The sequence below is a fragment of the Rhizobium sp. BK212 genome (assembly GCF_014197475.1).
GTDB lineage: Bacteria > Pseudomonadota > Alphaproteobacteria > Rhizobiales > Rhizobiaceae > Rhizobium > Rhizobium anhuiense.
In genome coordinates, this window is sequence record NZ_JACIFS010000001.1 from 115,344 (window position 1) to 169,957 (window position 54,614).

The 54,614-nt window shown below is 60.9% G+C and carries 60 protein-coding genes and 3 pseudogenes (2 of these 63 cut by a window edge); 28 read left to right on the plus strand and 35 right to left on the minus strand.

Going from position 1 to position 54,614, the window contains the following annotated elements:
• Positions 1 to 800, minus strand: partial view of an FAD/NAD(P)-binding protein gene (locus FHT79_RS00525; RefSeq protein ID WP_028756779.1) — the 5' portion only. Its footprint begins 556 nt before the window's first position; the window shows 800 of its 1,356 coding nt (coding positions 1-800); the start codon lies at positions 798 to 800; its stop codon lies off the left edge, out of view.
• Between the two features lie 224 nt (positions 801 to 1,024).
• On the opposite strand from FHT79_RS00525, the gene tauA reads away from it, so the two are divergent.
• From tauA to FHT79_RS00540, 3 genes are read left to right on the plus strand one after another with little or no spacing between them, the layout of a single operon-like run.
• Positions 1,025 to 2,038, plus strand: a complete 1,014-nt coding sequence (gene tauA / locus FHT79_RS00530; protein ID WP_028756778.1) for a taurine ABC transporter substrate-binding protein — start codon at positions 1,025 to 1,027, stop codon at positions 2,036 to 2,038.
• Positions 2,039 to 2,094: 56 nt separating this feature from the next.
• A complete protein-coding gene (locus FHT79_RS00535; protein WP_028756777.1) occupies positions 2,095 to 2,883 on the plus strand; it encodes an ABC transporter ATP-binding protein in 789 nt (262 codons plus the stop codon).
• Positions 2,880 to 3,734, plus strand: a complete 855-nt coding sequence (locus FHT79_RS00540) for an ABC transporter permease subunit (RefSeq protein ID WP_028756776.1) — start codon at positions 2,880 to 2,882, stop codon at positions 3,732 to 3,734. Before FHT79_RS00535 ends, FHT79_RS00540 begins: the two co-directional genes overlap by 4 nt.
• A 160-nt stretch (positions 3,735 to 3,894) precedes the next feature.
• Here the strand turns inward: FHT79_RS00540 and FHT79_RS00545 are convergent, their stop codons facing one another.
• From FHT79_RS00545 to msuE, 6 genes are all read right to left on the minus strand, one after another.
• A complete protein-coding gene (locus FHT79_RS00545) occupies positions 3,895 to 4,197 on the minus strand; it encodes a hypothetical protein (RefSeq protein ID WP_028756775.1) in 303 nt (100 codons plus the stop codon).
• 10 nt (positions 4,198 to 4,207) lie between these two features.
• Entirely contained in the window at positions 4,208 to 4,789 is a 582-nt protein-coding gene (locus tag FHT79_RS00550; RefSeq protein ID WP_028756774.1) for an alpha/beta fold hydrolase, read from the minus strand.
• 67 nt (positions 4,790 to 4,856) lie between these two features.
• Entirely contained in the window at positions 4,857 to 5,009 is a 153-nt protein-coding gene (locus tag FHT79_RS00555; RefSeq protein WP_165932218.1) for a hypothetical protein, read from the minus strand.
• A 13-nt stretch (positions 5,010 to 5,022) separates the two neighbouring features.
• Positions 5,023 to 5,199, minus strand: coding sequence for a hypothetical protein (locus FHT79_RS00560; protein WP_164735886.1), 177 nt, complete (start codon positions 5,197 to 5,199; stop codon positions 5,023 to 5,025).
• Positions 5,200 to 5,295: 96 nt separating this feature from the next.
• Complete coding sequence (locus FHT79_RS00565) at positions 5,296 to 5,493, minus strand: hypothetical protein (protein WP_028756773.1); 198 nt, start codon at positions 5,491 to 5,493, stop codon at positions 5,296 to 5,298.
• 11 nt (positions 5,494 to 5,504) lie between these two features.
• Positions 5,505 to 6,065: an FMN reductase gene (gene msuE / locus FHT79_RS00570; protein WP_028756772.1), complete on the minus strand. Its 561-nt coding sequence runs from the start codon at positions 6,063 to 6,065 to the stop codon at positions 5,505 to 5,507.
• 400 nt (positions 6,066 to 6,465) lie between these two features.
• Between msuE and FHT79_RS00575 the strand changes: the two genes are divergently transcribed.
• Entirely contained in the window at positions 6,466 to 6,651 is a 186-nt protein-coding gene (locus FHT79_RS00575) for a hypothetical protein (protein ID WP_028756771.1), read from the plus strand.
• Positions 6,641 to 7,261, plus strand: coding sequence for an XRE family transcriptional regulator (locus FHT79_RS00580; RefSeq protein WP_028756770.1), 621 nt, complete (start codon positions 6,641 to 6,643; stop codon positions 7,259 to 7,261). Before FHT79_RS00575 ends, FHT79_RS00580 begins: the two co-directional genes overlap by 11 nt.
• 59 nt (positions 7,262 to 7,320) lie before the next feature.
• Here FHT79_RS00580 and FHT79_RS00585 read toward each other — a convergent pair whose 3' ends face one another.
• Together FHT79_RS00585 and FHT79_RS00590 are read right to left on the minus strand one after the other, a co-directional pair.
• On the minus strand, positions 7,321 to 7,659 hold the full coding sequence (locus tag FHT79_RS00585; RefSeq protein WP_165932217.1) for a hypothetical protein: 339 nt from the start codon (positions 7,657 to 7,659) through the stop codon (positions 7,321 to 7,323).
• 282 nt (positions 7,660 to 7,941) lie between these two features.
• Positions 7,942 to 8,985 carry a saccharopine dehydrogenase NADP-binding domain-containing protein gene (locus FHT79_RS00590; protein WP_028756768.1) on the minus strand — a complete coding sequence of 348 codons (1,044 nt, stop codon included), beginning with the start codon at positions 8,983 to 8,985 and terminating at the stop codon, positions 7,942 to 7,944.
• A gap of 103 nt (positions 8,986 to 9,088) precedes the next feature.
• Here FHT79_RS00590 and FHT79_RS00595 point away from each other — a divergent pair, with 103 nt between their 5' ends.
• Positions 9,089 to 9,685, plus strand: coding sequence for a TetR/AcrR family transcriptional regulator (locus FHT79_RS00595; RefSeq protein ID WP_028756767.1), 597 nt, complete (start codon positions 9,089 to 9,091; stop codon positions 9,683 to 9,685).
• Positions 9,686 to 9,825: 140 nt separating this feature from the next.
• Here the strand turns inward: FHT79_RS00595 and FHT79_RS00600 are convergent, their stop codons facing one another.
• The 10 genes from FHT79_RS00600 to FHT79_RS00645 all read right to left on the minus strand — a co-directional run bounded on the left by FHT79_RS00600 (position 9,826) and on the right by FHT79_RS00645 (position 20,544).
• The gene (locus FHT79_RS00600; RefSeq protein ID WP_028756766.1) at positions 9,826 to 10,749 is read right to left on the minus strand and encodes a fatty acid desaturase; all 924 of its coding nucleotides are present in this window, start codon (positions 10,747 to 10,749) and stop codon (positions 9,826 to 9,828) included.
• 100 nt (positions 10,750 to 10,849) lie between these two features.
• Positions 10,850 to 11,446, minus strand: a complete 597-nt coding sequence (locus FHT79_RS00605) for a DsbA family protein (RefSeq protein WP_028756186.1) — start codon at positions 11,444 to 11,446, stop codon at positions 10,850 to 10,852.
• A 52-nt stretch (positions 11,447 to 11,498) separates the two neighbouring features.
• Positions 11,499 to 12,536 carry an LLM class flavin-dependent oxidoreductase gene (locus tag FHT79_RS00610; RefSeq protein WP_049813424.1) on the minus strand — a complete coding sequence of 346 codons (1,038 nt, stop codon included), beginning with the start codon at positions 12,534 to 12,536 and terminating at the stop codon, positions 11,499 to 11,501.
• Positions 12,537 to 12,540: 4 nt separating this feature from the next.
• Positions 12,541 to 13,479, minus strand: a complete 939-nt coding sequence (locus FHT79_RS00615; protein WP_028756188.1) for an ABC transporter substrate-binding protein — start codon at positions 13,477 to 13,479, stop codon at positions 12,541 to 12,543.
• Between the two features lie 80 nt (positions 13,480 to 13,559).
• The gene (locus FHT79_RS00620; protein ID WP_028756189.1) at positions 13,560 to 14,504 is read right to left on the minus strand and encodes an ABC transporter substrate-binding protein; all 945 of its coding nucleotides are present in this window, start codon (positions 14,502 to 14,504) and stop codon (positions 13,560 to 13,562) included.
• A 92-nt stretch (positions 14,505 to 14,596) separates the two neighbouring features.
• Positions 14,597 to 16,369 carry an amino acid ABC transporter permease/ATP-binding protein gene (locus FHT79_RS32355; protein ID WP_097542522.1) on the minus strand — a complete coding sequence of 591 codons (1,773 nt, stop codon included), beginning with the start codon at positions 16,367 to 16,369 and terminating at the stop codon, positions 14,597 to 14,599.
• A 37-nt stretch (positions 16,370 to 16,406) separates the two neighbouring features.
• Positions 16,407 to 16,964 carry a GNAT family N-acetyltransferase gene (locus FHT79_RS00630; RefSeq protein ID WP_028756190.1) on the minus strand — a complete coding sequence of 186 codons (558 nt, stop codon included), beginning with the start codon at positions 16,962 to 16,964 and terminating at the stop codon, positions 16,407 to 16,409.
• Complete coding sequence (locus FHT79_RS00635) at positions 16,961 to 18,160, minus strand: M20 aminoacylase family protein (RefSeq protein WP_028756191.1); 1,200 nt, start codon at positions 18,158 to 18,160, stop codon at positions 16,961 to 16,963. The genes FHT79_RS00630 and FHT79_RS00635 overlap by 4 nt, the downstream gene beginning before the upstream one ends.
• Before the next feature lie 17 nt (positions 18,161 to 18,177).
• Positions 18,178 to 19,527, minus strand: a complete 1,350-nt coding sequence (locus FHT79_RS00640) for an LLM class flavin-dependent oxidoreductase (protein ID WP_028756192.1) — start codon at positions 19,525 to 19,527, stop codon at positions 18,178 to 18,180.
• Positions 19,528 to 19,551: 24 nt separating this feature from the next.
• The gene (locus tag FHT79_RS00645; protein WP_028755936.1) at positions 19,552 to 20,544 is read right to left on the minus strand and encodes an LLM class flavin-dependent oxidoreductase; all 993 of its coding nucleotides are present in this window, start codon (positions 20,542 to 20,544) and stop codon (positions 19,552 to 19,554) included.
• Between the two features lie 222 nt (positions 20,545 to 20,766).
• Between FHT79_RS00645 and FHT79_RS00650 the strand changes: the two are divergent.
• Both FHT79_RS00650 and FHT79_RS00655 read left to right on the plus strand, forming a co-directional pair.
• A pseudogene (locus tag FHT79_RS00650) lies at positions 20,767 to 21,029 on the plus strand (type II toxin-antitoxin system Phd/YefM family antitoxin).
• A gap of 77 nt (positions 21,030 to 21,106) precedes the next feature.
• Positions 21,107 to 21,311: pseudogene (locus FHT79_RS00655) on the plus strand (hypothetical protein); the annotation flags it as partial.
• A 522-nt stretch (positions 21,312 to 21,833) separates the two neighbouring features.
• Here FHT79_RS00655 and repC read toward each other — a convergent pair.
• From repC to FHT79_RS00680, 5 genes are all read right to left on the minus strand, one after another.
• A complete protein-coding gene (gene repC / locus FHT79_RS00660; RefSeq protein ID WP_028755937.1) occupies positions 21,834 to 23,138 on the minus strand; it encodes a plasmid replication protein RepC in 1,305 nt (434 codons plus the stop codon).
• A 200-nt stretch (positions 23,139 to 23,338) separates the two neighbouring features.
• Positions 23,339 to 24,328: a plasmid partitioning protein RepB gene (gene repB, locus FHT79_RS00665; RefSeq protein WP_028755938.1), complete on the minus strand. Its 990-nt coding sequence runs from the start codon at positions 24,326 to 24,328 to the stop codon at positions 23,339 to 23,341.
• Complete coding sequence (gene repA / locus FHT79_RS00670) at positions 24,325 to 25,542, minus strand: plasmid partitioning protein RepA (protein WP_028755939.1); 1,218 nt, start codon at positions 25,540 to 25,542, stop codon at positions 24,325 to 24,327. Before repA ends, repB begins: the two co-directional genes overlap by 4 nt.
• Positions 25,543 to 25,835: 293 nt before the next feature.
• The gene (locus tag FHT79_RS00675) at positions 25,836 to 26,012 is read right to left on the minus strand and encodes a hypothetical protein (protein ID WP_164735883.1); all 177 of its coding nucleotides are present in this window, start codon (positions 26,010 to 26,012) and stop codon (positions 25,836 to 25,838) included.
• Between the two features lie 812 nt (positions 26,013 to 26,824).
• Positions 26,825 to 27,910 carry an ROK family protein gene (locus FHT79_RS00680; protein WP_028755940.1) on the minus strand — a complete coding sequence of 362 codons (1,086 nt, stop codon included), beginning with the start codon at positions 27,908 to 27,910 and terminating at the stop codon, positions 26,825 to 26,827.
• A 124-nt stretch (positions 27,911 to 28,034) separates the two neighbouring features.
• Here FHT79_RS00680 and otsB point away from each other — a divergent pair, with 124 nt between their 5' ends.
• From otsB to FHT79_RS00715, 7 genes are all read left to right on the plus strand, one after another.
• Positions 28,035 to 28,814 (plus strand): trehalose-phosphatase, encoded by a 780-nt coding sequence (gene otsB / locus FHT79_RS00685; protein ID WP_028755941.1) that lies wholly within the window; start codon positions 28,035 to 28,037, stop codon positions 28,812 to 28,814.
• A gap of 199 nt (positions 28,815 to 29,013) precedes the next feature.
• Positions 29,014 to 29,898, plus strand: a complete 885-nt coding sequence (locus FHT79_RS00690) for an AraC family transcriptional regulator (RefSeq protein ID WP_028755942.1) — start codon at positions 29,014 to 29,016, stop codon at positions 29,896 to 29,898.
• Positions 29,899 to 30,115: 217 nt separating this feature from the next.
• Positions 30,116 to 31,189, plus strand: a complete 1,074-nt coding sequence (locus FHT79_RS00695) for a sugar ABC transporter substrate-binding protein (protein WP_028757411.1) — start codon at positions 30,116 to 30,118, stop codon at positions 31,187 to 31,189.
• A 68-nt stretch (positions 31,190 to 31,257) separates the two neighbouring features.
• Positions 31,258 to 32,079, plus strand: coding sequence for an ATP-binding cassette domain-containing protein (locus tag FHT79_RS00700; protein ID WP_028755944.1), 822 nt, complete (start codon positions 31,258 to 31,260; stop codon positions 32,077 to 32,079).
• On the plus strand, positions 32,079 to 33,335 hold the full coding sequence (locus tag FHT79_RS00705; protein WP_049810866.1) for an ABC transporter permease: 1,257 nt from the start codon (positions 32,079 to 32,081) through the stop codon (positions 33,333 to 33,335). Before FHT79_RS00700 ends, FHT79_RS00705 begins: the two co-directional genes overlap by 1 nt.
• A gap of 128 nt (positions 33,336 to 33,463) precedes the next feature.
• Entirely contained in the window at positions 33,464 to 34,192 is a 729-nt protein-coding gene (locus FHT79_RS00710) for an SDR family oxidoreductase (protein WP_028755946.1), read from the plus strand.
• 35 nt (positions 34,193 to 34,227) lie between these two features.
• Positions 34,228 to 34,992, plus strand: coding sequence for an SDR family NAD(P)-dependent oxidoreductase (locus FHT79_RS00715; RefSeq protein WP_028755947.1), 765 nt, complete (start codon positions 34,228 to 34,230; stop codon positions 34,990 to 34,992).
• 72 nt (positions 34,993 to 35,064) lie between these two features.
• On the opposite strand, the pseudogene FHT79_RS00720 reads toward FHT79_RS00715, so the two are convergent.
• From FHT79_RS00720 to FHT79_RS00730, 3 genes and pseudogenes are all read right to left on the minus strand, one after another.
• A pseudogene (locus FHT79_RS00720) lies at positions 35,065 to 35,228 on the minus strand (ATP-binding protein); the annotation flags it as partial.
• A 145-nt stretch (positions 35,229 to 35,373) separates the two neighbouring features.
• On the minus strand, positions 35,374 to 35,562 hold the full coding sequence (locus FHT79_RS00725) for a hypothetical protein (RefSeq protein WP_028757536.1): 189 nt from the start codon (positions 35,560 to 35,562) through the stop codon (positions 35,374 to 35,376).
• Positions 35,563 to 35,720: 158 nt separating this feature from the next.
• Positions 35,721 to 36,437 (minus strand): Ig-like domain-containing protein, encoded by a 717-nt coding sequence (locus FHT79_RS00730; RefSeq protein ID WP_028755949.1) that lies wholly within the window; start codon positions 36,435 to 36,437, stop codon positions 35,721 to 35,723.
• Between the two features lie 247 nt (positions 36,438 to 36,684).
• On the opposite strand from FHT79_RS00730, the gene FHT79_RS00735 reads away from it, so the two are divergent.
• From FHT79_RS00735 to FHT79_RS00750, 4 genes are all read left to right on the plus strand, one after another.
• Positions 36,685 to 37,038 carry a hypothetical protein gene (locus tag FHT79_RS00735; protein ID WP_049812707.1) on the plus strand — a complete coding sequence of 118 codons (354 nt, stop codon included), beginning with the start codon at positions 36,685 to 36,687 and terminating at the stop codon, positions 37,036 to 37,038.
• A gap of 38 nt (positions 37,039 to 37,076) precedes the next feature.
• A complete protein-coding gene (gene rpsU / locus FHT79_RS00740) occupies positions 37,077 to 37,313 on the plus strand; it encodes a 30S ribosomal protein S21 (RefSeq protein WP_028755950.1) in 237 nt (78 codons plus the stop codon).
• 52 nt (positions 37,314 to 37,365) lie between these two features.
• Entirely contained in the window at positions 37,366 to 37,560 is a 195-nt protein-coding gene (locus tag FHT79_RS00745; RefSeq protein ID WP_028755951.1) for a hypothetical protein, read from the plus strand.
• A gap of 95 nt (positions 37,561 to 37,655) precedes the next feature.
• Entirely contained in the window at positions 37,656 to 38,135 is a 480-nt protein-coding gene (locus tag FHT79_RS00750; protein ID WP_028755952.1) for a pyridoxamine 5'-phosphate oxidase family protein, read from the plus strand.
• Between the two features lie 30 nt (positions 38,136 to 38,165).
• On the opposite strand, the gene FHT79_RS00755 is transcribed toward FHT79_RS00750, so the two are convergent.
• Complete coding sequence (locus FHT79_RS00755; protein WP_028757537.1) at positions 38,166 to 39,077, minus strand: LysR family transcriptional regulator; 912 nt, start codon at positions 39,075 to 39,077, stop codon at positions 38,166 to 38,168.
• 96 nt (positions 39,078 to 39,173) lie between these two features.
• On the opposite strand from FHT79_RS00755, the gene FHT79_RS00760 reads away from it, so the two are divergent.
• The gene (locus tag FHT79_RS00760) at positions 39,174 to 40,049 is read left to right on the plus strand and encodes an aldo/keto reductase family oxidoreductase (protein WP_028755954.1); all 876 of its coding nucleotides are present in this window, start codon (positions 39,174 to 39,176) and stop codon (positions 40,047 to 40,049) included.
• Between the two features lie 95 nt (positions 40,050 to 40,144).
• Here FHT79_RS00760 and ppk2 read toward each other — a convergent pair whose 3' ends face one another.
• From ppk2 to FHT79_RS00795, 7 genes are all read right to left on the minus strand, one after another.
• A complete protein-coding gene (gene ppk2, locus FHT79_RS00765; protein ID WP_028756039.1) occupies positions 40,145 to 41,059 on the minus strand; it encodes a polyphosphate kinase 2 in 915 nt (304 codons plus the stop codon).
• Between the two features lie 142 nt (positions 41,060 to 41,201).
• Positions 41,202 to 42,854: a GMC family oxidoreductase gene (locus FHT79_RS00770; protein ID WP_028756032.1), complete on the minus strand. Its 1,653-nt coding sequence runs from the start codon at positions 42,852 to 42,854 to the stop codon at positions 41,202 to 41,204.
• A gap of 84 nt (positions 42,855 to 42,938) precedes the next feature.
• The gene (locus FHT79_RS00775; protein ID WP_028756033.1) at positions 42,939 to 44,021 is read right to left on the minus strand and encodes an ATP-binding cassette domain-containing protein; all 1,083 of its coding nucleotides are present in this window, start codon (positions 44,019 to 44,021) and stop codon (positions 42,939 to 42,941) included.
• Positions 44,022 to 44,028: 7 nt separating this feature from the next.
• Positions 44,029 to 44,913, minus strand: a complete 885-nt coding sequence (locus tag FHT79_RS00780) for a carbohydrate ABC transporter permease (protein ID WP_028756034.1) — start codon at positions 44,911 to 44,913, stop codon at positions 44,029 to 44,031.
• On the minus strand, positions 44,913 to 45,800 hold the full coding sequence (locus FHT79_RS00785) for a sugar ABC transporter permease (protein WP_028756035.1): 888 nt from the start codon (positions 45,798 to 45,800) through the stop codon (positions 44,913 to 44,915). The genes FHT79_RS00780 and FHT79_RS00785 overlap by 1 nt, the downstream gene beginning before the upstream one ends.
• 102 nt (positions 45,801 to 45,902) lie before the next feature.
• Positions 45,903 to 47,135 (minus strand): ABC transporter substrate-binding protein, encoded by a 1,233-nt coding sequence (locus FHT79_RS00790; protein WP_028756036.1) that lies wholly within the window; start codon positions 47,133 to 47,135, stop codon positions 45,903 to 45,905.
• 58 nt (positions 47,136 to 47,193) lie between these two features.
• Entirely contained in the window at positions 47,194 to 48,147 is a 954-nt protein-coding gene (locus FHT79_RS00795) for a sugar phosphate isomerase/epimerase (RefSeq protein WP_028756038.1), read from the minus strand.
• A 222-nt stretch (positions 48,148 to 48,369) separates the two neighbouring features.
• On the opposite strand from FHT79_RS00795, the gene FHT79_RS00800 reads away from it, so the two are divergent.
• The 8 genes from FHT79_RS00800 to FHT79_RS00835 form a co-directional block, all read left to right on the plus strand.
• A complete protein-coding gene (locus FHT79_RS00800) occupies positions 48,370 to 49,440 on the plus strand; it encodes a LacI family DNA-binding transcriptional regulator (RefSeq protein WP_028756037.1) in 1,071 nt (356 codons plus the stop codon).
• 171 nt (positions 49,441 to 49,611) lie between these two features.
• Complete coding sequence (locus FHT79_RS00805; RefSeq protein WP_097542524.1) at positions 49,612 to 50,043, plus strand: acetyl-CoA carboxylase biotin carboxyl carrier protein subunit; 432 nt, start codon at positions 49,612 to 49,614, stop codon at positions 50,041 to 50,043.
• Positions 50,043 to 51,428, plus strand: coding sequence for an acetyl-CoA carboxylase biotin carboxylase subunit (locus tag FHT79_RS00810; RefSeq protein WP_028758235.1), 1,386 nt, complete (start codon positions 50,043 to 50,045; stop codon positions 51,426 to 51,428). The genes FHT79_RS00805 and FHT79_RS00810 overlap by 1 nt, the downstream gene beginning before the upstream one ends.
• Positions 51,425 to 51,850, plus strand: coding sequence for an acetyl-CoA carboxylase (locus FHT79_RS00815; protein ID WP_028758234.1), 426 nt, complete (start codon positions 51,425 to 51,427; stop codon positions 51,848 to 51,850). Before FHT79_RS00810 ends, FHT79_RS00815 begins: the two co-directional genes overlap by 4 nt.
• Positions 51,847 to 52,554, plus strand: coding sequence for a 5-oxoprolinase subunit PxpB (gene pxpB, locus FHT79_RS00820; RefSeq protein WP_097542525.1), 708 nt, complete (start codon positions 51,847 to 51,849; stop codon positions 52,552 to 52,554). Before FHT79_RS00815 ends, pxpB begins: the two co-directional genes overlap by 4 nt.
• Positions 52,551 to 53,546 (plus strand): biotin-dependent carboxyltransferase family protein, encoded by a 996-nt coding sequence (locus FHT79_RS00825; RefSeq protein ID WP_183902854.1) that lies wholly within the window; start codon positions 52,551 to 52,553, stop codon positions 53,544 to 53,546. The genes pxpB and FHT79_RS00825 overlap by 4 nt, the downstream gene beginning before the upstream one ends.
• A 37-nt stretch (positions 53,547 to 53,583) precedes the next feature.
• Positions 53,584 to 54,351, plus strand: coding sequence for a 5-oxoprolinase subunit PxpA (locus FHT79_RS00830; RefSeq protein ID WP_097542527.1), 768 nt, complete (start codon positions 53,584 to 53,586; stop codon positions 54,349 to 54,351).
• A gap of 61 nt (positions 54,352 to 54,412) precedes the next feature.
• Positions 54,413 to 54,614: the 5' portion of a pyridoxal phosphate-dependent aminotransferase gene (locus tag FHT79_RS00835; protein WP_097542663.1), read on the plus strand. The gene runs 1,001 nt beyond the window's last position; only the first 202 of its 1,203 coding nucleotides appear in the window; it begins with the start codon at positions 54,413 to 54,415; its stop codon lies beyond the right edge, outside the window.

Genomic DNA, 54,614 nt, shown 5'->3' on the forward strand with positions numbered 1-54,614 from the left:
CAGTCGGCAACCGTCCTGCTCTTGCCCCGCAAGCTCTTCAATATCTCGCTGATCGTATCCGGAAGCGCCTCGACGTCGATCGGCAATGGCGCCGGCAATTCCCTCGCATGTCCGAGCGGTGCGAGCCCGCGCCGCGAAAGTACATCGATCCTGCCGCTATGGCCGTGGGCGCGTAGCGCCAGAACCTGATCGATCATCGTCAGACCGGATCCGAGGATGCACACCGCATCGGACGATGCGACGCGCCTTAGCCACGAAAGCCGCCACGGGTTCTCGATGATCCGTGATCGCAGCGATGGCGGGACGCCATCCGGATCGACCGGAAGGCTGGCATTGCCGACACCGAGACAAAGCACCACGTTCCTGCCGGCAATCTCGTCGCCATTACCGAGATGGAAGGCCAGCGTGCTGCTGTAACGTTCCACGCATCCGGCCGCCTTGGCCTTGATGAAATCGACCCGGCAACGACCGTCCCGCTTTCGAAGCAGCCGCGCAAGTGTGTCGCGGACATAAAGACCGTAATCGCTGCGCGAGGCGAAATCGCCTGCCTGCATCAGGCGTCCATGACGTTTCAGCCAGTCGACAAAGTCGTCGGGTTGATGCGGCAGCAGGCTCATGCGGCCGGCGGGAACATTGAGGCGATGGAGATAGAGCTCCGTTCGGTACGCCGTCCCGCGCCCGAAACCGGGATCGTCGCCGACGACGGCAACCTTCGCCGAGGCGGGAAGCTGCTCGATGAGATTGCAGGTCACGGCAATCGCTGAAAAACCGGAACCGACCACGATAACATCGTATATCAACGCATTCTCCCTGAAGCTCCGCAACGCCCGGCGAGACATTTCGTCATTCACGCCTCGAGATCGCTCGCCGTGCCTTACGGATCGCACAAGCGGCAGAATCACGAAACAATTATCTCTATCGTCTATAAATATAGTTTGTTATTTCTCCCGCTAGCCCGTTCCCAACCATTACCCTTTTGCGGGTGAGATCGAGGGCCGTGCGGCCCTGAACAAAGGGGCTCAAAATGAATTTCAGGACTTTGGTTGCCGCGATCGCTATCGGCGTCGGCACGCTTGCAACGACTGTTATCGCCGAAGCGGCGGACCAGAAGGTGGTGGTCGGCTATCAAACCGATGCCTTGCCGTCTTCCGTGGCGATCGCCAATGGCGAATTTGCCAAGGAAACCGGGTATGACATCGACTTCCGCAGATTTAATTCGGGCGCCGAGATCTTTGCGGCGATTGCCTCCGGTGACGTTCAGGTCGGTTATGTCGGCTCCAGCCCGTTTGCGGCTGCAGTATCACGCGGGCTCGAGGTCAAGGCCTTTTACCTCGCCTCCATCTCGGGCATCGACGAGGCTCTCGTCGTCCGCAACGGTTCCGGCATCGAAAGCCTGAACGATCTGAAGGGCAAGAAGCTTGCTGCCGCGCCTGTTTCCACCGACCACTATCAGCTGCTGGCGCTGATCAAATCGTTGGGCCTGACCGAAAAGGACGTTCAGGTCTTCGCCATCCCTCAGCCCGAAATCGTCGCCAGCTATAACCGCGGCGATATCGACGGCGGCTTCGTCTGGGATCCGGCGCTCACCGAACTGAAGAAGAACGGGAAGGTTCTTGTCACCTCCAAGGACGTGGCGGACAAGGGTGCGCCGACATTCTCGGCCTGGGTCGCGACCTCGAAATTTGCCGCCGACAACCCGGCATTCCTGAAGGGCTTCGCGTCGGTCATCAACAAATACTACGCATCCTTCGCCTCGGACAAAGCCGCCTGGGGTCCCGACAGCGACAACGCCAAGTCGCTCGCCAAGCTTCTCGGCGGCACAGCCGACCAGCAAGCATCGGCCCTGAAGAACCTCACGCTTCTGACGCCTGAGATTCAGGCATCGGATGCCTGGCTCGGCGGCGGCGAAAAGGCGGGTGCCGGCAAGATCCTCAAGGACACGGCATCATTCCTGAAGGAACAGGGCAAGGTCTCCGACGTGCTGGCCAATTACGGCGCCTTCGTCACCGCCGACGCGCTGACCGGCGTCAGCAACTGATCCTCCCCGACGCCGGCGCGGCTTGCCGCGCCGGCGTCTAACATGCGAGCAGGAATATGCTTAAAGTCGATCACGCCAGTGTTTTCTTCGCAGCCCGCGACGGGCGGACCGTTCACGCGCTTGATCGCGTGTCTTTCGACATTCCCGAACGGGGTTTCGTCGTCGCGCTTGGAGCGTCGGGATGCGGCAAATCAACTCTTCTCAATGCGATTGCCGGTTTCCTTCCGCTTTCGGAAGGCCGGATCACGCTCGACGGCCGCGCGGTCGAACGGCCGGGTGCCGATCGCGGCGTCGTCTTTCAGAAGGACTCGCTGCTGCCGTGGAAATCCGTCGTCGACAATGTCGCGCTCGGTTTGAAATTCGCCGGGGTCAAGCGCAAGGAGCGCGAAGCGCGCGCCCGGGAGTTGCTCAGGCTCGTCGGCCTCGATGAATTCGCCGGCGCGTTTCCCTACGAGCTGTCTGGCGGCATGCGCCAGCGTGTCGGCATCGCGCGTGCTCTGGCGACAAATCCCGACATCCTGCTGATGGATGAGCCGTTCGGCGCGCTCGACAGCCTGACGCGTGAGCAGATGCAGGAACTGCTGGTTTCCATCTGGGATAAAACGGCAAAGAAGGTTTTCTTCATCACCCACTCGATCGAAGAGGCCCTGTTCCTGGGTACGCAGGTCCTGGTCATGTCGCCTCGACCGGGACGCGTCGTGGCGCGTTTCGATCTGGATTTCGTTCGCCGCTTCGCCGAAACCGGCGACGCCCGATCGATCAAGGCGTCGCCGCAATTTGCCGAGCTGCGCGAGGAGATCCGCGCCATTCTGCACAGCACCGAAGATTTAAGGAGCGCCGCATGAGCGATATAGTCCAGGCATCGCCGATTGCGACTGGTAGTGAGGACCGCCGGGTCAAGCTGGTGAAAATGGCAAGCTTCGGAGCCGGTGAGAAGTCGACGGTGGCCATCAGCATTGCCACGGCGCTTGCCATACTGCTGCTGTGGTGGGTCGTATCCGCGCTCGGCGTCGTTCCACACCTATTCCTGCCGCGTCCGGACGAGGTGCTGACACAGATCGGCGCCGTCTATCGCGACGGTTACGCCGGCGCGTCACTGTCCGAGCATATTTTTGCAAGCCTGTTCCGCATCGTGGTCGCAGCCCTCATCGCCATTTCCGCCGGCATTCCGCTCGGCTTGCTCATGGGACTGAACCGCTGGGCAAAAGGCGTGCTCGACGCACCGATCGAGTTCTACTGGCCGCTTCCGCCGCTCTCCTACCTGCCGCTGATGATCATCTGGCTCGGCATCGGCGAGACGTCGAAGATCACGCTGCTGGTGCTGGCGATGTTTGCGCCGATCTGCCTCTCGGCCCAGGCCGGCGTTCGTTCGCTGCCGATCGAGCGGGTCAATGCCGCGCGTTCGCTGGGCGCGAGCCGGCTGCAGCTCTTCCTGGACATCGTCCTGCCCTCCGCCCTGCCCGAAATTCTCACCGGCATCCGCATTGCGCTCGGTGTCGGCTGGGGCACACTGGTGGCGGCCGAATTGATCGCCTCCACGCGCGGAATCGGTTTCATGATCATGTCGGCTTCACAGTTCCTGGCGACCGACGTCGTCTTCGTCGGCATCGGCATCATCGCGATCTGCGCCTTCACCTTCTCGGCCGCCATCCGCTTTCTGGAGGCGTTCCTCGTGCCCTGGAAAGGCAAGCTCTGACCGAATGGCGGGATGGCGCGCCATCCAAACATCGGCTTGCGTACGCGATATTCGGTGCAGCTCGGGGGTTGACGTCAACCTCCGAGCTCGCCCGTTAGGGCCATCCTAGATTCACCGAGTATCGAAAATTCGCGGCATCGCTCGTGGATGTCGCGATCGGTCAGTGCACAGTAACCGCATCGGCCTGGCGCTGCTGCAGGCTGCGGACCAGCATCACGGCCTCCCTGACGATTGCCGAAAATGTTGCATCATCGGCCTCTGCGATCCTTCCGGTCATATTGCGAATGATTGTCGTCAAATGGATAATGGAATGGCGATGCTGCGGATCTTCCGATCCGATTTCGGCATCGGCCATGGCAAGCAGCGTCTGAACCAACCGCTCCATGGTTTGCCGGCGCCTGGTCCTCGGGTCGGCATTCGGATCTTCGCTCAGGCGCAGGAGGTCGGCGGCAATGTCGGACATCCGATTCCACTCACATCGCAAAAGCCGGCGGCATGGCAGCGACATGCCTTCGACCGCGCGTCTGCGCCTTCAAGGTCTGCAACAGGCGGTAGCCGTTGCGCCAGCGGCCGAAGCCGCTGGAAACATTGATATGGCCGGCAAGGCCGATATTCCTGGTCTCGGCATTCCACAGGCGGCCAAACAGGGTCAACCGATCGACCGTCATGTAGGCATCGTTCATGCTGCCGACGACGATACTCGGAAAGGGCAGAGGCGCCGTCGGCATGGCGCCAAACGAGATATGCCCCGGATGCAGAATTTCCGTGGCCGGCAGATCGCACGGAGCGACGAGTAGGGCTCCTTTGACGCGGCGCGCCGCACTTCGCCCGGCCAGCCGGGCGGCAAGCAGGCATCCGAGACTATGGGCAACCAGATAGGCCTCACCGGCCTCCTCAAGCGCGCCTTCCAGTCGCAACAGCCAGCTGTCCAGATTCGGATGATCCCAATCGTCCTGAGCGACGCAACGGCTGTCCGGCTGATCCTCCAGCCAATGCTGCTGCCAATGCCCTTCTCCCGAGCCGAAAAGCCCGGGAAGAATAAGTACATCGATCATCTGGCGCCATCCTCTCCCGGGCGGCGCGCCGGTCCTTTTTCCCATCGGGGCAAACATCTGGCACCATTCATCGGATCAACCCGATCACCAGAGCGAACAGGAATGTGAAAGAGCTGACGATCGTGCAGATCCCGGCCGCATGCCTGAGCTGCGACATGACGCTGCTTCCCGCCCTTCTCGCATTGTGCCGACGCAGCTCGGTCTCAACGACAATCGCCATCACACCGCTCTCCTCAATACCAAAGGCCTGGCATGGCGCCCCAATAATGGAGCTCGTATTCGCGTGCGGACCAATCGCGCTCTTCGTCGCGCGTGAACAATCCATTGGCAGGCGCGTGCGCAGCCGGCGCCTTCGGCTCGAGCAATCGGCCAATCGTCAGTTTCAGCCAGAGGTGAAAATCAAGCTTCATGCGAACCTCCTGTCAGGGACTGGTACTTTTCAGCGAGAACTTTTGTTTTCACGCAATTCCGGACGCAAACCGCTGTGCACTTTTGCTGGAATTGCCCTAGGACATCAGCGAATGACGGCTCGCATTGGCGAGAAGATCGCGGAGCGATGCTGTCGGTCCGTAGAGCATCAGCAGGCGGTTCTCCTCGCGTTTGGCGAGGCGATATCGTCGGGCGAATTCGAAGACGCTCCACAATTGATCGCTTGGCCCCGGCCTTTCCGCATCATCCATTTTCGCCTCCTGAGATCGAACCATGGCGGCGCCCCTTACTCGGCCGCCGCCAGTGCAGGGTTTGCGTCCGGGAAGAAGGCAGCCAATTCGCCGATCACTTCGTTGATGCGGGCCAAAAGCGGATCGGATGAGACCGCATAGTCGGTAAAATCGCGATCGGCCGCATAAACGGCAGTCGGCAAGGTATGGGCCATGAAGAAACCGAACAGCGGCCGAAGCTGATGCTCGACCATCAAGGCATGCCGGTCACCGCCGCCTGTCGCGGTGATGATGATCGGCTTGCCACGAAGCTCGTGCGGATCGAGCAGATCGATGAGGTGCTTGAAATGGCCGGGATAAGAGCCCTTGTAGGTCGGCGAGCCGATGATCAGGGCATCGGCCTGCACGATCTCGTCGACGACATGTCTGGCCTGCTCGTCGAGGTCCTTGCGCCACAAGGCCCTGCCCAGCGATGGACCGACATCATTGAGATCATAGGTCTTGCTCGCAAATCCGTAACGAATGCTCGCGCGGTCGGCGACGTGGCGCACGAGTGCCAATGTCTTCGAAGGACGGTTGAAGCTGCCAGCAATGCCGACGAGTTTGAAACCTGACATGGTTTTTCCTCTCTTTGGATTGCCTCAACTATTGTCTACAAAATTGATAGATTAAAGGAACGTGCATCTCTCCTTATTCGGCTGGTTGAAAAAAACGTTCGCTCTCGCCCCGGCACGCACAGGCTGAAGGGCGATCGTCACCGGTTCTCGCGACCGCAGGCAGAAACGGGATATCGGCTCCAATGGGGAAAGACGTCGTGGAACATGGAAACACCGCGGGGGCGGTCAATGCCGTCACCAGCAAAAAGCGCCGGTGAACCGCTCGGGCTAAATGGCTTTGCCGCAAGGGTGGATATTATTGGTATAAGATTTCCGGTTCAGCGGAACGATTGGATGACACGCTCTGCCCTTTCCGTCGCAGAAAATATACATTCCTTATAGATTTTAGCGGGAGTTTTTCATGCCATTGCAGACGGCTGATGTCATCGATTTCCAGGCTTACCGGCAATCGCGCTGCAAAGATGCGGCTGATGCGTCAAAGGCGCTCGCGCCGGCATCTTTCGCGATGCAGCCCGTTCTGATGTGGGTGCCCTATTGGGGTTTTATCCCGGTGATGGCAATGGGCATTGCCGGATATGGCGTCTGATCAAGCGCTTCTCTCCGACGTCGAAACCATAGACGCCGCCGAGCAGATCACCGTTCAGACAGGACAGAATTTGCGGCGCATTCGCACCCGCCGCGGCTATTCCCTGGACAGGCTGGCAAAGATCGCTGGCGTCAGCCGCGCCATGCTCGGCCAGATCGAAACGGGCAAAAGCAGCCCGACGCTCAGCATTCTCTCGAAGATCGCGCTTGCTCTCGGCATTCCCTGCGCAGCACTGATTGCCGAACGCGGCGAGACCTCGATCATTACAGTGCCGCGGGCAAGATCGAAAATCCTCGCCTCGTCCGAAGGGCGCTTCCGGACACGGGCTCTTTTCCCCTTCGAAGGCGAGCGAAAAGTAGAATTCTACGAGCTGAGGATCGCTCCGCACCATAGCGAAAGTGCCGATGCCCATCAGCATGGAACGGTGGAAAATCTGGTCGTTGCCCAAGGCACCGTCGAAATCATCGCCGGCAGGCAGGCGCCGCATATCCTGGGCGAAGGCGACGCCATCATCTTCGATGCCGACGTGCCCCATATCTACCGCAACATGACGGGAACGGAAGCGATCCTCTACCTGGTGACGACCTATCTCGAAGACGTTCGCGTCTGACGCAAAAAGAGCCCCCGTCTCCGGAGGCTCTTGGTCATTTCCTCTAAGAGGCCAATGGCTCAGGCGGCCATCGTGCAGCACATTATCATGCCGCCGCAGTTCATCATGACAGGCATGCCGCCGGACATCATCGACATCATGCGCTTGCAGCATTCCATGAACATGTCCTTGTCCATGCCTTCCATCGGCTTCATTTCGCAGACCATGCCCTCGGCAGTCATCGTGCACTTCATGGCGCCCATCATCATCATCATCGGCATGGAGGCCATCATCGGCATCATGGCGCCGTTCATCATGGGCATGCCTGACATCATCGGCATCATTCCACCCATCATCGGGTTCATCATGGCGGGCATCATGTTGTTCATCATCGGCATCATGTTCATGGCGGGGTTCATTGTCTCTCTCCGATCAATATAGCGGCGTTTCGCGTTTCGCTGAAACGGGAGATAAAAGAACTAATTAGAGCAAACAATGTAAAAAAATCTTCCCCCATCTTTTCCTCCAATAGAATGGAACGGTTTCGATGGGAATGCGCAATATTGCCAAGATAACGGAATTCCATCCGCTATCATCGCCCGAGCGGGACGATCGCTCTGAACAGTCTCCCTGAATACGCCAGGAGAATTAAGTCCCCCACGCCATTGTGAAGGACTTTCTGAAAGTCTGTCGTTTCCGAACTAAGTTTCCGATATCTCGACCGACAGATCCGGGCCGAGCGCCTGCAGGAAGCTAGCGGCATCGAAAATGGCTGCCGGCGCCTTTGCGCCGATATCGCGGATGCGTCCCGAGAGGATACGCTGGACCGCTTCACAGATGATCGGAGCCGTGACGGCGTAGATGTCTTGTCCCTGTGCGACAATCTGACGGCGCACGTCACCCTGCGTGACGATCACTTCTACTGCAAAGCGCTGCGCCGAACGCCCAGATTCGTCGACTGCCTGCGGCGGAGGCGTCGACGAGTCGCGAACATCCCGCAGAGCGGTTGTGCTCAAGAAGGTGTGCAGTTCCTTCGTCCGGACGTGCCGGGCGATCAGCGGCACTTCCGAAAAGGGAAGCTCGACGAAAGTCTGCCGGCCGAACGGGGCCGGTAAAATCGACACCCTTTCAGCAGGCGGTTGAGGCACCGGCTCCAGCTGCCCACCGCTGACGGCCAGGCGCCGTGCAGTGTTTCTTTCTCCGGTAACGCGTGTGCCTCTCGTCGGCAGCCAGCTGTCAAGCGCAACTCGAATTTCGATGTCGTCAGCGTGCTCCCACTCGTCCATGACAGCTGCCACGAGCAGGTCGGCCAAGCCGCCATAGAAACCCATGGCCGGGATGACGGCTATGCCCGCTTCCCGGGCCGCAACCTCATGCCTCTCGAACGTGGCCTGCACACTCGGTTGCTCGGCCGTCACGTCGAGATAATGAATCCCCGCTCGCAATGCGGCACGCACCACTGCGTCGGCGGTGTCCATGAACGGGCCGGCGCAGTTGATGACCGCCGCCGCGCCGGCTAGCGCCCTGTCCAGTTCCCCGTCATCCTCGACCGCTGCTTCGCGGCATTCGATGCCGCGCTCTGCAAAGCCCGCAGCCGCCAGCCGCTGGGCATTCCGTCCAATCGCGATGGGCTTGAGACCGCGCCGCAACAGTTCGGCGACGACAAAACGACCGGTATGGCCGTTCGCTCCCAAGACCGCGATAGATTGGGACGTCTTCGTGATGTCGGCTTCGTAGATGGTCATTGTTTTCTCCTGCGCTACAGACCTGTCTGTATTCAATAAAACATACAGGTCTGTAGCGTGTCAATCCGTTTGCTGTTATGCTGGCGACCTTGGAGGTACACGAATGTCGAAAAGCGCAACGAACTCCCGTGCCTCTGGCGGCAACGAGGTGCGGGATAGAATTCTCGAGACGGCGTCGGAACTCTTTTACCGGCGCGGCGTGCGTGCTGTCGGTGTCGATCTTGTGGTCGAAAAATCCGGCGTCGCCAAAACCAGCCTCTACCGCCATTTCGGCACGAAGGACGACCTCATCGCGGCCTTCCTCAAGCGCGAAGACCTGGACTTCTGGAGCACCTGGGATCGCGTGACGGAACAGCATCCGGACGATGCCGAGGCCGAGCTCGATGCACATTTTGAGTGGATCGGCGAACGGGTCGGGCGGGAAAACTACCGAGGCTGTCCGCAGATCAACACCGCAGCCGAATTTCCCGAAGCGGATCACCCTGCCCGCAAGGTCGCCGAAGCCCACATGCGCGAGATGCGGCGGCGTCTGAAGACCATCGCCGAGGAGCTTGCGGTTGCCGCGCCCGATCGGCTCGCCGGTCAACTCGCGGTTCTGATCAACGGCGCCTTTGTCAGCATGCAGCTCTTTGAACCCGGCGAGGCCACCGGTTTGCTGCGCGATGCAGCGCACGCCCTGATCGCCGCCAGCCGTAGCTGATCACACTGGACATCCGCTGAAAGTACAAATTGCAGAGCTGTGAAATGGGGGCAAAAGGAAGCCGCAAGACAGGGCGACTGAGCAGCCCCCAAATCCCGGCTTTTCAAACATCATTGCCCGGTCCGGCTCAGGTAGAAATTTTAGGAATGATGAGGATGCGTGGGATCGTCGTGCGGCTTCAGGAAAAACCGGCGCGCAATATCCCCATAGCCATCATAGACAAGCCCGCCATTCAACCGGACAAGCGTTTCGCGGTTTTTGCGATAGACCGCCGGAAGGCGATACCATGAGATGCCCGGCCGGCGGTGATGGAGAACGTGCAGATTGTTGTAGAGAAACAGCAAGCCGAAGAGATGGCTGTTTTCGACGATGGCGGTGCGCTCCTCATGGCTTTCAGCATATCTGTGCTCGGCATAGGATCTCAGCCGCGTCATCGCAGCACCCGTATAGACGAAAGCAAGATAGAGCCACAGCGGCATACCGCAGACGACGGTCGACCAGAATAGGACGCCGACGACGCCGATGCCGTGCGCTGCCCATATCCGCCGCCGTCCCGGTTCGTCCGCCCGTATCAGCCGCCATTCCTGCCCAAGGAAACTCAACAGCATCACCACAGGACCGATGGTCAATCGGCCGAACAGGGTGGTATTCCACCGGGCCAGCAACCGCCCGGTCGCACCGAGCTGCTCCCAGGCGGCCTTGGTGAAATAGGAAGATTCCGGATCCTCGATCGGATCGGTCAGATATTCGTCGCGATGATGCTCCAGATGGCTTTCCCGATAGATCGGATAAGGCAGCCACAGCGACAGCGGTATCGACCCGATCGCATCGTTTATCGCCTGGTTTCCCGTCGGGTGGCCATGAATGACTTCGTGCTGAAGCGATCCGTGCCAGGCAATCAGCCAACCTCCTGCGATCATGACCACGAGCGGCGGCAACGATTGGCACCACCAGGTGAGCGCCAGAAACCCGCCATGAATGACGAGTGCAAGAATGACCGTCGGCCACTCCGTCGAACGCGTGGGAACAATGGTCCCGGCGGCCCGCAAAGTCCTGTCGAGCATGCGTGTGATTTCCCCATCAACCACACCAATTTATCGCAGGGCATCGGCAGAATGGAATAAATTCCATCTATTTTATAGACTTATGTGAAAAAATCCGTCTCTAAGGCTTGTCGCCGTGAAGATGACGTTCGAGGAAGGACAAATTGTCCTGCCCCCAATAGATCTCGCCATCATAGACATAGGTAGGAAAGCCGAAGACGCCGCTGTCGCGGGCATGCACGCGGTCCGCCGACCATTTGTTCTGGACATCGTCGTCGGCTTGTCGCCGAAGAAGTGCTGCGCCATCGAAACCTGCCGAGGTCACGATCGCCTCGCGCACATCGGGCTTGCCGATATCCTCCGCCTCGCTCCAGAAGGCATGTTGCAGAGCGCGGGAAACGCCGATCCAATCCTGTCCGTCGAGATAGGCGGCAATCACGAATAGGGATGCAGGCGTCGGATCGCTCAAATCCGGGCGATGCTCAAGCCGCAGGTCCTTGCCGCGCACGCGCGCCCAGCGCTTGAGATCCCGCGTCCAGTAGGCACGCCGGATCTCCGGGCGATTGCGCGAAAAGATACCGCCGTTTTCCTCGACCACCGTCGTCAGATAGGGTGTGATGACGACATCGTTCTTCGCCGCAAGTTCGGCAAAGGCGTCGAAGCCGATATAGGCCCAGGGCGAGCCGATCGAAAAGAAATATTCTACCGATTTTGTCACTGATGCATATTCCCTAAGAGGTGATGGTCCGGCGTCGTACGGGCGACGCCTTTCAGGAAGCGGCACGGATGCCGGATTGCGCTTTCCATCCGAGCTCCGGTGCAATTGTCGTCACGAAGTCGTGGAGAATTTGGCGATATTCCGCGTGCTCGAACTCGTAAGGGAGTTCCAGCCTCAGCTCGCTGACCTCGGGCAGGATCGGATCGGCAAAAAGCTGCGCCAAAATCTCGTCCGACGTGCCGACGATATCACGGGCGAAAAGCGTGCGCCGCTCGCCCTGTGGCGAAAGGGTCCGCTCGTGGCGGCCATCGGCATAGTCTCGATATCGGCGCCGCGTTGCCGCATCGGCGCTGTCGAAAGGCACGATGACGCGGCCCAGCGCGACGCGGCGCTGCTTGCCCGCGGCGCGAAAGGTTTCGATTAGCCGCGATTGCGCGGTGAAGAAATCATCCGTTCCCTCCCCCGTGATCACATTGCCGGTCAACAGGTTGAAGCCGTTGCGGCCGGCCCATTCGGCCGAGCGCTGCGACCCGCCGCCATACCAGATCCGGTCGATCAGGCCCTTGGCATAAGGCTGCAGCCGCGGCCGCTGCGGGCCGAACGGTGTCTTGATCAAGGTCTGCTCGTCGCCGAGATAGGTGCCGCGCAGATTGTCGGCAAAACGCGCCACGCGATCATGCGAGAAATCGTAACCCGTCCAGTCGCCGTCGAAGACGAGCGGGGCGACCAGGTCTGCGTGCAGCGGCCGGCCGGCGCTGACGCCGATATTCAGCCGCCCGCGCGACAGAATATCGACGGTGGCGAGATCTTCAGCCAGCCGATAGGGGCTTTCATAACCGATCGGAATAACGGCGGTTCCGAGCTCGATCCGGCTGGTGCGCTGCGTCGCCGCCGCCAGGAAGGCGCTCGCAGAAGAGATTCCAGGCTCCAGGTGCCGCTGGCGGACCCAGGCGCTGTCGAAACCCAGATTCTCGCCATATTGCAGCTGCTGCAGCGTCTGCTCCAATCCCGACAGCGGGTCGTCGTCGGGATAGTTGCCGGGGGTGAGGAAGCCGATATGGCCGATGGATATATTGCCCACTCGTGCCATCCCATCAATATTTCGGCAGGCCGGGCGGGTTGGTCTCCGACGCCGGCAGGGCCTCCTCGGACAGGTGCCAGTGGTCGAGGATTTTTGCGTATGTGCCATCCTTGATCAGGCCGTTGGTGGCGACAGTCAGCGCGTCGGCCAGCCCGCTCCCCTTGCGGGTGGTGATCGCAACATCCGAGCGATCAGGCCAGCCGGCGCTCAGCGTGCCGACACGCCTGATGTTCTTGTCGCGCGCGGCAATGAAGACGAGCTGCGCATGCGGCTGGACGATGACATCGGCCCGGCCGGACCGCAGCGCGAGAAGACTTGCTGCCTCGTCGTCGTAATATTGCAGCTCGATCGGCTTCAGGCCGGCGGCGACATCTTCCTGGCTCCACTTCACCAGGATACGCTCCTGGTTGGTGCCGGCGCCGACGATGATCCTGAGGCCGGCGGCGTCCTTCGGCTCCTTGATCGAGGTGACGGCACTGTCGGATTTCACGAAGAAACCATGCAGCCCCTGGCGGTAGGTGGAGAAATCGAATTTCTCCTTGCGCTGCTCGGTGACGCCGACATTGGAGATGACGGCGTCATATTTGCCTGAGGTCAGGCCGAGTGGCCAGTCGATCCAGGCGACGGGCACGATCTCCAGCGTCAGGCCGAGGCTGTCGGCAATGGCATAGGCATAGTCGGGATCTGCCCCGACCACCGACTTGGCGTCCGTGGCATAGGTGGCAAGTGGCGGGCCGCCGGGGCTGACGGCGATGGTGAACTTGCCGGGTGTGACGAACTTGAATTCCCTAGGAATGGCAGCGATGGCCGCATCGTTCCTGGCGGCATGAAGCCGGCCCGGCTGTTCCGGGCTCAGGTCAAAATCCTCGGCCGCGTGGGCGGAACCGAAACCAGTCAATGCTGACACCAGGGCTGCGAAGAGCAAAGTGCGAGATGTCGGATGGATCGTCACGTTCAATATGTCTCCGTTTGCGTCGAGAAGTGGGAACGGACCGGCGCGCTACCCTGTAACGCCGGTCCACCAGACCAAGATTACGAACCGCTCTTCGGCAAGCCGGGCGGGTTGGTCTGAGCCTTGTCGATTGCCTCGGGACCGAGGTTCCACGTATCGAGGATCTTGCGATAGGCGCCACTGGCGATCAGATCGTTGACGACATCGGTCAAGGGCGCTGCCAGGCCACTGCCCTTGCGTGTGGTGACGGCAATTTCTGCCGTGATCGGCCAACCGCCGCTGACGGTGCCGACGAGCTTGGTCTTGCCGTTTATCCCGGCCGAATAGGCCTGCGTCGCGTTTACGCTGAAGACGGCATCGGCTCTGCCGGACTGGACGGCGAGATCCTTGACCGCATCGTCGTCATAATATTGCACCTCGATCGGCTTCAGGCCGGCGGCGACATTCCGGCGGTCCCATTCCAGCAGGATCTTCTCCTGGTTGGTGCCGGCATCGGTGATGACCTTCAGGCCGGCAATATCCTTCGGCTCCTTGATCGCCGCAATCGGGCTGTCGGCCTTGACGTAGAAGCCGAGCTCATCCTTGCGGTAGGTCGAGAAGTCGAATTTCTCCTTGCGCTCTTCCGTGACGGTCACGTTGGAGATCACCGCATCGAACTTCCCCGAGGTCAGCCCCAGCGGCCAATCGGCCCAGGCGACGGAAACGAGCTCGAGCTTCAGCCCCAGGCTGTCGGCGATCGCCTGCGCCAGATCGACGTCGTAACCGATAACGGTCTTGGAATCGGAGGCATAATCGTGCAGCGGCAGATTGCCGCTCGAGCTGATGCCGACGGTGAAGACGCCGTTTTCGACGAACTTGAAGTCCTTGACTTCGGCAATGCGCTTCTCGTTCTTTTCCACCCTCAGCCGGTTCGGCTGCTCGGGGCTGAGATCGAATTTCTGCTGCGCCTGAGCGGAACCGAAACCGATCGCGGCAATGGTGACGGCTCCCGTTATCAGCAGCCTTGCCCTATCTGTAAATGTCATGCCCCTTCTCCATTTCATCTTTGGGTTGTAGTTATTGTCATTCAGCCAGAGCAGCCCGTCGCGGCCCGGCATTTCGCCAGCGCTATCGGGCGCTAGAGAACCTTGGCGAGGAATTCCCGTGTTCGGGGATGTTCCGCTTGCGTGAAGATGCGGGCCGGCGGGCCGGCCTCCAGAATGCGGCCGCCGTCCATGAAGACGACGGTGTCTGCGACTTCGCGGGCAAACCCGATTTCATGGGTGACGATGACGAGCGTCGTACCGGTGCGGGCAAGCTCCTTGATGACATCGAGCACTTCGCCGACGAGTTCCGGATCGAGCGCCGAGGTCGGCTCGTCGAAGAGCAGCACCTTGGGACGGAGCGCCAGGGCGCGGGCGATCGCCACGCGCTGCTGCTGGCCGCCGGAAAGCTGGCGCGGATAGGCGTTGATCTTGTCGCTGAGGCCGATGCGGGCCAACAGCTCCTGCGCCAATTGCACCGCCTCCTCGCGGCTGACGCCGCGCACCTGGACCGGCGCCTCGATGAGGTTTTCAAGCACGGTCAGATGCGGGAACAGATTGAAGCTCTGGAAGACCATGCCGATATCGGCGCGGCGGGTGAGAATATCCTTTTCCTTGAGCTCGTAGAGCGTGTCGCCCTTCCTGCTGTAGCCGACGAAATCGCCGTCGACCGAGATGAAGCCTTCATCGACACGCTCCAGATGGTTGATGGCACGCAGAAGCGTCGACTTGCCGGAACCGGACGGGCCGAGGATTGCGGTCACGCTGCCGGCGGGAAGGCTGAGCTCGACATCATCGAGCACCTTCAGCGAGCCAAAGCTTTTGGAAATACCATGGATACGCACCGCACCACCCGTCCGCAGGGCCGCCGCATCATCGAAGCCGGGCCTGCGCACTCGCTCGCTCGCCGTATCGAGAGCTAGCAGCGGACGGCGGAAGCGTTCGAAGAATGCCTGGAAGGGCAGCGGTGTCGGATTGCGCACGGCACCCTTTGAGAAATAGCGCTCGATATAGTGCTGGGCGACCGACAGCACCGTCATGATGATCAGATACCAGACGGTCGCGACCATCAGCAGCGGAATGACTTCGAGATTGCGGCGGTAGATCACCTGGACGGTATAGAAGAGCTCCGGCAGCGCCAGCACATAAACCATGGATGTGCTCTTCGCCAATCCGATCAGCTCGTTAAAGCCGGTCGGCAGGATCGAGCGCATGGCCTGCGGCAGAACGATGCGGAAAGCCTGGCGGCGGCGCGGCAGGCCGAGTGCGGCGGCGGCTTCCAGCTGACCATGATCGACTGAAAGGATACCGCCGCGCACGATTTCCGCAAAGAAGGCCGACTGGTTGAGCGTGAGGCCGAGAAAGGCGGCGGCAAAGGGTGTCAGCAATTGCACGGTGGGATAATCGAGGAAGACGGTATCGGTGAAGGGGATGCCGATCTTGATCGTCTCATAGAGATAGCCGAGATTGTTCAGGATCAGCAGCAGCACGATGACCGGGATCGAGCGCAGCAGCCAGATATAGCCCCAGGAAAGACCGGAAAGCAGCGGCGACTTGGAAACGCGGGCAAGCGCCAGCGCCGTTCCGAGAATGGAACCGGATATGGCGGCAAGCGCGGTCAGGAGCAGCGTCCTTCCGAGGCCGACGAGCACGGGCTCGGCAAAGAACCATTCGGCAAAGACGCTCCAACCCCAGCGCGGATTGGTGAAGGTGGAATAGAGCACGGCGATGATGACGAAGGCGGCGAACACCGTGCCTGCCAACCGTTCGGGATGGCGCGCCGCCACGATCCGGTACCGGGAATAGTCCTTCGATTCTGCCGTCCTGCTGCCGGGGTCGATGCCGGCGAAATCCGTCGTCAGTGCCATTGTGCTTCCCTTTTATGATTGTCGGTCTTTGCCGCTTTCAGTAATTTGCGCCGGCCACGCGCAACCGCGGCTCGGCATCGTCGAGAGCAGGCTCGGCGAGATGGGTGATGTCCTTTTCGAAAGGCAGGCTCTTGTAGATCTCGGGATCGGCTGACGTGTCGAAGAGCGCGGTGTAGCCATAGTTCAGATAGAGGCCGACGGCCTCGGGTTGGCGAAAGCCTGTCGTGAGATAGATGCGGGCATAGCCCTGGCGGGCGGCCTGGGCCTCCAGCTCCACCAGCACCTTGCGGGCAAGGCCCTGCCGGCGCAGATCGGAGCGCGTCCAGATACGTTTGAACTCGGCCGTGCGTTCGTCATAATGCTTGAAGGCGCCGCCGCCGATGGTTTCGCCATCGCGGATCAACAGCAGAAAATTGCCATCCGGCGGCGCAAAGGCTTCGGGGGGATAGCGGTTGAGCTCGGCGGCCGCACCTTCGGCATTGAAATAGGTGCCGTAGCGGCTGTCATATTCGTAGATCAATTCATCAATCAGCGGCTTGGCGCGCGGGTCGAGAGGACTGGTATAGAGAAACGTATCGCTCATATCGTTCATCACCCGTTGTCATCAGTGAGGAAGGTTTCGGCGAGCCGCACCCAATAGCGGGCGGCGGGCGCGATGATCGCGTCGTTGAAATTGTAATGGGCGCTGTGGAGAGGAGCGCTGTCGCCATTCCCGACGAAGAGGTAGCTGCCGGGGTTCGCCTGCAGCATGAAGGCGAAATCCTCGCTCGCGGTTCTCGGTCGGAAATCCTTCTCGATCGCCGCTGGACCAAGAGCGTCATATGCGACCCGGCTGGCGAATTCGGTTTCCCCGGCATGATTGACCAGCGCCGGAAAGCCGAGGCGATAATTCACATCGGCCTCGGCGCCGAAGCTTTCGGCCTGGGCATGGGCAAGGGCCGGAATGCGCTCTCGCAACAGTTGACGGACGATTTCGCTGTAGGCCCGCATGGTCAGCTGCATCTCGACGCTTTCCGGGATGACGTTCGAGGCGGAGCCGGCATGGATCGAGCCGACGGTGACGACCGCCATCTCCTGCGGATCGACATTGCGCGAGACGACGCTCTGCAGCGCGGTGATGAAGGAGGCCGAAGCGAGCACCGGATCGACGGTGCGGTGCGGTTCGGCGCCATGGCCGCCCTTGCCGATGATCTTGATGATCGCCTTGTCGACCGAAGCCATGGCCGGGCCGGCGACGAAGCCGAATTTGCCCGTCGGCACACCCGGCCAATTGTGCAGCCCGAATACCGCATCGACGGGAAAACGCTCGAACAGACCTTCCGAAATCATCTTGCGGGCGCCGGCGCCAATCTCCTCGGCGGGCTGGAAGATCAGCCGCAGCGTGCCGTTGAAATTGCCGTTCTCTGAGAGATAACGGGCGGCGGCGAGCAGGATCGCGGTATGTCCGTCATGGCCGCAGGCGTGCATGACGCCGGGATTGCTGCTGGCATAGGCCAGCCCGGTCGCCTCCTCGATCGGCAGCGCATCCATGTCGGCGCGAATGCCGATCCGCTTCTTGCCGTCGCCGCGCCGGAGGGTGGCGACGACGCCGGTGCCGGCAATGCCCGTCGCCACCTCGTAGCCCCAGGCGGAAAGGTGAGATGCCACAAGCTTGCTGGTTCTGAGCTCCTGGAAGGCAAGCTCCGGATATTGGTGGAGATCGTGGCGAAGCGCGATGATCTCGTCGAGGTAGGCAGCGATGCCCTTCTCGACCGGATCGTTGCTGCGCGGGTTTTGAGCGATGATATCCATGACGGTTCGCCGGCGCTTCAGGCGCCGACGGCCTTTCCGCGTTCGAGCTGCTCCGCATCCGCCGCATAGCGGCTTTCGCGGAAGGGTAGGCCGAGATGGTCGCGCAGCGTCTCACCCTTCAGGACCGGATCGAAATAACCGCGCTCCGTGAGGATCGGCAGAACGTATCTGGAGAAATCGTCGAAACCCTCGGCGATGACGGGAAAGCCGAGAATGAAGCCGTCGGCCGCGCCCTGATCCACCCAGCGAATGATTTCGTCGGCGATGTGCTCGGCGGTGCCGATGAAGGCGGTGCGCGGCGTTGCCGAATCGAGCGCGACCTGGCGGAGCGTCAAGCCCTTCTCCCGCGCCGTCCGTTTGATGCGGTCGGTGGTGGCGCGGAAATTGTTCCTGCCGATATCGCCGAGTTCGGGGAACGGCTCGTCCAACGGATAAACACTGAAATCATGATGATCGAAGAAGCGGCCGAGATAGAGCAGCGCCTCCTCTATCGTGACGAGGTTGCGGATCGCCTGGTACTTGGCTTCCGCCTCTTCCTGCGTCGCCCCGACGATCGGCCCGATACCCGGATAGATGCCGACTTCCGCCGCCGGACGCCCATGAGCGATGACGCTGTCCTTCAACTGGCGATAAAAGGCCTGCGCCTCCTCGAACGGCCCGCCATTGGTGAAGACGGCATCGGCATGCTTGCCGGCGAGCCTGATGCCGGAATCCGAGGCGCCCGCCTGGAACACGACCGGCTGGCCCTGCTTGGAACGGCCGATATTGAGCGGTCCCTCGATACGGAAGAACCGGCCCTTGTGATTGAGGCGATGCATCTTCGTCTTGTCGGCATAGACGCCGGTCTCGCGATTGCGCACGAAGGCGTCATCGTCCCAGGAATCCCATAGACCCTTGATCGCATCGATATAGTCCTCGGCGATCTCGTAGCGCAGTTCGTGTTCGGGATGTTCGCGGCTGTAATTGCGCCCCGAACCCTCTAGCGGCGAGGTCACGGCATTCCACCCTGCCCGGCCGCCGCTGATGAGATCGATCGAGGCGAACTGGCGGGCAATGGTGAAGGGATCGCTGTAGGAGGTCGAGACCGTGCCAACGAGGCCGATTTTCGAGGTCGAGGCGGCAAGCGCCGAGAGGATGGCGATCGGCTCGAACCGATTGAGGAAATGCGGGATCGACTGCTCGTTGATATAAAGCCCGTCGGCAACGAAGGCGAAGGCGATGCCGGCCGCCTCCGCCTTACGCGCCGTCTTGACGACGAAGTCGAAATTGACGCTGGCATCGGCCGGTCCGCTTGGATGTTTCCAGGCATTCATGTGGCCGCCGGGACCTTGCAGCATGATGCCGAACGTGACGTGTTTCTGAGCCATGGGATCAATCCTTCTTGGAAACGGTCAGGCGACGAGGGAAAGCCGCTCCGCGGCGAGCAGTTCGATGGAGGCAAGACGCTCGGCGACCGAAAGCGCCGGCGTGTCGAGCACGAACTCCTTGACCCCGTAGCTGCGGTGAAGCTCGTCCAGCTCCTTGCGGATCTGCTTCGCCGTGCCATGCAGCACGCTCGGCACCTTTTCCTCAGTGCGGTAATCGGTGACGCCGGCCTGGCGAGCGAATTCGGCCGCCTGCTCCTCGCTGCCGACATTCACGGTCTGGCCGTTCGGCAGGAACACCTTGACGATGCGCAGTTTGCCGACGCGCTCGCGGGCGTAGTCCTCGCTTTCGGCGGCAAAGGCTGCGAGCGCCAGGATCGGACGCTTGCCGCCGGATACCCGCTCATAGGCCTCGAAGGTCCTGCGCAAATTGTCCGGATCGCCGTTCAGGTGACCGGCAAAGACAAGTTCCCAACCCTTCTCGGCGGCCAGCTCGGCGCTTTCGACGCTGGCGCCGAGCAGGAAACGTTCGGGAGCCGTCGGCGGGAAAGGGGTCGCCTGCGCACCATCATAATTCGGGTCGGCGGCGAGATAGGTGTTGAGATCGGCAAGCTGGCTGGCAAAATCCGGCTTCCTGGATGGATCGACGGCTAGCTGGAGAGCGCGCGTCGACAGCGGAAAGCCGCCCGGCGCCTTGCCGACACCGAGATCGACGCGGCCGGGCGCAAGCGAAGCCAGAAGATTGAAGGTCTCCGCAACCTTATATGCGCTGTAATGCTGCAGCATGACGCCACCGGAGCCGATGCGGATTTTCGACGTCTTTGCGAGAAGGTAAGCTATCAGCGCCTCTGGCGCCGAGCTCGCCAGATTGGACATGTTATGATGCTCGGCGACCCAGAAACGGTGATAACCAAGTTCCTCGGCCCGGGCAGCAATCTTGACCGTCGCCCGCAACGCATCTGCGGCGGTTAAACCCTGTTCGATCGGGCTTTTGTCGAGAAGACTGAGGAGGTAGGTCATGACGTCACGATCGGATCCCTGGTTGCAAAGCTTAGTCTATAAAATCAGTAGACAAACATCATTATAAGAAATGACATTCTCTTTCGAACACGCTGAGTGAAAAAAAGATGGCCGCACATAAGATGGAAATCGCCTGCCCAGAACTGGGTCTCACCGGCAGCGGAGGGCTTCTTTCAATCGACCACTCAAGGATCAATTTTCCGGTCGAAAGGGCGTAAGTGAATGAAGCTGTCAAAACAGCTAAAGCCGATCAGCGACCTCAAGGCGCATGAGCCGACGATCCTTCGGACACTTAAGGATCATTCGCAGCCGGTCGTCATTACGCTTCACGGAGAAGCGAAAGCTGTCCTTCAGGACGTCGGCCAATATGAAGAACACAGGAGACGCTGGCGCTCACCAACCGGCAGGTCGAGGAGGGCAAACTGCGCCCCGCTGCGGAATCCTTCGCACGGATCAGCAAACGTCTGGCCGACAGCCAATCCTAATTCATTATGGTGTTCTTTTCGCTGAGGACGCGGAACGCGACATCGAGAGCCCATGCACCGAGCCTGAGGGATTTCCCAACCCGTACACCAGCCTGGCCGCCATCAGGGGCGTCTTACCGCATAGGCGTGCATTATGTGCGCGACGTCCTTGTCCATATCTTGAAGCTGACCGGCTTCTACGAGCAGGCAAGCTATACGATCCAGCCCCCAGACACGATCCGGCAGTACCATGGCCGATTCCTGCCGGAGGACAAAGCCGCCCTAACCGCCCGTATCTCATAACCCATTGATGCCACAGCAAACGTGCCGTTAACCAGAAGTGATATCGCCTATTACTTCCGCCGCACGGGATGGACTTGTGCATTTCTCCCTCACTTCCGAGAAGGATTCGTTATCGAAGTGAGGTCTTCAAGGTGTCCTTACGTTCCCATAGATCGTGGCACCGCGCCGCGACATTCTTTCGCGGGGGCCGACACCACGCAGTAGACCAGCCACAAACAGCGAGGCTCGCAAGAATTTTGCCGACCTCTTCGAACGCGCCGACCAGGGCGAGGAAATTACCATCATGCGCGCCGACACCGTCTATGCCCGCATCGGTCCAGCCGATACGACATTGTCGAAAAGGGCCTGCTGCACGCCCGTTGCAAAGCTTGGACCTCTTTGCATTGGTGGCACCTCTCATCCATACGATCCGCAAAACCAAAGAGCTCTTTCGAAGGCTTTGGGGATGGAGCTCTTCATAGCAGCCTGCAGAGACTTTTGCCCGAGCTTAGCCACCGCCGCCGCCCACACGGAGCCGAAGACCTATCCAAATTTCCGTCCGGCCGACGCATTTGCCCGCAGAAGAGCCATCAGCATCGGGCCGATCGCGAATTCTCCCTTTTCGCTTCGTCGTGTCAGGCCACGAAGATAGCCACCAGCCGAATTAATGTGGCCACCGCGCTCCAGGATGCATGCCATGACGGTTGCCGCGTTTTCCGGACCCATCACATTGGCGGCCTCTTCGTAGGCCGACGGACTGACGCCGAGCATCGAGCGAACCGTGACCGCCGCGGTCATCAGATCGCGCCAGTTGCGGATGATACCGCCCGGACCATAGGCGAGAATTTCCGGGCAGGCTTGCAGAACCAAGCCGAGCGGGAAGGATTTCAGTCGGTCACCATCATTGCGGCCGCCTGTCCGTAGACTGTGCTCTTTCTCGCACCGACTCGAATGGGCTGCCTCAGCTCTACCCTCTTCTGACGTCGCGGCCCGTCGCCCGTTGTCTTGCTCCGGCATCGCGCCCTGCTTCGTGTCGAAGTCTGGTTCAAGTTCAGAATTAGATTCGGGATTCGAATTCTGTATGTGGCGCTCAATATAATTGGCATTGCCGCGCTCTTTTATTGATTCAATCCGAATTTCCAACCGGTTAAGGACATCTGCCCGCAGAGTCGTCAATTCATCCAGCAACAGTTCGAGCTGCGACGCCGTCGGGGATCGGGGCAGGCCTTCGATCAGGTCTCGGAACTCGCAGTACAGGCCTTGCCAGTCGCCAGGGATCTGTTCCTCGACGGCTGCTTCGATCAATTTTGCGATGTCGCGACGGCAGAGAGTGATGCGTTCGCGCAGACGCTGGACATGCAGCCGCTCGGCCATCACTTCGGCTGCGAGTTGTTCGATCTCGCTAGCACGGGCAAGCAGTGGCGCAAGCGAGAAGCCGAACGCCTCGTTGACCTCCCCTGCCCTGTTCCTGCGGACATAACGCTTGCCGTTGGGGCTGTCCTTGCGCAACAGCAGACCTGCCTGGACGAGCGCGGCGAGATGACGCCGGACGGTCTGCTCGGCCATGCCGTGCGTTCTGAGCGAAAGCTGGATGTTTGATGGGAATACGATCAAACCGTTTTCCTGCGCCAGCTCGTTCTTCGGATAAAAGCTCAAAAGAGCGTTGAGTACGGCAAGCGCTCGATCGCTGATGCCGAGAAGCGGCTTTGCTTCGCAGAGCGCGCGAAACAATCTCCACTTGTCGACGGACTGATCAGTCTTGATCTCGCGTGCCATTACCTGGCTTGTGAGCATGCCAAGCGTCATTAACCGCCGCCCGAAGGGCGTCGTCACATTCCCGGTTTCCATATCTTCCACCTCAACGAGGCAAAAGAAATCCGCTCGCCAAAACGGCGCCAAAAACTCTTGACAGCGATTCTCGGAAGTGCGATTCTCGGAGGTGTTCAAGACTACGAGGAAAGCTTCCGTGACGGTGACGTTCGGGGGCTTTTTTCTTTTGCGCGTTATCTCCTATCCGGATTGTCAGCTGACAATCCGGTCTGACTGCCTCATTTTCCCTCATTCTCCTCTTCGAACTCGGCGGCGAGGCTTACCAACCGCTGAGCCAGGAATTCCGAAAACGCCGCCGATTTGACGGTGATGCGAAAGGTTTTGCCGGAGCGGGCCACCAAAGCAAGCGGAGCGCCACCCTGGGCCCGGAGGGTCTGCTCGGCCCGCTGCGGTGGGGTCTTCTCCTCCAGCGCTTTCCAGATGACATCAAAGCGGCTGTTGGTGTCCAACGCCAGGAAGCCGCGGGCACCGATTGCGGCCTGGGCCTTCTTCTGCCCGCCCGTCTCCCTGAATTTTTCGGCAAACGCCAGCCAGCGCGGGCGTCCAACCTTGGGAGCCGGCCCAATGGCGAGAATAATCTCGGGGTCGATGGTCTGAGCCACCTGCAGGAGCCGTGAGGTTTCCGGCTTGTCGGTTGTCAGCGCCGTGGCGATCATCTCGCGGCTGAATCCATGCTCATCCAGGCGGCGCGCAAACAGTGCCCGCTCGATAAAACTCAAGTCGACTCGGGGGCCGTTTTCCTGGCCCTGTGCGAGGATCAGCTCTTCATCCGTGAGCTTTCGCACGACGGCCTTGACGGGAACCCCGATCTCTGCCGCGGCTCGCAGGCGCCTGTGGCCATAGGCGGCCTGGTAGTGCCCAGCCCTTACCGGGTCCGGCCGTACCAGGATCGGAACCTGCTGGCCGCTGTCCCGGATCGATTGCTTCAATCGCTCGAACTCTGCATCCCTATCGACCGGGATACGGTCGCGGATAAAGGACATTTCGACGGCAGCCGGATCGATCTCCAGTACCTTGTCGCCGGAGGCCAGCGATTCACGCAGCGCCTTGGCGGCAGCCGCTTCCTCTCCCAACCGGCCAAGCGACAAATTCATCGCCTTGACCGCTCCCGATGGGCGGTGCGGCGGCTGCGCGATTGGCGCCTCCGGCCGTGTCGGCTCGACGGCGCCGACCATGCTTTTCAGGATGTCGCGTCCCTTTGGGCTCATGTCCTGCTCCATGCGCTGCGGATGAGTTGCTCGACCTCGGCATTGACGCTGTCGACGGATTCCACCCCGCGGTCATAGGTCTGACGATGCATCGTCTCGCGTCCTGCCTCGTAGATTGTCTGCTTAGAGAGTCCCGCATCCGAGACAGCCGTCGACTTGACCATCATCGCCGTCAGCACGCGCTCGCCGAACAGACTGCGCAAGAAGGCGACGATCTGCGCCTGCGGCCCATCATTGGGCTCATAGCGGGTGATGAGATAACGCATCCAGTCGTAATCCAAATTGCCGCCTGCCTGTTTGACTACGGCCAGCAGGTCGGAGGTCATCGTTAGGAACTGGTTCATCGACGCCACGTCGAGCATCTGCGGATGGACGGTGATCAGGACGGAGGTTGCGGCGCAGAGGGCAGACAGCGTCAGGAAGCCCAGGGTCGGTGGGCAATCGATGATGACGACGTCGTAGTTCTGCTCCAGCGAATGCAGCGCATTACCAACCCGCATGAAGAACATGTCCTTGTCGTCGCGGTTGGTGTCGGCAAGCGCCTTTGGCGTATCGTGTTCGAACTCGTGCAGTTCGAGATTGCCGGGAATGAGATCGAGCCCAGGGAAATAGGTCTGACGGACGATGTCGCTAACATCGCGGCGCGTCTCGTCATATTTAATGGCGCCGTAAAGTGTCTCGTTTTCGCCGACATCGAATTCGGGCTGATATCCGAGCATCGCCGACATCGACGCCTGCGGATCGAGGTCGACGGCGAGCACGCGGTAGCCACGCAGAGCCAGGAACTGCGCCAGGTGGACTGATGTCGTCGTCTTGCCGGAGCCGCCCTTGAAATTGGTCACGGCGATCACCTGGAGATGGTCGCCCGGTCGGCGCATCGGCAAATAGGAGGGTTTGGTGCGCCCGAGGTGCTGGCGCATCGCATGGATTTCCTCGAGCGAGAATACCCGACGGCCAGCCGCCGTCTTTTCCGGACTGATGCTCTCGACCTGGGCGGCGAGATGACGAACATAGCTGTCGGTGACGCCGAGCAGCTTGGCTGCCTCGGTGCTGCTGAACCGCCGCAACGATTTGCGGGCATTGGGTGAAAACAATCGCTCGAACAGCACCTGCAGCTGGCTGCCGAGCATCGTCGAGTCCTGCGCAATCGTCTCGTCGATCGAGACTGGACTCGCTCTCTTGGCTTTCTCAACAATCGCGACCTTGGTCGGCATTCACGCAAATCCTGATAAATCGAGTGATTTTGCGCAAATGATCGTGAGTCTGCTGATTCCGTCAAGCGGTTTCTTGGATGGCCAATCTATTATAAAATGGATTCTGCAAAAAAATCATGTGGAATTCCGGAATCTTAGCACCATTGTCAGCTGACAACGACGGCCTGCTCCGGGTCGATGAAAGCCAGCCTCAAAGTATCGCGGCACATAATCGATACGACTCAGCGTCGCTAGCGCTCCATCCAAGCGCACCTTCGGACGCCTGGCATAGACCGATCAGGTTGTTCGATTTCTCATTTGTAGGCGGACGAACGGTACAGGTTTTCGGCTTCCAGCCCGCGGACGGGTTCATTGCCGGAAGGCTTGTCATTTGCGTCCTGGGTTTCGGCATCGCGGCGTGACGCTGCAAGGGCCAGCATTTGTTCGAGACGGCCCGCATTGAGCGGAGCGCTTATTCCCTTGAAGTTCATTGACACATCCTTCGTCATAGATTGCGTGAAGCCGCAGAGATAAGCGTAATTCGAACCCGCCGATAACCGCCAGGCAGCGTTATCACCATCTTTTCCTGGGGCCGGGAAGGGGAGGGCCTCCATCTTTCAGGTGGTTTAAAAATGCAGCGACCGGCGGCCACGATGGGGATTTCGGATCACTCTGCTTACCAAGTTGGAAAGGAGCCTCGCAGACACAGGCCGGGCGTGAAAGGAAGGCGGCCCATCTTTGATAGCAAGGGCGAGCCGGCACTGCCGCTGATCGTGCTTCATCGCGGTGGAGGTCTTCCTGCAGAAGCGCTTTGCTGCGCAGCCTATCGGGGTGAGGGGACATTCGGCCTTGGTCTTCTCCGCCCCAATCTAAGTCGGCGAGCAGCTGGTATCAGAGGGGTGGGGCTTCGGTTGCGTCAGGATCCTGTCAATGGCCAAGCGATCACAGTCCTAGTCCTGTGCCGGCGTCAGAACGGGGTCATAGCTGTAATCATGCCGGGACGACGCGGCCTCCACGTCGAAGATCGCAATAGCGCGCTAGGCGAATCAGGCATCAGCCGATATGATCGGCAGGCCAGCGGGTTCACGCAGTATCGTTCAGCTCCCGAGCCAGTCCCCCACCTATACGCTCCGCAAAACCACGATCCTTCCTAGAGGAACTGATTGATGAGTTTGCTTCCGTATACGGAATTCTTCTTTGTTTACCGCATGTTTACCATAACGCCCCCGATCACCGCCAAGCCCGCATCGCCGCCCATCCGCGCGCCTTTGTCATTTGGTGCTACGTGAGGAAGGGGGTGAGCCTATCGCGCCTTCGTTGCCTCGCGATTGGTAAAATGCGCGTTGCCCAAACCTGTACCGATGGTCAGCACGGCCCATCTCGACACGTCGTTCATATAAGGGATCTGCGACAATCCCTGCACGACGGCATCGTTGTGCATCATCACGAATGTGCTGTCGTCGCCGATCTCGGGAATGGCCTTCATCAGCGCGCCGGGAAGGTTGAAGCTGTCGCTCTCCCAGTTTCCGCCCGGCAGGTTCTGTCCGCCGCGTTCGATGGAGCCATCGGCTTTGATGATTCCGGGGCATGCGATCCCGATGATGGGCGCGGGTTTGAGATTGGCTTTCTCAGCCTTGCCAATCAGATCCTGCAACATCGCGGCCAATCTCTCGATGGTTGCGGTACGGCTTGGCTCGTCGTCGGCGTGGCGCCAGATGGCTGATTCCCAGACGCTCGCATCTTTAAAATTCGGTACGTCGTTCTTTCCGAATTTAACGACGCCGGCGCGAACATTTGTCCCGCCGATGTCGACGGCGAGCATCGCCTCGTGGCCTTTGAAAATCCACGGCGGCATCAGGTGAACCGCGCCGATCAGTCCGGCCTCATCGGGATGGTGAACGATCGGCACCACCTCGACATCAATGCCCGCCACCTTGAGAAGAACCATGGTCCTGGCGATCGCCAGCTCGCCAAAACGGCTCTGCCGGAAGCCACCGCCGACGACGATGCGTTCCGTCCTGCCCCAGCGCTTGTCTTTGAGGAACTTTCCGATCACGTCGGCAAAGTCCTGGGAAAAGTCCTCCACCGCCCCCATGACCAATGCCGCCGCCTCCATATCGTCGCCTTTCAGAAAGGCATCGATCTTCTTCTTGGAAAGCTTCGCCGTCGCGGTCTTGCCGATCGGGTCATCTCCGACCTTGCGGATGCGCTTTCTCCAGTCGTCGAGCTTCTGTTGGAAAGTCTTCTTGTTGGCGTTGTCGCCAACGAAACCATCCTTGTCACGCAGTTCGTTGTTGTAGTCGTCGATCGTCACCAATGGCAGATTTAAAGCGCCATGTGCCAGCGGGGCGTTGACCTCATCACGGGGATCAGAACTGCTTTTGGCCATCAATGTACCTTCTACGGCGCGAGTGCTCGAACGGGCGGCGAGATACAACGCGGACTAGCCTCAGGATGTTCCGGAGTCTGAAAAGCCACCTTGTCCTTGTTGGCCGGCGACCTAGCTTCAATCATTGCAGAGTTTGGAGAATACCGTGCAGGACGACACCGCTACCCAGGAAATGCTTTCACTGGTCTTGGAAGAGCCGGACCATTGGGCGATGTTTCTCGATATCGACGGGACGCTGCTCAATCTTGCGCCCACACCGGATGCGATCGAGGTCCCAGAAGCGCTTCCCGGACAACTTCATCGCCTGTCGAACAAGCTCGGCGGTGCCCTGGCGCTGGTCACCGGACGATCACTTTCTTATGCCGACGAGCTGTTCAAACCCTTTGAATTTCCGACAGCCGGCCTGCACGGTGCCGAGATCAGAAGCGCCACCGGCATGCAGACGGTCGAGGCGACACCTGAGTTTCAGGCACTGAAACATGCGCTGACCGCGGAAGCCGAGCACTATCCCGGTGTCTTGATCGAAGACAAGGGCGCGGCCGTTGCCGCCCATTACCGTCTCGCACCCGAATATGAAAAGGTGCTTGAAGACCGCATGCAATACTATGCCGAGCTCGCCGGACCGAACTGGGCATTGCAACTCGGCAAGAGGGTATTTGAATTGCGGCCGGCACGGTCGAGCAAGGGCGATGCACTGGAGCGATTTTTCCAGTCCGATCCCTTCAGGAACCGCTGCCCGATTACGATCGGCGATGACCTGACCGACGAGTCGATGTTTGCGATCGCCAATGCCCGCGGCGGCGTTTCCGTGCGTGTCGGCGCGATCGGCACCCCGAGCTGCGCCACGAGCCGGCTGTCCTCCTCTGCACTGGTCAGAAACGTCATTGCCGCCTTGGCAGCCTGAACTGCGTCCTCGGACGATATGCATGCGGATTGTTGCCGTCTTTCCGTCCGCTCCGCAGCGTCAATTGTCAAAAAAGTATCGGTTTTGACTGGGAATCGTGGTGGCGGGCGTGAAACGAGACCACTACACTCCCCTTAACAATAAAGCCAAAAAGGGAATTTGGCGGGCTGGCGTGGAGCCGTCCTCGGAGGAGGAAACAATGGAACCTGACTTGGAAGTCATTCAGATCAGGCCGGGCGAATCTTTCGCAACGAAGGCGCACGGCTATCCCTACCATACGGTTCGCTGGCATTTTCACCCCGAATACGAACTTCATCTGGTCGTGGCGACGACAGGACGGTATTTCGTCGGCGATTTCATCGGCGAGTTCGAGCCTGGCAATCTCGTGCTGGCGGGGCCTAACCTTCCTCACAACTGGATCAGCGATGTCCCGAAAGGATCGAGTATTCCGCTTCGCTGCCAGCTCATCCAGTTTAGCGAGAATTTCATCAGCGACACGATGAAGGTGTTCGCCGAACTCGGTCCCTTCGATGCGGTTCTCGAAGCCTCCCGCCGCGGCGTGCTCTTCGGAGCCGACACCAGCCGCGAGGTTGCTCCCCTGATGAACGAGGTGCAGCAGGCGCACGGCGTGCGTCGCATCGAACTGTTCATGATGATCGTCGGCCTGCTCAGCCGGGCGCAGGATTCCCAACTTCTCGCCAGCCCGAGCTATCTGCCCGATCCATCGGGATACATGTCGGCCGGCATCAACAAGGCGCTCGCCTATATCAGGGAAAATCTGACGAAGTCCTTCGACGAAGCCGATCTCGCAGCGATTGCCGATCAGTCGACAGGCGCCTTTTCGCGCGCCTTCCGACGCCATACCGGCATGTCGCTGGTACAGTATGTGAAACGCCTGCGCATCAATCTTGCCTGCCAGATTTTGATGAGCGATGACCATGCATCGATCACCGATATCTGCTTCGAGGTCGGCTTCAACAATCTGTCCAACTTCAACCGGCAGTTTCTCGCGGAAAAAGGCATGACGCCTTCTCGTTTCCGGCGATTGCTGGGTGACAATATCAACGTGGCAAAGGCGGCCTAGAGGAGGAGTCGAAAGGGCACAGCCCGAGGGAGGACAAAGAGGAGGAACCAAAACTGACACTGACTTGAACGTGGGCGCGCGATGAGCGCGCTCGCGATCGGAGATGCTTGTCCTCAAAACGTCAAACCGCAGGGACAGGCGCGACCGTTCATTCAGCCGAACGGCCAGAGCAGAACAGTGCAATCGCGAACCTACACAATTTTACCAATGGGAGGAGATGGAAATGATGAAATTCTCGACAAAGTCGGCAGGCGCCGCGGTCTTCGTTCTGTCCTTGCTGGGCGGTACTTCCGCCTTTGCGCAAGCAGCCGTTTCGGATGCGACAGTTGCATTCCTCATGCCCGACCAGGGCTCGACCCGCTATGAGGAGCACGACCATCCGGGTTTCGTCGCGGAGATGAAGAAGCTTTGCGCGTCATGCAAGGTTCTTTATCAGAACGCCGATGCCGATATCGCAAAACAGCAGCAACAGTTCAATTCGGCGATCACCCAAGGCGCCAAGGTCATCGTGCTCGACCCGGTGGATTCGGCAGCGGCCGCATCGCTCGTCCAGCTCGCACAGAGCCAGGGCGTGAAGGTCATTGCCTATGACCGTCCGATTCCAAAAGGCAAGGCCGATTTCTACGTCTCCTTCGACAACAAAGCGATCGGCAAGGCAATTGCGGAATCGCTCGTTCAGCATCTCAAGGCTCAGAATGTGCCGACCGATGGCGGTGGCATCCTGCAGATCAACGGTTCGCCGACCGATGCGGCTGCCGGGCTGATCAAGGACGGCATTCACGAGGGGCTGGCGAGCGGCGGATATAAGACGCTTGCCGAATTCGACACACCCAACTGGCAGCCCTCGAATGCGCAGCAATGGGCAGCCGGCCAGATCACCCGTTTCGGCAAGCAGATCGTTGGCGTGGTCGCCGCCAATGACGGTACCGGCGGCGGCGCAATTGCAGCTTTCAAGGCAGCGGGCGTCGATCCCGTGCCGCCGGTGACCGGCAATGACGCGACGATCGCGGCACTACAGCTGATCATCTCAGGGGATCAGTACAATACGATCTCCAAGCCGAGCGAAATCGTTGCCGCTGCCGCTGCCGACGTCGCCGTGAAGCTCCTGGCCGGAGAAACGCCGAAGGCCGAAATGACGCTGTACGACACGCCGGCGCAACTTTTCGTCCCTGCGGTCGTCACTGCCGAAAACCTCAAGGCTGAGATCATCGACAAGAAGATCAACACCGCCGAGGAGCTGTGCACCGGCCGCTATGCTGACGGCTGCAAGAAGCTCGGCATCACGAAGTAATCCGCAACGGGAAGCGCGACCGGTTCGCCGGCTGTGCTTCCCGCTTCGCTTTCCTGAAAGGCCAGGCGATGTCTGAAACCTCCCATACCCTTCACCCCTACCGTCAGCCTGTCCTCAGCCTGCGCGGAATATCGAAGAACTTCGGGGCTGTGTCGGCGCTCACCGATATCGAACTCGACGTGCATGCCGGCGAGGTTGTGGCGCTGGTTGGCGACAACGGCGCCGGCAAGTCGACATTGGTCAAGATCCTGGCCGGTGTGCACCAGCCAAGCTCGGGCACGATCCTGTTCGAGGGCAAACCGGTGAACCTGCCGAGCCCAAGTGCTGCTCTCGGGCTCGGCATTGCAACGGTATTCCAGGATTTGGCACTTTGCGAAAATCTCGACGTCGTCGCCAATATCTTTCTCGGCAAGGAACTCAGTCCGTTTCAGCTCGATGAGGTCGCCATGGAGATCCGCGCCTGGCAGCTCTTGAACGAGCTTTCGGCTCGCATTCCAAGTGTGCGCGAGCCGGTCGCCTCACTCTCCGGAGGGCAGCGCCAGACCGTGGCGATCGCCCGATCGTTGCTGCTTGAGCCGAAACTGATCATGCTCGATGAACCCACAGCAGCGCTTGGCGTTGCTCAGACCGCCGAAGTGCTTGACCTCATCGAGCGCGTGCGGGAACGCGGCCTCGCCGTCATCATGATCAGCCACAATATGGAGGATGTGCGCGCCGTTGCCGATCGCATCGTCGTCCTTCGTCTCGGCCGCAACAATGGCACCATGCCGCCCGACGCGTCCAACGAACAGCTGGTCAGCGCCATCACCGGCGCCGCCAACAATTCCGTCTCCCGCCGCGCGTCGCGCCGCCAGGCGCAAAGCCGAGAGAACGAGGAGGGCAGGCCATAATGAAGACCATCCAGAATGACCCGGCGGCGCCGGCGCTGCTCGACCGGCGTGACGAGAGAGTGCGCCACGATGACAGTCTGGGAGGCTCGATCCAGGCCTTTTGGGATCGCATCCGCTCCGGCGATCTCGGTTCCCTGCCGGTCATTGTCGGCCTGGCGATCATCTGGACGGTGTTCCAGGCGCTCAATCCGGTGTTTCTCTCCAGCAGCAACCTCGTCAACATGCTGTTCGACTGCTCGACGGTCGGGGTCATCTCGCTCGGTATCGTCTGCATCCTGATGGTGGGTGAGATCGACCTCTCCGTCGGCTCCGTCAGCGGCTTCGCCTCGGCGCTGGTCGGCGTCTTCTGGGTCAACCAGGGTTGGCCAGTGGTCCTGGCAATCCTCGCCGCCATGATTGTCGGCGCCCTCATCGGCTCGCTTTACGCGTTTGTCTTCAACCGCTTCGGCATGCCGAGTTTCGTGTCCACCCTGTCCGGGCTACTCGCGGTTCTCGGCCTCCAGCTCTATATCCTGGGAGCGACCGGTTCGATCAATCTCCCCTACGGTTCCTGGCTCGTCAGTTTCGGCCAGATCATGGTCATGCCGGATCCGATCGCCTATGCGCTGGTGTTACTTGCCGGCATTGCCTTTTTCTTTTCCGGCTACCGTACGGCGACACGCCGGCGGGCAGCCGGCCTGTCGGCAAAATCGACCGGCGGGCTGCTGCTGCGCGCCGTCATCATCACGCTCGCCCTGGAAGCCGTCGCATTCTATCTCAACCAGTCGCGCGGCATTCCGTGGATGTTCGGCCTTTTCGTCGGACTCGTCGCCGCAATGAACTATGCGCTGACGCGCACGAAATGGGGGCGCTCCATGCATGCCGTCGGCGGCAACAGGGAAGCGGCCCGCCGCTCCGGCATCAACGTCTCGCGCATCTATACGAGCGCCTTCGTCATGTGCGCGCTGCTGGCGGCAGCCGGCGGCGTGCTGTCGGCCGCACGGCTGGCGACGGCAAGCCAGCAGGCCGGCACCGGCGACGTCAATCTCAACGCCATTGCGGCAGCCGTCATCGGCGGCACGAGCCTGTTCGGTGGGCGCGGCAGTGCCTACTCAGCCCTTCTCGGCATCATCGTCATCCAGTCGATCGCCAGCGGGCTGACGCTTCTCGATCTGTCGTCGTCGCTTCGATACATGATCACCGGTGCTGTCCTTGCCGTCGCCGTCATTGTCGACTCGCTGGCACGCCGATCGCGGATCTCGCACGGCCGAGCTTAGAGCAATTTCAGCAAAAGCGCGCAGCGGTTTTGCCGTCCGGAATTGCGTGAAGACAAAGAGATAGAGCGCTTCCGTGATTCGAAGAAGAACGGAAATGCTCTCACCAACTGGGAAAACAGAGGAAGAAAATGGGACAGGATCTGTCTGGAAAAGTCGCGGCCGTCACCGGGGCGGCGTCGGGTATCGGACTTGAATGCGCCAAGGCTTTGCTTGCCGCGGGCGCTCGGGTCGTGCTGGTCGACCGCAATGAGGAAGCGTTGCGGGAAATTTGCTCGAAACTGGGCGCCAATGCCATTCCACTGGTCATCGAACTCACCGATCCGAAAAGCGTCGAACGGATGATGCCGCAGATCCTGGAAAGAGCCGGCCAGCTGGATATCTTCCACGCCAATGCAGGCTCCTATATCGGCGGTGAGGTGCTGGGTGGCGATCCTGATGCCTGGGATCGGATGCTCAATCTGAACGTCAATGCTGCCTTCCGTTCGGTGCATGCCGTTCTGCCGCATATGGTCGAGCGCAAGACCGGGGATATCATCCTGACGAGTTCCGTTGCTGGCATGATCCCTGTCGTCTGGGAGCCGATTTACACCGCGTCCAAACACGCGGTCCAGGCATTCGTCCATACGTTGAGGCGGCAGGTGGCCAAACATGGATTGCGCGTCGGCGCCGTCGCTCCAGGCCCCGTGGTCACCGCTCTTCTCAGTGATTGGCCGCAGGAGAAGCTGGATGAGGCGCTCGCCGCAGGCGGCCTGATGGAAGCGAACGAAGTGGCCGAAGCGGTGCTCTTCATGCTGACGCGCCCACGCAACATCACCATCCGCGATCTCGTCATCCTGCCGCAGAGCGCCGACATCTGACGAAAGTGCGAACGCCCACGTAAGAGGAACCGAACATGATCTTCGACAGATTTCGCCTGAACGGACAGGTGGCGCTGGTGACCGGCGGCACGCGCGGCATCGGGCTTGCCATCGCCGAGGCGCTCGGCGAGGCGGGCGCCAAAGTCATCATTACGGGCCGGGCCCGCAATGCGGCGGCGGAAGATCGGCTCTCCAAGGCCGGCGTCGAATGCGATTTCATCGCCGCCGATCTGAGGAAGGAAAGTGCTGCCGACGAGCTCGTCACCGAAACCCTTTCGCGCGCGGGCCGGCTCGACATCCTCGTCAACAATGCCGGCATCGCCATTCACGGCGACAGCGGCGAATTCTCCGATGCCATCTGGCGCGAGATCATGACCATCAACCTCGACGCCGTCTTCCGCGCCTGCCGCGCCGCGCTCGCCCCCATGCGACGCCAGCGCGGTGGCGTGATCCTCAATATCGGTTCGATGTCGGGCATCGTGTCCAATATTCCGCAAAACCAGGTCGCCTATAACACCTCCAAGGCGGCCGTCCACATGATGACCAAGAGCATCGCCAGCGAGGTTGCCGCCGAAAACATCCGCGTCAACGCCATCGCACCCGGCTATATCGAGACCGATCTGTCACGCGGCGGCATCGACAATCCCGACTGGTTCCCGACCTGGCGCAGCATGACCCCCATGGGACGCGTCGGGCAGCCTGAGGAGGTGGCCGGCGCTGCACTGTTTCTCTGCTCGGCCGCGGCAAGTTATGTCACCGGCGAAGTGCTTGTCATCGACGGCGGTTATACAACGCGGTGAGACGCAGGCCTCGGGGTCGGGGAGCTCGGTTCGGTGCCGCCCACGTCTGAGGCGCAATTCAGCAATCTCTCCTCAGCCCTTTGAGAACTGAACCGGGATGGTGATTTCAAACTCGGCGCCGTCGCCGGTCGTCTGCAGCGGCCGGATCGTACCGCCATGGGAGCTCAGCATGGCGCGGACGATGCCGAGACCCATACCGTGCCGCCCTGCTCGCGGCGGGTGGAGAAGAACGGCTGTTCGGTCGCTGGCCGACGCTGAGTTCCAACAGGCTGGCGCCGTACCGAAAAGCGTTTTCGGCAAGGGGACGCAGCGAACATCACCCAATCAGTTGACTGGCTTGCCGAGATTTGTGAGCGGATCGTTGAAAAATGCCAGGACGCCTCATCGGAACCTTGGCGCACGTTTGGCATTGTGAAGCAGTTCGCAGGCGGTCGCGAACGGCCCAAAAAGTTTGAGCAACAGCGCTTGTTGCTCGGCGTCTATACGGTGTCGCGCGCAGAACTCGGTAACGGACCAGACTTTGGTCAGATCGTCCGTTTCGATTTGGCTGGGTTCGATATGTTCGGTCAACGGCGTATCCTCCGATACATCGAGCCTACCGCTCTCCGGCGTTTATAAGAACTAGCTAAAAAGAACTATGCCGTTTTGCAGACCTTCTGACAAGCGGAAATGAAAACGCCCGCCAATTGCGCGGCGGGCGTCGTGTCTTACTGATCTACCGTTGTCGCTCAAGCGATATGGGAAGAATCAAAATCCGTGCCGGTGATGTTGAGCGTCACCTTGGCGGTGTCCGTGTGGCCTTCGCCGTCGGAGATCTTGTAGTAGCGCAGAACTTCCGTGTAGGTCTGGCCCGCATTCAGATCGCTCGTCAGTTCGTAGGTGAATTCGCCGTTCGACTTGACATGGAACGTGCCATACGTGCCGGCGACGTCGGTAACGGCGTCATTATTGGCATCGACCTTGGTGCTCAGGAACTGGCGGAGGAACATCTTGCCGTTATCGCCGGCAATGTCGTTGTCCAGAACGTTACCAGCGATGGCGCTGCCTTCGGTGAAGTGGAAAGTATCGTCGACCGCGATCGGCTTGACCTGAGTGACGCCCTGGATGTTCAGGGTGAACAGACCGACGTCGGTATGACCGCTGCCGTCGGAGATCTTGTAGGAAACCTTCTCCTGGTAGGATTCACCATTGGCGAAGCCGATCTTGGCAGCGTCGCTCAGGACATAGGTGTAGCTGCCGTCCGGCTTGACGAAGAAGGTGCCGTAGTCGCCCTGGATCTCGGTGACCTGGCTGTTGCCGCTCTTGGCGCCAACGCTCGCGCCGTCGAAGGCACGCAGGAACAAGTGGCCGTTATCGGATGAATCGTTGGAAAGAAGATTTCCGGAAATTACGTCAGTTTCAAGAAAAGTTGCACTATCATCAGTTGCGTGTATCGGCGAAGCCATCGCTCTCTCCTAAAATTGTTTATCATCGGGTCAATTTCGACCTCTGCGAGCCGCTCCTTTAACAACCTATTAATACTACAAGTCAATGGCCTATTTAACGGAAGGTTAATTTGGCTGATGGTCTCCACGTTGCTTCCATTCCGGCGAAATAATGTCACATTCGAGCCGAATCTTAGAAATTTCGGCCCGAACTACACCCGGATAACTTGAATAAAATCGTATGAAGTATATCTGAAGGCGACTGGCGATGCCGACGTCGTGCTATCTGGGCCATCCGTTGCAATCGCAGCCGCCGATACCTATGTTGCGGATGTGCCCGATCCAAGCAAAATCGAAGCCCGCTTCTGGCCTGATTGAGGCGCTTTATGCATCGGTGCGCCTAGGGCCAGGTGATGCGCAATCCCACAAACAATCGATGACGCGGCCACGGCCGACGAAGGATTTCATTTTGAACGACATACATACAGCCACCGCCGTTGCGGCGGCGAGCCCGCGTGAGGATGACGAAGCTGTCCGTAGCGCTGCCAAGACTTGGAAGCCGTCTCCCTGCCTGCTCACCCGCCGTGAATTGCAGGCTTTGATCGCCGAGCAGCTCGGCTGAGCGCGATTGGCGCACCATCCAAACAAGGAGAACTCGAAATGCAGGTACTCGTCAGAGACAATAATGTCGATCAAGCACTCAGGGTCTTGAAAAAGAAAATGCAGCGCGAAGGGCTGTTTCGTGAAATGAAGGAACGGCGCGCTTATGAGAAGCCGTCCGAACGGCGTGTCAGGGAAAAGGCGCAGGCGATCAGCCGGCACCGCAAGGCCGCACGCAAGAAGATGCAGCGTGAAGGTCTGATCGCCGCGCCAAAACGGGCGGTGGCCGCCCGTTAGCGACCCATTCCGACCGGGTTTCGGCGGTTACATTCCCTGAAAGGAACAGACAATGGACGAACTCAATAGCCTCACCGTTTCGGAAGAACGCCTCGAGGATTGCCGCGATGTCGTGGAGCCGGATCTGCAGGATCTGATCCAGAGTGCTTTGACATCGGGCTTTTCCCGTGAAGAAATCCTCATCGCCGTCAGCGAACTGGTCGCGGAAGACTTCGCAATGGTCATGAAAACCCCAAGCGTCCATTGAGGCGCGGGCGCAGTGGCTATCAGAGCGTGGCTGCCGGCGCGGAACATCGGTCGCGGCAGATGGTTACTCCGTCTCCTTGACAGATGGAGATGATGATGGCCGAGCATGACGATGCGATGCGGGTATGGGAGCTGATCGACAAGATCGGGTTTTGCATGCTGACAACGCGCAGCAGCGACGATCTCAGAGCCCGCCCGATGTCCGCCTATACCGCGCAAATCGAGAACGCGATCTATTTTCTGACGGATGTCAGCAGCCACAAGGACGATGAGATCGTTCGCTGGCCAAATGTGTGCCTGGCCTTTGCCGACACCAAGGGACAAAAATATGTTTCCGTGTCAGGCACAGCCGAAGTGCAGAACGACCGCGACAAGATCAGGGAATTATGGGCGACGCCGGCAAAGGCGTGGTGGGACAATCCTGCTGACCCCTCCATCCGCATCCTCAAGATTACCCCTTCTTCGGCAGAATATTGGGACAGCCCGGGCACCATCATCAGCTATATCAAGATGGCGGCCGCCGCGGTCTCGAACAGCAAACCCGATATGGGCGACAATGCCGAGGTCAAACTCTGACGCTGAGATACGTTTTGCAGACGACGGGCCTTAGGCCTGGTTTGCCGATGCCTTGACGAAGTCGATGAAGGCCCGCAGCGGTGCGGGCACCAGGCGCCGACCGGGATAATAGAGGAACGGCCCGGAAAAGCTCTGCCACCACGGTTCGAGGATGGGTTCGAGCGCACCGCTGTCAAGATGCGGGCGCAGCCAGTCCTCGAAAACGGAGATGATCCCCGTGCCCGATATTGCGGCGTCGACGGCAAGATCCATTGCCCCGCCGACCCTCACGATCAATGGTCCGGTCGGTTCGACCCGTACCACCTCGTCGTCTCGCTCGAATTCCCATGGGGACGTCAGCGCACCGCTGGCAAAACGACCCAGCAGACAGGCATGGCCGAGCAACTCGCGAGGGTGTTGCGGCCGGCCACGGCGATCGAGGTAGTCGGGCGAAGCCGCAGTGGCAAAACGCTGGATGCGTGGCCCGATCGGCACTGCGATCATATCCTGCTCCAGCCGCTCGTCATAACGGATGCCTGCATCGCAGCCGGCAGCCAGCACGTCGACGAAGCTCTCCTCTGCAACGACTTCCAGCCGAATGTCGGGATAGGCGGCGAGGAACGGTGGAATGATGGCCGGCAGCACCAGCCGCGCCGCGCTGACCGGCACGTTGAGGCGCAACGCACCAGCCGGCCTGTCCCGAAATCCGTTGACCACGTCGAGGGCAGACTCCACCTCGCTCAAGGCAGGGCCCAGCCGATCCAATAGACCCTTGCCCGCTTCGGTGGGGACGACGCTGCGCGTCGTGCGGTTGAGCAGCCGAACACCGAGCTCGGCCTCCAGGCGTCGCACCGCTTCGCTGAGGAAGGAGGCGCTGCCGCCGCTGGCGCGCGCGCCCTCGCGAAAACCGCCGGCCCGCGCCACGGCAACGAACGCATTCAGATCACCCAGGTCGACTTTCATTGTTCGCCACTCCGCACAACCCGTGCGGTTTGTACCTGATTATCCCACGCGTCGACAGCGCCTATCTTGGTGTCATCTCTTGAAAGGAGTGAGACCATGTCCATTATCGATCAGGCCGGCAGTTTCAATCTCGGCGGTCGCAGCGTGAAGCGGCTCGGCTACGGCGCCATGCAGCTTGCCGGCCCCGGCGTGTTCGGCCCGCCCAGGAATCATGGCGCGGCCCTGGCCGTGCTGCGCGAGGCGGTGGAAAGCGGCGTCAATCACATCGACACCAGCGACTTCTACGGCCCGCACGTCACCAACCAGATCATCCGTGAAGCGCTCCATCCCTATCGCGACGATCTCGTCATCGTCACCAAGATCGGCGCCCGCCGCGGCACGGACGGATCATGGATTCCGGCCTTCTCGCGGGAGGAACTGACGCAGGCAGTCCACGACAATCTCCGCAATCTCGGCCTCGATGTGCTTGATGTCGTCAATCTCAGGATCATGTTCGACGTGCACGGCCCAGCCGAAGGGTCGATCGAAGCACCGCTGACGGTCCTCGCCGACCTGCAGCGGCAAGGTCTGGTTCGTCACGTCGGGCTGAGCAACGCCACATCGAGGCAGATCGCCGAGGGCCGCCGGATCACCGAGATCGTCTGCGTGCAGAACCAATACAATCTGGCGTATCGGGCCGACGACGAGCTGATCGACGATCTCGCCCGCGAAGGCACCGCCTACGTGCCGTTCTTCCCGCTCGGCGGGTTCACCCCGCTGCAGTCGTCCACCCTGTCCGATGTCGCCGCCCGCCTTGATGCCACGCCCATGCAGGTGGCGCTCGCCTGGCTGCTGCGTCGCGCGGAAAACATCCTGCTGATCCCGGGCACCTCGTCCGTCGGCCATCTCAGGGAGAACCTCGCCACCGCCAGCCTCGCACTGCCGGATGACGCCGTCTGGGAATTGAACCGCATGGCTGATATCGCCGCCTGACGGTTATCGCAAGATCGCAGCTGATCCCCGATCGCTACGCCACGCTATTGCATGGCGTAGCGGCACAATTCTGGGCCGCCGATTGCGGTCCCACTTCAATAGCGCTCCGGCACGAGCATTTCAGCCGGAACCGGCGCCCTATTGTAATCGGCGTGACGGATGCGGTCCGGCAACTGGATCTCCGGTTTCGGAACATCCTCGTAAGGGATCTGCTCGAGAAGATGGGCGATGCAGTTCAACCGCGCCCGTTTCTTATCCACGGCCTGCACCACCCACCAGGGTGCATCCTTGGTGTGCGTGCGCGCCAGCATCTCTTCCTTGGCCTTGGTATATTCCTCCCAATGGACACGGCTCTCCATATCCATCGGCGAGAGCTTCCACTGCTTCAGCGGATCGTGGATGCGCATCTTGAAGCGGAATTCCTGCTCTTCGTCGGTGATCGAAAACCAGTACTTGATCAGCACGATCCCGGAACGGACCAGCATCCGCTCGAATTCAGGCACCGAGCGGAAGAATTCCTCGAGTTCATCAGGGGTGCAGAACCCCATGACGCGCTCGACACCGGCGCGATTGTACCAGCTTCGGTCGAAGAGCACCATTTCACCGGCTGTCGGAAGATGCGGGACATAACGCTGGAAATACCATTGATGCCGCTCCCGCTCGGTCGGGGCGGGCAGCGCGACCGTCCGGCATACGCGAGGATTAAGCCGCTGGGTCACGCGCTTGATCGCGCCTCCCTTGCCGGCCGAATCCCGACCTTCAAACAGTACCACCACTTTCAGCTTCTTATGCTGAACCCAGTCCTGCAGCCGCACCAGTTCATGCTGAAGCCGGAAAAGCTCCCGGAAGTAGATCTTTCGCTCGAGCGTCTGCTCCGCCGGTTCCGACATTCCTTTGGCGACCAGATCGTCCAGCCGGTCTTCCTCCATCTGCATTTCCAGCTCCTCATCGAAGCTGTCGGCGATTTCGGCCTTGATCCGGTTGAGCTGGTCCTGATGTGATTGCGACATGGCCTTTTCCTTTTGCTTCTTTTGACAGGAGCATGTCAGTGCGAAGTTTGTGTGACGACCACTTCGCGAAGACCAAAACGGCTACTTGCCTCTCTCGTTCCACGCACTCGACAGAAACAGGTGCCGAGTGGGATCAGTGCGTCTACAGCTGCCCTGCTCGGTACTGGTCGACAAGGTTCCGGCAGGCGCGGATCGTCAGGGCCATGACGGTGAGCGTCGTGCCGGCGATGCCGCTGCCGGGAAAGGCGCTGGCATCGGTGACGATCAGGTTCGGCGCATCCCACACCTGGTTGTAGGGATTGAGCACCGAAGCCTCCGGGGTTTCGCCCATGCGCGCGCCGCCCGTCTCATGAATGGCCGCGCCCATGCACATGGTCTTGCGGAACCATGTGCGGAACATGAAACGGCTGAAGGCATCGGCTTCGGGAAAGGCGCCTTTGCCCATCTCCTTGAGGCCGGTGGGCGAACCAATGAATTCGAGGTCGCCGCCGACCTCCTTGATCATGGCAATCAGCGTTTCTTCCTGCCTTTTGAGCAGCGCCTGCTCCTCCTCCTGCATGACGCAGCGGATATGCGGCACGGGAATGTTCCAGGCATCCCTGCGCTTGGCGTCGAGCGTGATGCGATTGTCGGCATAGGGCAGCATTCGGCCGAAACCAAAGAAGGCGAGACGCGCATCTGCGTCCGCGGAGACCGGCGCCCGGCCGACGCTTCCCTGGTAGTCGAAATCGCCGCGGGCGGCGTCGCCCTCGCCGAAGCGGGGAATGAAGATCCCGCCCGACGGATTGTAGAACGGGTCGGTCGGCGCGGACTCGTCCGTCGCCCAACCCTTGGCCTTCGAAAAGGAGCCGAACGCGAGACACGGAAGCTGATCCATGAAATAGCGGCCGAGGGCGCCCGAACCGTTGCCAAGCCCGCCCGGATGTTTCGCCGAAGCCGAATTCAACAGCAATCGCACGCTCTCTATCGGCGAGGCCGAAAGCACAACCATCGCAGCCCGCGCGGTCGATACTTCGCCCGTATTGCGATCGATGAACTCCGCGCCGGTGGCGCGGCCCGTCTTCTCATCCGTGGTGATGCGACGAACGACGGCGTCGTAGCGGACGCTCAGCTGGCCGGTCGCCTTTGCTTCGCGCAGCGGTCGCGGCATGCGGTCGGCATCGGGCGCGATATAACGCCAGGAGACGACGTTCCGCTCCGGCCAGCGGCTTTCCACCGCCTGCTTAAAGGTCTGTTCGGCCGGCGTCAGGCTGGCCGGCTTCGCATAGACGCCGTCCGGCAGTGTCGCCACATTGTCCTTGTTGCCGTAGAGCCCGAGATAGCCCTCAACCTCGTCGTAGAAAGGCGTCAGCTCTTCATAGGAGACCGGCCAGTCGATGCCCTTTCCCGTGCGCGAGCGGAGCTTGAAATCGTCGTCGGTCCAGCGCAGCAGCACCCGGCCGAAACTGTGGAGGCGCCCGCCGCCCTGGCGGCCGCGGATCCACAGGAAGGGCGCGCCCTTCGGCGTCGTATAGGGGTTCTTGCGGTCGTTGACGAAGAAATGGCTGAAACGCTCGGTGAAAAACGCCGCACGCGCCTGGATCGGCTGGCCCTTGAGAGTGGCGCGCGCGCGCTCCCAGATATTGATGCTGCTTGCCGGCGCCTTCTTGCGGGCGGGATCGAAATCCTTCGGCCCGACGGCGGGACCGGCCTCGAGCAGCAGCACCGACAGTCCTTGGGCCGTCAGTTCTTTGACCGCAAATGAACCCGCGGCGCCGGAGCCGATCACCAGCGCATCATAGACGATCTCAGCCATGTCTTTTCAAATCCTGTCCTGGAGGCAATCCTCAAAACGGCGCGAAACGCGCCCGGAATTGCGGGAAAACAAAGGGACGGCACATCACAGCCGCGATCCATCGGCGCCGAAGAGGGACGCCTTGGCGATATCGAGCCCGGGAGCCAGAGCATCACCGGGCTCAAGGGTCACGTCGCCCATCAGCCGGAGCGAGAGGCTTTGGTCTGCCCAGTCGAACCAGACAACAGCATCCGGGCCCATCGGCTCGACCACAGAAACGCGGCCGGGAATGGTGGGCAGGCCACTGGTGAACCCATCGAGCACAAGGTGTTCCGGGCGAAAGCCGAGTGTAGCCGGGCCGTCCGCCGCAACGGCACGGAAAGAATAACCGGAAAGATCGATGGTCAGCCCGTTACCCCGGAAGACCGGCGCCCCGACGCTGCGCTCGATCCGGCCCTCGATAAAATTCATCGCCGGAGCGCCGATGAAACCGGCAACGAACAGATTGGCCGGGCGGCGGTAGATCTCGGCCGGGGAGGCGAGCTGCTGGATCACGCCATCGCGCATGATGGCGATGCGGTCGGCAAGCGTCAGGGCCTCGACCTGGTCATGGGTGACATAGATCATCGTATTGCCGAGGCGCTGATGCAGCTTCTTGATTTCGACGCGCAATTCGTTGCGCAGTTTGGCGTCGAGGTTCGACAGCGGTTCGTCGAACAGGAAAACATCGACTTCGCGCACCAGCGCCCGGCCGATGGCGACGCGCTGGCGCTGGCCGCCCGAAAGCGCGGCCGGGCGCCGGTCGAGCAGCTTGTCGAGGTGGAGAAGGGCGGCGGTGCGGGCAACACGCGCCTCGATCTCGGATTTCGGCAGGCCGGCGACGCGAAGTCCGAAGGAGAGGTTTTTGCGCACCGACATGCGGGGATAGAGCGCGTAGGACTGGAAGACCATGCCGATGCCGCGATCCTTCGGCTCCTCCCAGCTGACGTTCTTGCCGGAGATCCAGACCTCACCTGATGTAATCTCCTGAAGGCCGGCAATGGCGTTCAGAAGCGTGGACTTGCCGCAGCCGGAAGGGCCGAGCAGCACCAGGAACTCTCGTGGCGCGATGTCGATCGACATCTTCTCGATCACCGTATGGTCGCCATAGGCGATCTTCAGATCCTTGACGGAGACGGCAGATTGCATGGAAGCGTTACCCCTTGACGGCGCCGGCCGCGATGCCGCGCACGAACCAGCGGCCGGACAGGAAATAGATGGCGAGCGGAACAATGGCGGTGAGGATGGTCGCCGCCATGTTCACGTTGTAGGTGCGCTCGCCCATCGTGGTGTTGACGATATTGTTGAGCTGCACGGTCATCGGCAGGTTGTCGCGCCCGGCAAAGACGAGACCGAGCAGGAAGTCGTTCCAGATGCCGGTGAACTGCAGCATGGAGACCACGACGACCATCGGTACGGCAATCGGCAGCATGATCTCGAAAAAGATGCGCCAGAAGCCCGCGCCGTCGACGCGCGCCGCCTTGCAGAGCTCTTCCGGCACGCTGACGAAATAGTTGCGGAAGAGCAGCGTCACCAACGGCAGGCCGAAGATGACATGCACGAGGATGATACCCGCCAGCGAATTGTAGAGATCGATATTCGCCATCGCCCGGACCATCGGATAGAGGAAGATCTGGTAGGGGATGAGGCCGCCGGCCATCAGCAGACCGAAGAGCAGGTTTGCCCCGCGCGGCCGCCAAAGCGACAGCGCATAACCGTTGACGGCGCCGATGAAGACCGAGAGCGCGACCGAGGGAAGGGTGATCGCCACCGAATTCCAGAAGCCGCTGCGAATGCCGACGCAGACGGTTCCCATGCAGGCGCCCGACCAGGCGGTCATCCAGGCAGAGAAATCGAGCGTCGCCGGCAGGGAAAAGATCTGCCCGAGCCGGATTTCGTCCATGGACTTCAAGGAGGTGACGACCATGGTATAGAGCGGCAGAAGGAAGAACAGTGCGGCGACGACGAGGAAGGCATAGAGGCCGATGCGCCCGGCGGTGATCCGTGCCGGTTTCGGCCCGTTCGGATGAGGATCGGCCATCACGCGGCTCCCTTCGCTTTGTCGCGCATGTGCATGATGTAGCGGAATGGGGCGACGGCGATGATCACGCCGAGGACAAGCACCGTCGCGCCGGCTGTGGCGAGGCCGAGGTTCTGGCGTCCGAACAGATTGTCCATGATGAATTTCGCAGGCACCTCGGTCGCATTGCCGGGGCCGCCATTGGTCATGGCGACGACTATGTCATAGGTCTTGATCACGCCCATGGCGAGCAGCATGCCGGCGGCGGCCAGCGCCGGCCCGAGCTGCGGCAGGATGATCGAGACATAGATCCGCCAGACGGGAATGCCGTCGATCCGCGCCGCCTTCCACTGCTCGGCCTCGATGCCGCGCATGCCGGCGAGCGCAATGACCATGACCAGCCCCGCGCCCTGCCAGACGCCGGCAAGCACCAGCGCATAGATCGCCATGTCGCGGTTGACCACCCAGTCGAGGACGAAGCTTTCCCAGCCGAGCGAGCGCACGCTTGCCTGGATGCCGAGCGTCGGATTGAGCATCCATTGCCAGATCAGTCCCGTCACCACGAAGGACATGGCGTAGGGATAGAGGAATATGGTCCTGAAGGCGCTTTCGAAACGGATCTTGCGGTCCAGTGCTGCGGCCAGCAGGAAGCCGAGCAGCAGACAGCCTGCGACGTAAAGGACGCCGAAGATCAACACGTTTTGCAGCGATGCCAGCCATTTGGCGGAAGAGAAGAGCTTCGAATATTGGGCGAAGCCGACATAGCTCGAGGACGGAAAGAGCGTCGAATTGGTAAAGGACAGCCGGATCGACCAGGCCATGGTGCCGATGAAGACCACGACCGCAACGAACCATGTCGGCAGCAGCGCGATGGTGGCGGAAAGATTGGGCTTGCGTTTGACGGACATCGGCCAGCTCGTTGACGGAATGGAAAGCAGGGCTGGCGCCGCCGCGCGAGGCGGCGCCCGGCAGCTGTGGCGTCGGGTCAGACCGACGCCACAGTCACTATCCTACTCGAAGATGGCGAAGAAGTTTTCGGCCGCAGCGCCTGCATCGTTCGAGCCGCCGCTCCAATATTCGTCGACGAAATCGTCGAGCGCACCGACCTGCTGGGGCGTCAGCACGATCGCCTGATCCGGCACGATGGCGCCGGCGCTCATCAGCTCGACGCCCTTCTGGGCGCAGGCGTCCAGCTTCGACTTGTCGACGTCGGCGCGCATCGGAACCGAGCCCTTCTTGAGAGCAAATTCGACCTGGATGGTCGGGTCCATGACGACTTCGGCGAGCAGTTTCTGGGCCTTGTCGGTTTCGGCCTTGCCTGTTTTGGGGAACCAGAGGGCGTCGGCGATGTAGACCATGCCCTTCGACTCCGGAACGATCATGCAGCCGTAGTCCTTGCCCGGCTCCTTGCCGGCGACGGTGAATTCGCCTTTGGCCCAGTCGCCCATGAACTGCACGCCGGCTTTGGCGGTGATCAGCATGGCGGTCGCATCGTTCCAGTTGCGGCCGGCGGCACCCGCGTCGACATAGCCGCGCAGCTTACCGAGGACTGCAAGTGTCTTTTTCACGCCCTCGACCGATGCCGGGCTCTTGTCCTTGTCGACATAGATCTTCAGGAATCCGTCGATGCCGACCTGCGAGAGCAGGATCATGTTGAAGACCTTGGTCTGCTGCCAGGGCTGGCCGCCCCAGGCGACCGGAACCATACCGGCAGCCTTCAGCTTGTCGAGATCGGCAAAGAGCTCGTCCCAAGTCTTGGGCTCTTGCGCGATGCCGGCCTTGCCGAAGGCTTCCTTGGAATAAAAGAGCCAGCTTTCGCCATGGGCACCGGTCGGCGCAAGGTAGACCTTGCCGTCATAGGAGATGAGATCATGGATCGATTTCGGCAGGGCGTCGGCCCATTTGCCGCCGGCGGCCACGTCGTCGATCGGATTGAACAGGCCCTGGTTGATGAAATCGGCGGCAGCCAGCCCGATGACGCCCTGCTTGGCGCCGGGCGCGTCACCGGCGACGATGCGGTTCTGGAAGGCGGCATCGGCGGCGCCGAAGCCGGCGATCGAGGAATCCTTCCAGACGCCGCCGCGTTTTTCGAACTCGGTCTTGATGACGTTGAGGGCCGCCGCTTCGCCGCCCGACGTCCAGGACGACATGATCTCGATCGTCGGCTTGTCCTCGGCATGCGCCGAGGTCATGAGACCGGCGAATGCCACGCCGGCAAGAAAAAGCTTCATCATGGTCTTCATAGTTCCACCTCTTGAAAATGCCCTCTTTGCGGGGCGTTTGTTGTCGTCGGAATTGTTGTCAGCGATAGATCGGCAGGAGCGCCTGCCGGACGAGCGTGAGCCCGTTGGCGATGTCGCGGACGGGATCCGGCGCGGCATCGAGTTCGAGGATCGCCCAGCCTTCATAGGCCCGGTCGCGCAGCAGCCGGATCCAGGCCGGCCAGTCGACCCGTCCGAGGCCGAAGCTGCAGAAATAGGGCTGGTGGCGTTCATGGATATGCTTGTCGATCGGCGTGTCGGCGGGCATCGGGCCGATCGCATCCTTCCAGTGGGCGATGATCATGCGCTCGTGATGGCGATCGACGAGTTGGACGGGATCGGAGCCGGCAACGATGATGTGGGCGGTGTCCGGACACATGTGCACATAGGCCGGGTCGGTCAAAAGCATCATCAGATCGACGTCGCGCGCGGCGGCAAAGATCGAGTGCGCCTCGGTGTGCAGCGCCAGCCGTACGCCCCTGGCATGGAGGGTCGCGCCGAGCCGGTTCAGAAAATCGGCGATCACCTTGGCGCGGTCGAAATCATGGAACTGCACCGGCTGGGCGCCGAGCGTCTGGCGTAAGGGCGCGCCGATCACCATGATGTCGCTGCCGCAGGCTTTCAGGAAGTCGGCATAGCGTTCCGCCTTGTCGATCAGCGCGCGCTGGGCCGCGGGCTCGGCGAAGTCGCCGGCCGCCTCAAGTTCCGCAAAGAAACCGCTGCACAGCGTCAGACCGCGTGTTGACAGCTCGGCTGCGAAAGCATCGACGGAACCATAGGTCTTGATCGCGTCCTGCCAGTTGAAGGGAGAAAAGGTCAGCTCGACGCCGGTAACGCCGGAGGCCTGGACACTGTCGAGGATCTTGTCCCAGAAGGCCCGCGGCTCGGCGCGTGCATGGTCGACGATCGCATCGTGGCTGTCGACGCCCCAGAAGCCGGGATGGAAGAATGTCACGAGATCGACGCCGAAGCGCAGCCTATCGCCAGAAGCCATAACCTATCCATTTCTCGAGGCATGACCTACCCGCGTGCGGAAGGAGAGTTCCGCATCCAATAAGCCATGGATTTTCAACGCATTAAGAAATGGCAATCGTTTGCCATGACTAGATAATAGCCAAGCCGGTTTTTTAAGCAAGCGGTTTTTGGCAAACGTTTGCTAAAAACCGTCGCCTGTCCTAGAGTTGCAAATCGAAGCATCCGGGAGAATGAAATAAACATGAACAAAAACAAGGATGTGGCCGGAGAGGAACCATCGGGCGCTTTGATGGCCGATGTTGCCAGGCTCGCCGGTGTGGCGATATCGACGGTCAGCCGGGCGCTCGCCAATCCCGGACGGGTCAACGAGAAGACGCGCGCCAAGATCAATGCCGCAGCCAGGCAACTCGGCTACACCCCGAATGCGATGGCGCGCGGCCTCAGGGTCGGCAAATCCAACATCATCATGATCATCCTGCCGGGATCGCTCTATTACGGCGTCTCGCAGATCATTCCGCAGGTGCTGCAGAGCATCAACAAGTCGCTGATCCAGGGCGGCTATAACCTGATGATCGCCAACCTCGATCGCGACGAGATTTCCGAACGGCATATTCTCGACCTGGCATTCGGCGGCAGCGTGCGCGGCGCCATCATCCTGTCGTCGAAGCTTCCAGAGGTGGACGGGCGTTCGCTGGCGAATTCCGGCCTGCCGATCGTGTCGATGCTGCTCGACATGAGCGATGCCGGCCTGCAGAGCGTGGTCACCAACGACCGCGAGGCAGTGCGCGACGTCACGGCCGAACTGATCCGGCTGGGCCATCGACGGTTCTTCTATCTCGCCGGGCCTGAAGGCAATTATCACGATGTCGAGCGTTATGCCGGCGTGCTCGAGGCGCTCGAGGCGGCTGGCCTGTCCGACGAGCTGGTGCGCCGCTCGGGTGGTCATCTTGATTATCAACACGGCTTCGATATTGGAGTGCAGGCAGCGGACGATTTCGCGCAACTGACCGAGAAGCCGACAGCGGTGATCGCCACCAGCGACGACATGGCCATCTCATTTGTCAGCTGCATCCAGCGGGGGGGCTTGCGCATTCCCGATGATCTGTCCGTCGTCTCCTTCGACGGCTCGCCCGTCTGCGAATTCTCCTCACCGCCGCTCTCGACGATCGAGCAGCCGGTGGAAGAGATGGGACGCGCGGCGGTCGATCTGCTGCTCGACGCCATTGACCAGCGGCAAAAGACGGCGGAGGTCCGCACCGTCATCCGCAGCAGGCTTATCCTGCGGGAGAGCGTCGCCGCCCCGAAGAGCTGATGATGACGAAACCGGCCTCGCTGGCGAGATGCCCTATCGGGCGCTGATTGCACTCCATCAAAACTTCGTCTGACCCCATCAGTCTGCACGTCGTGCTACGAAAAATCACAACACCGAGCGACTTGCGATGTCAGGTCCGCGCGGTGGAATTCTGAAATTCCGAGCACGCACATGGACCTCTCGAAGATCAAGACGCTGATCGACTTTGTCGGACGATCGAACATTAGCGAGCTGACCGTGACTGAAAAGGACGTGACGGTGCGGATTTTCCGCACGTCGCCGGGTCAGGAGGCTGTTGCCGAGCCCTCGAAGGAGCCGGAATCGACGACAAATCCCGTCTCCCAAGCGCCTTCGAGCGTCAAGAAAACCTCCTATGCGGTAAAGGCGCCCGTCTTCGGCGTTCTGCACAAGGCCCCGGCGCCCGGGGAGCCGCCATTTGTCGCGATCGGTGACGCGGTGGAGGAGGGGCAGACGCTCTTCATCATCGAAGCGATGAAGGTCTTCAACACGATCGCCGCGCCGCGGTCCGGGCGCATCACGCACCTAACCCATATCGACAATGGCGAGGTCGAGACCGGCGACCTGCTCGCGGAGATTGGCTGATGCCGGAAACGCCTGAACAATCTGCGGCCGGCCGCTTCGATACCGTTCTGATCGCCAATCGCGGCGAGATCGCCGCCCGGATCCAGCGCGCCTGCCGCGAGCTCGGCCTCAAGACGGTCGCCATCTGTTCCGAGGCGGATAGGCAAGCGCCTTACGGCAGTACCGCCGACAGCTTTCTCTGCATCGGCCCGTCGAGCGCCGCCAAGAGCTATCTCAATCAGGACGCCATCCTTCTGGCGGCGCGTCTTGCCGGTGCGGGCGCCATCCATCCGGGTTACGGTTTTCTGTCGGAAAACGCCGCCTTCGCCGACGCCGTCGACAAGGCCGGGCTGATTTTCATCGGTCCGACCGCGTCATCGATTGCGATCATGGGCGATAAGATCTCGGCAAAGCGGGCGATGATGGCGGCCGGCGTACCCTGCGTTCCCGGCCCGGACACGGCGCTGCCCGACGACCCTGCCACCATCGAGCGCACAGCGCTGGAGATCGGATATCCCGTTATCATCAAGGCAGCCGGCGGTGGCGGCGGACGCGGCATGCGCGTCGTGCCAAAGGCCGATATGTTGCATGAAGCAATCGCGTTGACGCGGGAAGAGGCTCGCAAGGCCTTCGGCTCCCCCGCCCTCTACATGGAGAAATTCTTAGAGCATCCGCGCCACATCGAGATCCAGGTCATTTGCGACGATCACGGCAATGCCGTGTGGCTCGGACACCGGGATTGCTCGATGCAGCGCCGCCATCAGAAAGTGGTTGAGGAGGCGCCGGCGCCGGGGATCGCACCCGACATCATCCAGCCGGTCGGCATGGCCTGCGTGCAGGCCTGCCTTCAGATCGGCTACCGGGGGGTCGGAACTTTCGAATTTCTCTATGAGGACGGCGCCTTCTATTTCATCGAGATGAACACCCGACTTCAGGTCGAACATCCCGTCACCGAGATGACGAGCGGTGTCGATATCGTCCAGGCTCAAATCAGGGCGGCTCAGGGTCACGTTCTGGATCTCATCCAAGGCGATGTGACATGCGGAGGCCATTCCTTCGAATGCCGCATCAACGCCGAGGATCCGGAAACCTTCCTGCCGTCGGCGGGTGTCGTCACCCGTCTGGCCTTGCCCGAGGGACCAGGCATCCGTGTCGATACGCATATTCATGCCGGCTACAAGGTTTCGCCCTATTACGATTCGCTGATCGCCAAGCTGATCGTCCATGCGCCGACGCGGACCGAAGCGATGGCAAGAATGCGCGAAGCGCTTGCCGGCACCGAGGTCGAAGGGATTTCCACCAATATCCCCTTCCTGCGCGTTTTATTCGAGGACGACGCATTCGCGCGCGGTGAGACCGACATTCACTATCTCGAACAATGGCTGAAGCTGCGGAGGGCGGCATGAGCGCGATCGATTTCAGCGATCCGGCGACCATCGCATTGCTCACCGAGGCGCTGACGGCCGCCGGCGTGGACGGCCTTGAAATCTCCCGGCCGGGCGGACAGCTTCGTATCGTCGTCGCCGGAAAAAGCGGCGCCCGTGTCAGCTCGAGCGAAGCGACGCCACGCGCTCCCGGCTCAGCATCCGCCGTCGTAAAGGCGCCGATGGCGGGCCGCTTCTGCGTCGAGCATCCGGCCGACTCCGCCGCGCCGCAAAAACTGCCGCGCTCCGTATCCGATGCGGATATCGTCGGCTTCATCGGGGTAGGGCATATCCTGCTTCCCCTTCGCGCCGGCCGCTCCGGTGTTTTGACCAGGCTGCTCGCAGAACCCGGCGCGCCGGTCGGCTTCGGTGATCCTCTGTTCGAAATCGAGCTCCAGCCATGATCGTCACGACGAACAGACATGCATCGCAACGTGAGATCGTTCCGGCCACCAACAGCCGGGCGCGAGTTTCCTCGATCGGCGCCAGATCCTTCCTGCTCGAGGCACCAGGCGATTTCGACCTCGTTGCGCAGCGGCGGATCTGGGCTCTGTCCCAGACGGTGAAGAGCTGGCCGGACCTTGCGGAAAACATTCCCGGCATGACCAACCTGCTGGTGATCTTCAAGGAGACGCCCGAAGTTCCCGATACGATGGTCGCCCGGCTGCTGGAGGCATGGGAGAATGCGCGCAGCATCGATCTCAACGGCAAGACCATCGAGATCCCCGTCCATTACGGCGGCGAACATGCGACCGATCTTGCAGCCCTTTGCGATCTCTCGGGGCTCAGCGACCGCGAGGTCGTGCGCATCCATCATGAAGCGACCTACCGTGTCTTCGCCTTGGGCAGCGCTCCCGGTTTCGGTTATCTGCATGGCCTCGATCCGCGTATCTACATGCCGCGAAAGACCGTTCCCTCGTTGAAGATGCCGAAGGGCTGCGTGACCATCGGCGGCATGCAGACCGGCGTCGCCATGCTCACGGGTCCGAATGGCTGGAATTCCATCGGCTTTGCCACGCTTGAGATGTTCGACCCCACCTCGCCGAGCCCTGCCATGATGGCGCCGGGCGATACGGTGCGCTTCCTGCCGGCGAGGATCGAATTATGATCGAGATTTTGGAAAGCGGCCCGTTCAACACGGTGCAGGATCTTGGCCGCCCCGGCTATCGCGACATCGGCGTGTCGGCGAGCGGCGCCATGGATCCGCTGGCGGTCCGGATCGGCAACATTCTCGTCGGCAATGACGACAATGCGGCTGTGATCGAGGTGCAGACCTTCCCGCTCAGCCTGCGTTTCGAGCAGCGTGTGGTCTTTGCCGTGACCGGCGCCGACGGCAATCCTCATCTCAACGGATCGGAACTGCTTGCCTGGTGCGCCTATACGGCAGAGCCCGGAGAGGTTCTCGAACTGAAGCAGCCGCCGCGGCTCGCACGTGCCTATATTTCGCTCGGAGGCGGGCTGGATATTCCCGTTGTCATGGGTTCGCGCAGCACGTCGCTGCGCGGTGGTTTCGGTGGCAATGCCGGCCGGCCTCTGGCGAAGGGCGATCGGATCGCGGTCGGCGAGGACGCCGAGATCGCCATGCTGCCGGCCTCGGGTCTCGCCGTCGTCGAACCGGCCGTGGCACTGCGCGATGTCTTCCCCGCACCTGTCGACGGCGCATTGACGATCCGCGCGCTGCCGGCCGGCGAGCATGATCTTTTCGCCGGAGATGGCGAAGCCTTCTGGAGCCAGACCTGGAGGATTTCCTCCCGCAGCGACCGGACGGGCTATCGCCTGTCCGGCGAACCGATCAAGCCGACGGCGTCCATCGAGATGCGCTCCCACGGCGTCGTGCCCGGCGTGATCCAGGTTCCGCCCGGTGGCGAACCGATCGTGCAGATGAGCGATGCGAACACCGCCGGCGGCTATCCGAAGATCGCTGGCGTGATCGAATGCGACCTGTGGCGGCTCGGCCAAGCCCGCATCGGCGCCCGCCTGCGCTTCGTTCGCTCGACGCATGCGGAGGCCCGCGCGGTGGAACAGGCAGTCGCCCGCTATGTCGGCGACGTCAGGCAGACATGCCGGATGGTCAAGCGCGCCCTGAAGGCGATGGCCTAATGGGTGTCTCCCAAAAGGCCGTCAAAAGGAGGAACCGATGAAGATCGATCTGAATTCCGACATGGGCGAAGGATTTGGCCCCTACCGGCTGTGCGACGACGAAGCGATGATGAAACTCGTCTCGTCGGCCAACATCGCCTGCGGTTTCCACGGCGGCGACCCCGAGATCATGGGGCGCATGGTCCGGCTCGCGAAGCTGAACGGCGTCGGCATCGGCGCGCATCCCGGCCTGCCTGATCGGCTCGGCTTCGGCCGGCGCGAAATACCGTTTCCGGCAGACGAGCTTCGCCAGCAGATGCTCTATCAGCTCGGCGCACTGATGGCGATCGCCAAAGCCGAGGGTGTCACTGTCTCCCATATCAGCTTCCACGCGGCGATGGGCAATATGGTCAATCGCGATCCTGTGCTAGCCGACCTGATGATGGATGCAATCGCCACGGTCGATGCCGGTCTCGTCGTCTTCGTCACCCATGGCAGCGAGATTCAGCAGGCGGCGAAACGCGCGCGTTTGAAGACGCTGGCGCTTTTCCTCGCCGACCGGGCCTATGACGCCGGCGGGAAACTCGTCGCGCGCGGGCTGCCTGGGGCCGTCATTAAGGATGAAGCCGCCGTACGTGCGCGTGTCCGACAATTCCTGCTCGACGGAACCGTTCAGACGATCGACGGAGCCGTAATCGCCATGCCGGCCCGCTCCATTCTCGTCCACAGCGACACGCCGGGCGCCCTGGAACTTGCCGGCATCGTGCGCGGCGAGATCGAAGCCACGGGTGCCGCGCTCGCGCCCGCCGCCGAACTCGCCGACTGACGCAATCCCGATCGCCTGCGGGCGGTCTCCCGTTCCCATCTCTCATCGAAGGACCATGTCGATGTCCGTCATCGCTGACCGCCTGAAAAACGTCTCCATCTCCGCATCCGCCGCCATGACCCAGCGCGCCAGGGAACTTGCCGCCAAGGGCATCAAGGTCGTCAGCCTGTCATCCGGCGAGCCGGATTTCCCCACCCCGGCGCACGCAATCGAAGCGGCCCATGCGGCAGCTCTTGCCGGCGATACGAAATATCCGCCGATGG

Bases quoted from the DNA above. Each gene is read 5' to 3' on its own strand.
- FHT79_RS00675 (WP_164735883.1), bottom strand. From the start codon at position 26,012: ATGAACTTCAAGGGAATAAGCGCTCCGCTCAATGCGGGCCGTCTCGAA.
- FHT79_RS00785 (WP_028756035.1), bottom strand. From the start codon at position 45,800: ATGTCCGTCAAACGCAAGCCCAATCTTTCCGCCACCATCGCGCTGCTG.
- FHT79_RS00585 (WP_165932217.1), bottom strand. From the start codon at position 7,659: ATGAACCCCGCCATGAACATGATGCCGATGATGAACAACATGATGCCC.
- FHT79_RS00805 (WP_097542524.1), top strand. From the start codon at position 49,612: ATGGACCTCTCGAAGATCAAGACGCTGATCGACTTTGTCGGACGATCG.
- FHT79_RS00735 (WP_049812707.1), top strand. From the start codon at position 36,685: ATGCCGACGTCGTGCTATCTGGGCCATCCGTTGCAATCGCAGCCGCCG.
- rpsU (WP_028755950.1), top strand. From the start codon at position 37,077: ATGCAGGTACTCGTCAGAGACAATAATGTCGATCAAGCACTCAGGGTC.
- FHT79_RS00695 (WP_028757411.1), top strand. From the start codon at position 30,116: ATGGAAATGATGAAATTCTCGACAAAGTCGGCAGGCGCCGCGGTCTTC.
- FHT79_RS00760 (WP_028755954.1), top strand. From the start codon at position 39,174: ATGTCCATTATCGATCAGGCCGGCAGTTTCAATCTCGGCGGTCGCAGC.
- FHT79_RS00755 (WP_028757537.1), bottom strand. From the start codon at position 39,077: ATGAAAGTCGACCTGGGTGATCTGAATGCGTTCGTTGCCGTGGCGCGG.
- FHT79_RS00640 (WP_028756192.1), bottom strand. From the start codon at position 19,527: ATGGCTCAGAAACACGTCACGTTCGGCATCATGCTGCAAGGTCCCGGC.
- FHT79_RS00705 (WP_049810866.1), top strand. From the start codon at position 32,079: ATGAAGACCATCCAGAATGACCCGGCGGCGCCGGCGCTGCTCGACCGG.
- FHT79_RS00550 (WP_028756774.1), bottom strand. From the start codon at position 4,789: ATGATCGATGTACTTATTCTTCCCGGGCTTTTCGGCTCGGGAGAAGGG.
- FHT79_RS00595 (WP_028756767.1), top strand. From the start codon at position 9,089: ATGTCGAAAAGCGCAACGAACTCCCGTGCCTCTGGCGGCAACGAGGTG.
- FHT79_RS00590 (WP_028756768.1), bottom strand. From the start codon at position 8,985: ATGACCATCTACGAAGCCGACATCACGAAGACGTCCCAATCTATCGCG.
- FHT79_RS00610 (WP_049813424.1), bottom strand. From the start codon at position 12,536: ATGGCACGAGTGGGCAATATATCCATCGGCCATATCGGCTTCCTCACC.
- FHT79_RS00680 (WP_028755940.1), bottom strand. From the start codon at position 27,910: ATGGCCAAAAGCAGTTCTGATCCCCGTGATGAGGTCAACGCCCCGCTG.
- FHT79_RS00700 (WP_028755944.1), top strand. From the start codon at position 31,258: ATGTCTGAAACCTCCCATACCCTTCACCCCTACCGTCAGCCTGTCCTC.
- FHT79_RS00600 (WP_028756766.1), bottom strand. From the start codon at position 10,749: ATGCTCGACAGGACTTTGCGGGCCGCCGGGACCATTGTTCCCACGCGT.
- FHT79_RS00535 (WP_028756777.1), top strand. From the start codon at position 2,095: ATGCTTAAAGTCGATCACGCCAGTGTTTTCTTCGCAGCCCGCGACGGG.
- FHT79_RS00645 (WP_028755936.1), bottom strand. From the start codon at position 20,544: ATGACCTACCTCCTCAGTCTTCTCGACAAAAGCCCGATCGAACAGGGT.
- ppk2 (WP_028756039.1), bottom strand. From the start codon at position 41,059: ATGTCGCAATCACATCAGGACCAGCTCAACCGGATCAAGGCCGAAATC.
- FHT79_RS00565 (WP_028756773.1), bottom strand. From the start codon at position 5,493: ATGGTTCGATCTCAGGAGGCGAAAATGGATGATGCGGAAAGGCCGGGG.
- FHT79_RS00750 (WP_028755952.1), top strand. From the start codon at position 37,656: ATGGCCGAGCATGACGATGCGATGCGGGTATGGGAGCTGATCGACAAG.
- FHT79_RS00635 (WP_028756191.1), bottom strand. From the start codon at position 18,160: ATGGATATCATCGCTCAAAACCCGCGCAGCAACGATCCGGTCGAGAAG.
- repB (WP_028755938.1), bottom strand. From the start codon at position 24,328: ATGAGCCCAAAGGGACGCGACATCCTGAAAAGCATGGTCGGCGCCGTC.
- FHT79_RS00815 (WP_028758234.1), top strand. From the start codon at position 51,425: ATGAGCGCGATCGATTTCAGCGATCCGGCGACCATCGCATTGCTCACC.
- pxpB (WP_097542525.1), top strand. From the start codon at position 51,847: ATGATCGTCACGACGAACAGACATGCATCGCAACGTGAGATCGTTCCG.
- FHT79_RS00575 (WP_028756771.1), top strand. From the start codon at position 6,466: ATGCCATTGCAGACGGCTGATGTCATCGATTTCCAGGCTTACCGGCAA.
- repC (WP_028755937.1), bottom strand. From the start codon at position 23,138: ATGGAAACCGGGAATGTGACGACGCCCTTCGGGCGGCGGTTAATGACG.
- FHT79_RS00545 (WP_028756775.1), bottom strand. From the start codon at position 4,197: ATGTCCGACATTGCCGCCGACCTCCTGCGCCTGAGCGAAGATCCGAAT.
- FHT79_RS00730 (WP_028755949.1), bottom strand. From the start codon at position 36,437: ATGGCTTCGCCGATACACGCAACTGATGATAGTGCAACTTTTCTTGAA.
- FHT79_RS00780 (WP_028756034.1), bottom strand. From the start codon at position 44,913: ATGGCCGATCCTCATCCGAACGGGCCGAAACCGGCACGGATCACCGCC.
- FHT79_RS00790 (WP_028756036.1), bottom strand. From the start codon at position 47,135: ATGAAGACCATGATGAAGCTTTTTCTTGCCGGCGTGGCATTCGCCGGT.
- FHT79_RS00770 (WP_028756032.1), bottom strand. From the start codon at position 42,854: ATGGCTGAGATCGTCTATGATGCGCTGGTGATCGGCTCCGGCGCCGCG.
- FHT79_RS32355 (WP_097542522.1), bottom strand. From the start codon at position 16,369: ATGGCACTGACGACGGATTTCGCCGGCATCGACCCCGGCAGCAGGACG.
- FHT79_RS00830 (WP_097542527.1), top strand. From the start codon at position 53,584: ATGAAGATCGATCTGAATTCCGACATGGGCGAAGGATTTGGCCCCTAC.
- FHT79_RS00555 (WP_165932218.1), bottom strand. From the start codon at position 5,009: ATGGCGATTGTCGTTGAGACCGAGCTGCGTCGGCACAATGCGAGAAGG.
- FHT79_RS00540 (WP_028756776.1), top strand. From the start codon at position 2,880: ATGAGCGATATAGTCCAGGCATCGCCGATTGCGACTGGTAGTGAGGAC.
- FHT79_RS00690 (WP_028755942.1), top strand. From the start codon at position 29,014: ATGGAACCTGACTTGGAAGTCATTCAGATCAGGCCGGGCGAATCTTTC.
- FHT79_RS00795 (WP_028756038.1), bottom strand. From the start codon at position 48,147: ATGGCTTCTGGCGATAGGCTGCGCTTCGGCGTCGATCTCGTGACATTC.
- FHT79_RS00580 (WP_028756770.1), top strand. From the start codon at position 6,641: ATGGCGTCTGATCAAGCGCTTCTCTCCGACGTCGAAACCATAGACGCC.
- FHT79_RS00710 (WP_028755946.1), top strand. From the start codon at position 33,464: ATGGGACAGGATCTGTCTGGAAAAGTCGCGGCCGTCACCGGGGCGGCG.
- FHT79_RS00715 (WP_028755947.1), top strand. From the start codon at position 34,228: ATGATCTTCGACAGATTTCGCCTGAACGGACAGGTGGCGCTGGTGACC.
- FHT79_RS00800 (WP_028756037.1), top strand. From the start codon at position 48,370: ATGAACAAAAACAAGGATGTGGCCGGAGAGGAACCATCGGGCGCTTTG.
- FHT79_RS00825 (WP_183902854.1), top strand. From the start codon at position 52,551: ATGATCGAGATTTTGGAAAGCGGCCCGTTCAACACGGTGCAGGATCTT.
- FHT79_RS00620 (WP_028756189.1), bottom strand. From the start codon at position 14,504: ATGACATTTACAGATAGGGCAAGGCTGCTGATAACGGGAGCCGTCACC.
- FHT79_RS00810 (WP_028758235.1), top strand. From the start codon at position 50,043: ATGCCGGAAACGCCTGAACAATCTGCGGCCGGCCGCTTCGATACCGTT.
- msuE (WP_028756772.1), bottom strand. From the start codon at position 6,065: ATGTCAGGTTTCAAACTCGTCGGCATTGCTGGCAGCTTCAACCGTCCT.
- FHT79_RS00560 (WP_164735886.1), bottom strand. From the start codon at position 5,199: ATGAAGCTTGATTTTCACCTCTGGCTGAAACTGACGATTGGCCGATTG.
- FHT79_RS00745 (WP_028755951.1), top strand. From the start codon at position 37,366: ATGGACGAACTCAATAGCCTCACCGTTTCGGAAGAACGCCTCGAGGAT.
- FHT79_RS00775 (WP_028756033.1), bottom strand. From the start codon at position 44,021: ATGCAATCTGCCGTCTCCGTCAAGGATCTGAAGATCGCCTATGGCGAC.
- repA (WP_028755939.1), bottom strand. From the start codon at position 25,542: ATGCCGACCAAGGTCGCGATTGTTGAGAAAGCCAAGAGAGCGAGTCCA.
- tauA (WP_028756778.1), top strand. From the start codon at position 1,025: ATGAATTTCAGGACTTTGGTTGCCGCGATCGCTATCGGCGTCGGCACG.